41 protein-coding genes (1 of these 41 only partly in view) are annotated in these 57,671 nt (G+C 70.6%); 20 read left to right on the top strand and 21 right to left on the bottom strand.

The window, feature by feature from the left end:
* Nucleotides 1-163: 163 nt before the first annotated feature.
* Nucleotides 164-751, bottom strand: a complete 588-nt coding sequence (locus DTB53_RS28045; RefSeq protein ID WP_012378636.1) for a hypothetical protein — start codon at nt 749-751, stop codon at nt 164-166.
* 206 nt (nt 752-957) lie between these two features.
* On the opposite strand from DTB53_RS28045, the gene DTB53_RS28040 reads away from it, so the two are divergent.
* The 5 genes from DTB53_RS28040 (at nt 958) to DTB53_RS28025 (ending at nt 5,885) form a co-directional block, all read left to right on the top strand.
* Nucleotides 958-2,832, top strand: a complete 1,875-nt coding sequence (locus DTB53_RS28040; protein ID WP_012378637.1) for an ABC transporter ATP-binding protein — start codon at nt 958-960, stop codon at nt 2,830-2,832.
* The gene (locus DTB53_RS28035) at nt 2,829-4,592 is read left to right on the top strand and encodes an ABC transporter ATP-binding protein (RefSeq protein WP_012378638.1); all 1,764 of its coding nucleotides are present in this window, start codon (nt 2,829-2,831) and stop codon (nt 4,590-4,592) included. Before DTB53_RS28040 ends, DTB53_RS28035 begins: the two co-directional genes overlap by 4 nt.
* Nucleotides 4,593-4,615: 23 nt before the next feature.
* Nucleotides 4,616-5,464: a TetR/AcrR family transcriptional regulator gene (locus DTB53_RS28030; protein WP_236586322.1), complete on the top strand. Its 849-nt coding sequence runs from the start codon at nt 4,616-4,618 to the stop codon at nt 5,462-5,464.
* Nucleotides 5,461-5,616, top strand: coding sequence for a hypothetical protein (locus DTB53_RS36975; protein ID WP_159402377.1), 156 nt, complete (start codon nt 5,461-5,463; stop codon nt 5,614-5,616). The genes DTB53_RS28030 and DTB53_RS36975 overlap by 4 nt, the downstream gene beginning before the upstream one ends.
* An 83-nt stretch (nt 5,617-5,699) precedes the next feature.
* Nucleotides 5,700-5,885 (top strand): hypothetical protein, encoded by a 186-nt coding sequence (locus DTB53_RS28025; protein ID WP_012378640.1) that lies wholly within the window; start codon nt 5,700-5,702, stop codon nt 5,883-5,885.
* Between the two features lie 7 nt (nt 5,886-5,892).
* Here the strand turns inward: DTB53_RS28025 and DTB53_RS28020 are convergent, their stop codons facing one another.
* From DTB53_RS28020 to DTB53_RS28005, 4 genes are all read right to left on the bottom strand, one after another.
* On the bottom strand, nt 5,893-6,960 hold the full coding sequence (locus tag DTB53_RS28020; RefSeq protein ID WP_012378641.1) for a FecCD family ABC transporter permease: 1,068 nt from the start codon (nt 6,958-6,960) through the stop codon (nt 5,893-5,895).
* On the bottom strand, nt 6,957-7,994 hold the full coding sequence (locus DTB53_RS28015) for a FecCD family ABC transporter permease (protein ID WP_012378642.1): 1,038 nt from the start codon (nt 7,992-7,994) through the stop codon (nt 6,957-6,959). The genes DTB53_RS28020 and DTB53_RS28015 overlap by 4 nt, the downstream gene beginning before the upstream one ends.
* Before the next feature lie 50 nt (nt 7,995-8,044).
* Nucleotides 8,045-9,094 (bottom strand): iron-siderophore ABC transporter substrate-binding protein, encoded by a 1,050-nt coding sequence (locus DTB53_RS28010; protein WP_012378643.1) that lies wholly within the window; start codon nt 9,092-9,094, stop codon nt 8,045-8,047.
* Nucleotides 9,095-9,392: 298 nt separating this feature from the next.
* Nucleotides 9,393-10,346 carry a DUF8832 domain-containing protein gene (locus tag DTB53_RS28005; protein ID WP_012378644.1) on the bottom strand — a complete coding sequence of 318 codons (954 nt, stop codon included), beginning with the start codon at nt 10,344-10,346 and terminating at the stop codon, nt 9,393-9,395.
* Between the two features lie 160 nt (nt 10,347-10,506).
* Between DTB53_RS28005 and DTB53_RS28000 the strand changes: the two genes are divergently transcribed.
* Nucleotides 10,507-10,731: a hypothetical protein gene (locus DTB53_RS28000; protein WP_012378645.1), complete on the top strand. Its 225-nt coding sequence runs from the start codon at nt 10,507-10,509 to the stop codon at nt 10,729-10,731.
* Nucleotides 10,732-10,879: 148 nt separating this feature from the next.
* On the opposite strand, the gene DTB53_RS27995 is transcribed toward DTB53_RS28000, so the two are convergent.
* On the bottom strand, nt 10,880-11,695 hold the full coding sequence (locus DTB53_RS27995; RefSeq protein WP_012378646.1) for a helix-turn-helix transcriptional regulator: 816 nt from the start codon (nt 11,693-11,695) through the stop codon (nt 10,880-10,882).
* A 115-nt stretch (nt 11,696-11,810) separates the two neighbouring features.
* Here DTB53_RS27995 and DTB53_RS27990 point away from each other — a divergent pair, with 115 nt between their 5' ends.
* Both DTB53_RS27990 and DTB53_RS27985 read left to right on the top strand, forming a co-directional pair.
* On the top strand, nt 11,811-12,251 hold the full coding sequence (locus tag DTB53_RS27990) for a hypothetical protein (protein ID WP_012378647.1): 441 nt from the start codon (nt 11,811-11,813) through the stop codon (nt 12,249-12,251).
* Nucleotides 12,252-12,364: 113 nt separating this feature from the next.
* A complete protein-coding gene (locus tag DTB53_RS27985) occupies nt 12,365-13,882 on the top strand; it encodes a cryptochrome/photolyase family protein (RefSeq protein WP_012378648.1) in 1,518 nt (505 codons plus the stop codon).
* A 118-nt stretch (nt 13,883-14,000) separates the two neighbouring features.
* Here the strand turns inward: DTB53_RS27985 and DTB53_RS27980 are convergent, their stop codons facing one another.
* Genes DTB53_RS27980 through DTB53_RS27970 form a run of 3 tightly spaced genes read right to left on the bottom strand, consistent with a single transcriptional unit; the run spans nt 14,001 to nt 17,886 of the window.
* Nucleotides 14,001-16,187, bottom strand: a complete 2,187-nt coding sequence (locus DTB53_RS27980) for a protein kinase family protein (RefSeq protein ID WP_012378649.1) — start codon at nt 16,185-16,187, stop codon at nt 14,001-14,003.
* A complete protein-coding gene (locus tag DTB53_RS27975) occupies nt 16,184-17,053 on the bottom strand; it encodes a hypothetical protein (protein WP_012378650.1) in 870 nt (289 codons plus the stop codon). The genes DTB53_RS27980 and DTB53_RS27975 overlap by 4 nt, the downstream gene beginning before the upstream one ends.
* Complete coding sequence (locus tag DTB53_RS27970) at nt 17,050-17,886, bottom strand: vWA domain-containing protein (protein WP_012378651.1); 837 nt, start codon at nt 17,884-17,886, stop codon at nt 17,050-17,052. Before DTB53_RS27970 ends, DTB53_RS27975 begins: the two co-directional genes overlap by 4 nt.
* Nucleotides 17,887-18,269: 383 nt before the next feature.
* Here DTB53_RS27970 and pglW point away from each other — a divergent pair, with 383 nt between their 5' ends.
* Together pglW and pglX are read left to right on the top strand one after the other, a co-directional pair.
* The gene (gene pglW, locus DTB53_RS27965) at nt 18,270-22,946 is read left to right on the top strand and encodes a BREX system serine/threonine kinase PglW (protein WP_012378652.1); all 4,677 of its coding nucleotides are present in this window, start codon (nt 18,270-18,272) and stop codon (nt 22,944-22,946) included.
* The gene (pglX, locus tag DTB53_RS27960) at nt 22,943-26,584 is read left to right on the top strand and encodes a BREX-2 system adenine-specific DNA-methyltransferase PglX (RefSeq protein WP_012378653.1); all 3,642 of its coding nucleotides are present in this window, start codon (nt 22,943-22,945) and stop codon (nt 26,582-26,584) included. The genes pglW and pglX overlap by 4 nt, the downstream gene beginning before the upstream one ends.
* Nucleotides 26,585-26,653: 69 nt before the next feature.
* Here pglX and DTB53_RS27955 read toward each other — a convergent pair whose 3' ends face one another.
* Together DTB53_RS27955 and DTB53_RS27950 are read right to left on the bottom strand one after the other, a co-directional pair.
* The gene (locus DTB53_RS27955) at nt 26,654-26,863 is read right to left on the bottom strand and encodes a DUF397 domain-containing protein (protein ID WP_075025136.1); all 210 of its coding nucleotides are present in this window, start codon (nt 26,861-26,863) and stop codon (nt 26,654-26,656) included.
* Nucleotides 26,845-27,687 carry a helix-turn-helix domain-containing protein gene (locus DTB53_RS27950; protein ID WP_012378654.1) on the bottom strand — a complete coding sequence of 281 codons (843 nt, stop codon included), beginning with the start codon at nt 27,685-27,687 and terminating at the stop codon, nt 26,845-26,847. Before DTB53_RS27950 ends, DTB53_RS27955 begins: the two co-directional genes overlap by 19 nt.
* Before the next feature lie 187 nt (nt 27,688-27,874).
* Between DTB53_RS27950 and DTB53_RS27945 the strand changes: the two genes are divergently transcribed.
* The 5 genes from DTB53_RS27945 (at nt 27,875) to pglZ (ending at nt 37,548) form a co-directional block, all read left to right on the top strand.
* Complete coding sequence (locus tag DTB53_RS27945) at nt 27,875-28,264, top strand: hypothetical protein (RefSeq protein ID WP_012378655.1); 390 nt, start codon at nt 27,875-27,877, stop codon at nt 28,262-28,264.
* A complete protein-coding gene (locus DTB53_RS27940; RefSeq protein ID WP_012378656.1) occupies nt 28,261-28,491 on the top strand; it encodes a hypothetical protein in 231 nt (76 codons plus the stop codon). The genes DTB53_RS27945 and DTB53_RS27940 overlap by 4 nt, the downstream gene beginning before the upstream one ends.
* A gap of 204 nt (nt 28,492-28,695) precedes the next feature.
* Nucleotides 28,696-30,588 carry a DUF2075 domain-containing protein gene (locus DTB53_RS27935; protein WP_042495896.1) on the top strand — a complete coding sequence of 631 codons (1,893 nt, stop codon included), beginning with the start codon at nt 28,696-28,698 and terminating at the stop codon, nt 30,586-30,588.
* Between the two features lie 118 nt (nt 30,589-30,706).
* Nucleotides 30,707-34,606 (top strand): BREX-2 system ATPase PglY, encoded by a 3,900-nt coding sequence (gene pglY / locus DTB53_RS27930; protein ID WP_012378658.1) that lies wholly within the window; start codon nt 30,707-30,709, stop codon nt 34,604-34,606.
* Entirely contained in the window at nt 34,603-37,548 is a 2,946-nt protein-coding gene (pglZ, locus tag DTB53_RS27925; protein ID WP_012378659.1) for a BREX-2 system phosphatase PglZ, read from the top strand. The genes pglY and pglZ overlap by 4 nt, the downstream gene beginning before the upstream one ends.
* 165 nt (nt 37,549-37,713) lie before the next feature.
* Here pglZ and DTB53_RS27920 read toward each other — a convergent pair whose 3' ends face one another.
* Complete coding sequence (locus tag DTB53_RS27920; protein WP_042495899.1) at nt 37,714-38,451, bottom strand: DUF3800 domain-containing protein; 738 nt, start codon at nt 38,449-38,451, stop codon at nt 37,714-37,716.
* Nucleotides 38,452-38,547: 96 nt separating this feature from the next.
* Between DTB53_RS27920 and brxD the strand changes: the two genes are divergently transcribed.
* Nucleotides 38,548-39,876 (top strand): BREX system ATP-binding protein BrxD, encoded by a 1,329-nt coding sequence (brxD, locus tag DTB53_RS27915; RefSeq protein WP_012378662.1) that lies wholly within the window; start codon nt 38,548-38,550, stop codon nt 39,874-39,876.
* Nucleotides 39,876-42,014 carry a DEAD/DEAH box helicase gene (locus DTB53_RS27910; RefSeq protein WP_012378663.1) on the top strand — a complete coding sequence of 713 codons (2,139 nt, stop codon included), beginning with the start codon at nt 39,876-39,878 and terminating at the stop codon, nt 42,012-42,014. Before brxD ends, DTB53_RS27910 begins: the two co-directional genes overlap by 1 nt.
* A 55-nt stretch (nt 42,015-42,069) precedes the next feature.
* On the opposite strand, the gene DTB53_RS27905 is transcribed toward DTB53_RS27910, so the two are convergent.
* On the bottom strand, nt 42,070-43,413 hold the full coding sequence (locus DTB53_RS27905; RefSeq protein ID WP_042495902.1) for an aminotransferase-like domain-containing protein: 1,344 nt from the start codon (nt 43,411-43,413) through the stop codon (nt 42,070-42,072).
* A 194-nt stretch (nt 43,414-43,607) separates the two neighbouring features.
* On the opposite strand from DTB53_RS27905, the gene DTB53_RS27900 reads away from it, so the two are divergent.
* Nucleotides 43,608-44,252 carry a LysE family translocator gene (locus DTB53_RS27900; protein WP_012378665.1) on the top strand — a complete coding sequence of 215 codons (645 nt, stop codon included), beginning with the start codon at nt 43,608-43,610 and terminating at the stop codon, nt 44,250-44,252.
* Here the strand turns inward: DTB53_RS27900 and DTB53_RS27895 are convergent, their stop codons facing one another.
* The 7 genes from DTB53_RS27895 to DTB53_RS27865 form a co-directional block, all read right to left on the bottom strand.
* Complete coding sequence (locus DTB53_RS27895) at nt 44,253-45,311, bottom strand: vWA domain-containing protein (protein ID WP_003965650.1); 1,059 nt, start codon at nt 45,309-45,311, stop codon at nt 44,253-44,255.
* 168 nt (nt 45,312-45,479) lie between these two features.
* Nucleotides 45,480-47,801: a M9 family metallopeptidase gene (locus tag DTB53_RS27890; RefSeq protein ID WP_370454231.1), complete on the bottom strand. Its 2,322-nt coding sequence runs from the start codon at nt 47,799-47,801 to the stop codon at nt 45,480-45,482.
* Nucleotides 47,802-48,130: 329 nt separating this feature from the next.
* Nucleotides 48,131-49,162: an ABC transporter ATP-binding protein gene (locus DTB53_RS27885; RefSeq protein ID WP_003965653.1), complete on the bottom strand. Its 1,032-nt coding sequence runs from the start codon at nt 49,160-49,162 to the stop codon at nt 48,131-48,133.
* Nucleotides 49,159-50,232: an ABC transporter ATP-binding protein gene (locus tag DTB53_RS27880; RefSeq protein WP_012378667.1), complete on the bottom strand. Its 1,074-nt coding sequence runs from the start codon at nt 50,230-50,232 to the stop codon at nt 49,159-49,161. Before DTB53_RS27880 ends, DTB53_RS27885 begins: the two co-directional genes overlap by 4 nt.
* A 1-nt stretch (nt 50,233) precedes the next feature.
* Nucleotides 50,234-51,220: an ABC transporter permease gene (locus DTB53_RS27875; RefSeq protein WP_012378668.1), complete on the bottom strand. Its 987-nt coding sequence runs from the start codon at nt 51,218-51,220 to the stop codon at nt 50,234-50,236.
* On the bottom strand, nt 51,217-52,188 hold the full coding sequence (locus DTB53_RS27870) for an ABC transporter permease (protein WP_003965657.1): 972 nt from the start codon (nt 52,186-52,188) through the stop codon (nt 51,217-51,219). Before DTB53_RS27870 ends, DTB53_RS27875 begins: the two co-directional genes overlap by 4 nt.
* A gap of 20 nt (nt 52,189-52,208) precedes the next feature.
* Nucleotides 52,209-53,954: an ABC transporter substrate-binding protein gene (locus DTB53_RS27865; RefSeq protein WP_012378669.1), complete on the bottom strand. Its 1,746-nt coding sequence runs from the start codon at nt 53,952-53,954 to the stop codon at nt 52,209-52,211.
* A gap of 423 nt (nt 53,955-54,377) precedes the next feature.
* Between DTB53_RS27865 and DTB53_RS27860 the strand changes: the two genes are divergently transcribed.
* Nucleotides 54,378-55,838, top strand: a complete 1,461-nt coding sequence (locus DTB53_RS27860) for an aminopeptidase P family protein (RefSeq protein ID WP_012378670.1) — start codon at nt 54,378-54,380, stop codon at nt 55,836-55,838.
* A 94-nt stretch (nt 55,839-55,932) separates the two neighbouring features.
* Nucleotides 55,933-56,643, top strand: a complete 711-nt coding sequence (locus DTB53_RS27855; RefSeq protein ID WP_012378671.1) for a GntR family transcriptional regulator — start codon at nt 55,933-55,935, stop codon at nt 56,641-56,643.
* Between the two features lie 88 nt (nt 56,644-56,731).
* On the opposite strand, the gene DTB53_RS27850 is transcribed toward DTB53_RS27855, so the two are convergent.
* On the bottom strand, nt 56,732-57,671 hold the 3' portion of the coding sequence (locus DTB53_RS27850) for an ornithine cyclodeaminase family protein (RefSeq protein WP_012378672.1). It continues 26 nt past the right edge of the window; the window shows 940 of its 966 coding nt (coding positions 27-966); the start codon falls outside the window, past its right edge — the gene reads right to left on this strand; its stop codon occupies nt 56,732-56,734.

Raw genomic sequence — 57,671 nt, 5'->3', positions numbered from 1 at the left:
CGCGGCCGGAATTCGGCACCGCGCGACGCGACCGGAACCGGGGCCGCCCCCTGGCCCCGACCCCCGACCCCCGTCGTCGGGAAGAAGACCCAGAACCTCCCGGGCCCCGGGAACAACCGGGGCGCCCCGGGGCGCCCCGCCGGGGTCTCTCACGGCAGACGGCTCAGGACTCCTCGAAGTAGGCGTCCAGAGCGGCGTCCAGCTCGGCCGGCCAGCCCTTCAGCTCGGCGCGGCTCACCGCCTCGACCTCGGCGTTGAACCAGCGGCGGCTCGACAGGTGGACGGTCACCGTGAACCGGCGGCCGAAGCGCGCCGGGGTGGTCTCCACCGCGCCGATCTCGTCCCAGTGGAACTCGGCCTCCTGGTCGTCGAGCGTGAAGCGGACCCCTTCCCGGTCCACCCGGATGGAACCGCGCCGGTCGCTGACCTCGAATACGGGGCCCTCCTCGGCGTCGCCCTCGGCAGCGTCCCCGGCTTCGCTCTCCGGACCGGCGCCGTCCGCCGCGGATTCCGGTTCCTCGTCGGCGTCGGCCGCCGCGGCGTCCGCCACGGCCTCGTCGTCGCGTTCCGCCTCCGCCTCCGACGCCGATTCCGACGCCGACTCCGGAGCAGCGTCCTCCGGACCGGCCTCCGATTCCGGTTCGGGCTTCCGGGTGGCGACGGGCGCCGCCAGTCCGGGCAGGGGAATGAACGCCGGGTCGGTGCCTGCGGCGAACTCGGGCTTCTTGTTCGAATCTATGCTCTGCTCCACGGCGGGCAGTATGGTCGACGAACCTGTACGTGACCAGTCGTCACCGCCCCGGCGCCGCTCCCCGGCCCCGCTTCACAGGTGAACTCCCCTCCCCGGAACGGCCACAGCCCTGTCGAGCACGGAAAAAGTAAGGGTAGGCTCACCTAACCAAAACAGCCTGTCCGTGACCGGCTGTGCCGCCGCATGCCAGGAGGAGGCGCGTGCGCATGGAACAGGACGACGGCCCGCCGCAGGGATCGCGGAGAACTCCCGAACGCGACGCGGAGCCGGGGCGCACACCGGAACCGGGGCACGCGGCGCAGCAGGCGCAGGCCGCGGGGCCCGTGCGGGAGCGGGACCCGAAAGCCGAGGCGCGGGCCGCGCGGGCCGCCCTCGCCTCCCTGCTCGCCCCGGTCCGCGTCCGCACCCGGATCGCCATGGCGCTCCAGATCATCGGCGCGGCAGCCACCGTCGTCCCGTACATCGCCATCGCCGAGCTGGCCAAGACCCTCCTCGCCCCCGGTCCCGCCGATCCGGACGAGGTGCGCGCGGCCGTGCTGATCACGGTGGTGGGGCTCTCCGTACGGGCCCTGTCCGGCGGGGTGGCCCTCGCCCTCACGCACTTCGCGGACGTCGCGCTCCAGGCCTCGCTGCGCCGCCGCATCGTGGCACGGCTGGGGCGCGCCCCGCTCGGCTGGTTCACCGCCAACTCCTCGGCCACCGTGCGCAAGGCGGCCCAGAACGACGTCCACGACCTGCACTACCTGGTCGCCCACAGTGCCGTGGAGACCACGGCCGCGGTGACCGTACCGGCCGTGGGGCTCGGCTACCTCTTCTGGCTGGACTGGCGGCTCGCGCTGCTGGCGTTGGCCACGCTGCCGCTCTACGCCGACGCGTACGCGTACATGATGAGGGACTTCGGCCCGCAGATGGGCCGGCTCAACGCCGGGATCGCCGCGATCAACAAGGCCATCGTCGAGTTCGTCACGGGCATCGGCGTGGTGAAGACCTTCGGCCGGGCGGGCGAGGCGCACGCGGGTTACCGGGAGGCCGCGACGCGGTTCGGCGACCACTACAGCGGCTGGGTGCGCCCGATGCTGAAGCTGGAGGCGTTCGCGTCGATGGCCGTCTCGCCGCCCGTGGTGCTGCTGGTGAATCTGGCGGGCGGCGTCTGGTTCGTGCACCGGGGCTGGGTCTCCCCCGTCGACGTGCTCACCTCGTCCATGGTGGCCCTGGTCATCCCGAGCGTGCTCGTGACCCTCGGCTTCGGCGCCCAGGCCCGGCGCGAGGCCTCCGCGGCGGCGGGGCGCATCGCCGCCGTCCTGGACACGCCGGTGCTGCCCGAGGCCGTCCACCCGAGGCCCCCGGACGGCAACGAAGTCGAGCTGCACGACGTGACGTTCAGCTACGACGGGGCCGTCGACGTCCTCGACGGGGTGAGCCTGCGCCTGGCGCCGGGGACGGTCACCGCGCTGGTCGGGCCGTCGGGTTCCGGCAAGTCGACGCTGGCCTCGCTGGCCATCCGCTTCCACGACGTCACCGGCGGACGGATCACCATCGGCGGCGTCGATGTGCGCGAGATCGCCACCGAACAGCTCTACCGGCACATCGGCTTCGTCCTCCAGGACGTCCAGTTGCTGCGGACCAGCGTCCGGGACAACATCCGCCTGGCCCGCCCGGACGCGAGCGAGGAGGAGGTGCGCGAGGCCGCCCGTGCCGCGCGGATCGACCGGCGGATCGAGGAGCTGCCGCGCGGCTACGACTCCGTCGTCGGCGAGGATGCCGTCCTGTCCGGCGGGGAGGCGCAGCGGGTCTCCATCGCGCGCGCCCTGCTGGCAGGGGCCCCGGTCCTCGTGCTGGACGAGGCGACGGCCTTCGCCGATCCCGAGTCGGAGGCCGCCATCCAGGACGCCATCGCCCGGCTGGTGAGGGGCCGCACGGTCCTGGTCATCGCGCACCGGCTCCCGACGATCGTCGAGGCCGACCAGATCGCCGTCCTGCGCGACGGGCGGATCGTCGAGCGCGGCCGGCACCCGGAACTCCTCGCCGCGGAAGGCCTCTACGCCCGGATGTGGGCCACGCACGAAAGGGCAGTCGTATGATCCGCGATCTCTCCGCCGTCCTCGGCGGCGCGCACCGCGCGGTCCTCTTCCGCTATCTCACCGCCCTGTGCGGTTACGGGATCGCGCAGGGCCTCGCCGTCTCGCTCCTGGTCCCCGTGCTCGGCGATCTGCTGAACGGCGACACCGGCGGCGCGGCCCGCTGGACCGGGTGGCTCGGGGTGGCCGTGCTCATCACGCTCGGGGCGCACTACGCGCAGGCCATGCTCGGGTTCCGGGTGGCGCTGGTCATCCTGACCACGCTGCACCACCGGCTCGGCGACCATGTGGCCGCGCTGCCGCTGGGGTGGTTCGACGGGACGACCGTGGGCCGGCTCACCCGGATGGGCACCAGGTCGGTGCTGTCGATCGCGGGGAGCTGCGCGCATCTGCTGCAACCACTGGTGACCGGGGTGCTGACGCCGGCCACGGTGGTCGTCGTGATGCTGTTCCTCGACTGGCGGCTCGGGCTCGCCGCCCTCGTCTGCTCGCCGCTCATCCTGCTCGCCGCCCGGGTCTCCGTACGGCTGCTGAACCGGATGGACGAGCTGAACGACGCGGCCGGGGTCGAGGCGTCGGGCCGCGTCCTGGAGTTCGCCCGCAACCAGCCCGTGCTGCGCGCCTTCGGCCGAACGACGGGCGGATACGCGCCGCTGGAGGCCGCGTTGGCGGAGCAGCGGGCCGCGTCCCGCAAGCAGGTGTGGATGTCGGTGCCGGGGATGCTGCTCGGCGGGTTCGCGGTCCAGGTGTGCTTCTCGGCGCTGATCGGGGTCGGGGCGTCGCTGGCGCTGGACGGGGCGGTGGATCCGGTCGAACTCGTGGCGCTGCTGGCGCTGGTGGCCCGATTCGCGGGGCCGCTGGCGGAGGTAGGGGACTTCGCCGCCGTGGTGCGGACGGCCCGCAACGACATGGGCCGGGTGCGGGCCGTGCTGGACGAGCCGCCGCTGCCGGAGCCGGAGCGCTCGACTCCGCCCCGGACGCCGGGCGCGGTGGAGGTGGACGGGGTCCGTTTCGGCTATCCGGGACGGCCGGGCGATGGTCCGGAGGCGGGCGGCGCGGTGCTGGAGGACGTCTCGTTCACGGTGGCGCCGCGTTCGGTGACCGCGCTGGTCGGAGCCTCCGGTTCGGGGAAGACGACGCTGACGCGGCTCATCGCCCGGTTCTTCGACGTGGACGCGGGGACGGTGCGGGTCGGTGGGGTGGACGTGCGCGACCAGACGACGACCGCGCTGATGGAACAGCTCTCGCTGGTCTTCCAGGACGTGTACCTCTTCGACGACACACTCATCGGGAACATCCGCGTCGGCCGTCCGGACGCGGCGGAGGCCGACGTTCTGGAGGCGGCGCGGCTGGCCGGGGTCGACGAGATCGTCGAGCGGCTGCCCGACGGCTGGCGGACGCGGGTCGGGGAGGCGGGCACGTCGCTCTCCGGCGGGGAGCGACAGCGGGTGTCGATCGCGCGGGCGCTGCTGAAGGGCGCGCCGATCGTGCTGCTCGACGAGGCGACGGCCGCGCTGGACCCGGAGAACGAGGCGTACGTCCAGCGGTCGATGGAGGCGTTGCGGGAGACGAGCACCCTGCTGGTGATCGCCCACCGGCTGTCCACGGTGACCGGTGCCGACCAGATCGTGGTGCTCGACGAGGGGCGCGTCGCGGAGGTCGGGACCCATCAGGACCTGATGGCGCTGGACGGCCGCTACGCCGGCTTCTGGAACGAGCGCCACCGGGCCCTGGGCTGGCGGATCGCGCCGGGCGCCTCATGAAACGGCCTCCCGACGGGCGCTTCGTGAAGACGCCGCCTTCCGGCGGGGGCGCCACGGAAGCACCTTCCGGCAGGGACATCGCGGGAACTCCCTCCGGCGGGGGCATCGCGGAAACTCCTTCCGGCGGGGGCGACGCGAAACGGCCGTCCACCGCCGGGCCCGGCAGGCGCCCCGGCCGGCCCCCGTCGCTGACTCGGGCCGCCATCGCGGAGGCGGCGCTGGCCGAGGGGGTCGCCACGTTCAGCATGCCGGGGGTGGCGGCCCGGCTGGGGGTCGGCCACTCCACGCTCTATCGCTATGTCGACAACAGGGAGGCGTTGGTGCGCCTCGCCGTCGAACTGGTCGCGGAACGTACGGTCTGGCCGTCGGCCGGGCCGGCCTGGCGCGCGTTGCTGACCGGGTTCGCGGACGCGCTGTGGGGGGCCTGCGAGGCGTTCCCGGGACTGGACGAGGCGATCCTTACCACGCCGGGCACCCCTCGCGTCATGGTGGACCTGCTGACCGGGTACGGCGGGGCACTCGTCGGGGCCGGGCTCACCCCCCGGGACGCGGCGGTGGCCGTGGACTTCGTGGCCGACCTGGTGTTCTCCTCGTCCGTCGCGATGCGGGGCCTGGACCGGAGGCTCCCGGACGCGGCGGGCGGCTCGTCCACCGCACGGGAGCGGTACCGGCGGGCCTGGGCCCGGGAGTCGGCGGGCCGGCACCCCTTCGAGGCGGAGTTCACCGCCGAGGAGACCTGGCACGGGCGCGGCTGGTTCGACGACAAGCTCGACATCTTCCTGGACGGCCTGGCCACCAGGATCGCCCCCGGCCCCTCCCGCGCCCCCGACCGCGCGGCCTCCCCCGGACCGTCCACCGAGGAGAACGCGTGAAGCGCACGGCCAGGTTCCATGAGGGACGCGCACAGGGCCTCGCCGAGTACGGCGATCCGCGCGGCCGACCGGTGGTGCTGCACCACGCGTTGCTCGGCGACGCCGGGCTGCCGGGCGTCGGGGACGAGGCGATCCGTCGTCTCTACCCGTAGGGGGGGCCGCGCCCGTCCGGACGTTCTACCGCGAGGCTCCCGAGGCCGAGGCGGTCGCGCGGTTCGCCGGGGCGGTGGAGCGGGTGGCCGAGCGGTTCGCGCTGTGGCACGCGCCGGCCGACGGGGAGGCGCCGTTCGCCGCGGCGGAGGCGACCGCCGGCCTGTTCGCCTCCGCCCGGCTGAGTGAGCAGCGCGCGCCGGATCACGTCCCGAGCGGGGAGACCCTGCGCGCGCTGTTCGCGGAGCTGCGGGCCGCGGGCGGGGCCTGACCGCGTCTCAGAGCACGCCCCTGCGCCACTCCCGTACCAGCAGATAGCCGAGGTACGCGCCGCCGATCGCCATCGTGTAGATCCCGACCGGCAGGTCGTCGAAGATCGCCAACTGCTGGGAGCAGAGGTCCGCGAGCACCAGCAGCAGACCGCCGGTGAGGGCGGAGATCAGCAGGTGCGGGCCGGAACCGCGGGCGAGGCGCCGGGCGATCTGGGGCGCGGTCAGGGCGATGAAGGCGATGGGACCCGAGACACTGACCGCGGCGGCCGAGAGGCCGATGGCCAGCACCACGGCCAGCGTCTTGGCCTTCTGCGGCTCGGAGCCGAGCGCCTCGGCGATGTCGTCGCCCATCTCGCCGATGTCGAGCCGCCGGGAGATCAGGGCGGTCAGCGGGGCGGCGGCGGCCAGGACCAGCCAGACGGTCGTGGCGTCGGTCCAGGAGCGTGCGGTCAGGCTGCCGTTGACGTAGGCGGTGAGGACGGACGCCTTGTCGCGTTCCAGGGCGTAGACGACGTACTGGGTGACGGCCGCACCCATCGCGGCGACGCCGATCCCGGCGATGACGAGCCGGGCGGGGTTGCGGAAGCCGGTGCCGGTGGAGACGTACACGAGGGCCATCGCGAGGACGGCGCCGAGGAGGGCCCCGATGGCGACGGGGACCGTGTCGGGGAACATCAGGGCACAGATCGCGGCACCCGCGCCGGCCCCCGCGGAGAGCCCGATGACGTCCGGGCTGCCGAGCGGGTTGCGGGTGACGGACTGGAACAGCGCTCCCGAGAGGCCGAGTGCCGCACCGACCCCGACGGCGACGGTGAGACGGGGTCCGCGCAGCCGGTTGAAGACGAAGCGGTCCTTGCCCTCGGCGTCGCCGACGAGCGCGGCGGGCAGATCGGCGAGGTCGATGCCGAGGCGTCCCCAGGCCAGCGTCGCGACGGCGGCGGCGAGGAGCAGGACGAAGATCCCGGCGCCCGCGAACAGGGAGGCCCGGCGCATCGGTACCGCCACGGTGCTGCCGAGGGTCAGATAGCCCCGGGGCGCCTTGCGGGCGGGGGCGGCGCGGTCGGTGACGGTCATGAGGTGCCCCGCATCCTGCGTACGGCGATGAGCAGCGCGGGCGCGCCGATGAAGGCGGTGACGACGCCGACCATGAGTTCGGTGGGGCGCATGACGACCCGGCCCACCACGTCCGCGAGGAGCAGGAGGGTGGGGCCCATCAGGGCGGAGAAGAGGATCTGGACCCGGAAGTCGACGCCGACCAGGGCCCGTACGACATGCGGGACGGCGAGGCCGACGAAGGCGATCGGACCGACGGCGGCGGTCGCGGCGGCGCTGAGCAGGGTGGCGGCGAGCAGTCCGCCGCCCCGGGTGCGCCCGGGGTGCGAGCCGAGGGCGACGGCGGTGGCGTCGCCGAGGGCCAGGGCGTTGAGGCCGGGGCCGAGGGCCAGCGCGAGCAGGAGACCGACGGCCGCGAAGGGCAGGACGGACCAGAAGACCTCGAAGTCCCGGCCGCCGAGCGCTCCCACGACCCAGTAGCGGTAACTGTCGAAGACCTGCGGTTTGCTGAGGGTCACCGCCTGGATGAACGCCATGAGCACGGCGGTCAGCACGGCTCCGGCGAGCACGAGGCGCACCACGCTCGTCCCGGTGCCGGCGGAGCCGATGACATGGACGAGGACGCCCGCGACCAGGGCACCGGGCAGCGCCCACCACATGGTGTCGGTGGCGCCGGAGGCCCCGAGCCAGGCGGTCGCGGCGACGATGCTCGCGGAGGCGCCGGCGTTGATGCCGAGGAGGCCCGGTTCGGCCAGCGGGTTGCGTGAGACGCCCTGCATGAGGGTGCCCGCGACCGCGAGGCAGAGTCCGGCGAGGACCCCGAGGACGGTGCGCGGGTAGCGGCTCTCGACGATGACGGTGATGGTGGGGTCGGCGGTGCCTCCGAGGACGTCGACGACCTCGCCGAACGAGGTGGAGCGGCTGCCGAACATGACGCTCGCGCAGAGCGCGAGGGCCAGCGCGGCCAGACCGAGGAGCAGGAGGAACGCCGTCCGGGCGGCGCCGGTGCGCGAGGCGCCGGCGCCGCTCGGAGGTGCGACCGTGGTGGTTGCCATGAGTGTGGAGTGTGCCCTGTGGCCTCGGAGGTCGGGGTACCCGGCCGGGGTTACTTGCCGGCGGTCTTGACGGCCTCGTCGATGATCGGCAGGTAGCGCTCGATCGTCCACGGCACGGTCAGCGGGTTGATGATCGAGGAGGCGGTGACGAAGGAGTTGTCGTCGCTCGCGACGACGGCGCCCTTCTTGATCGCCGGGATCGCGCCGTACAGCTTCTGGCCCTCGATCTCCTTGCGGTTCTTCGCGTCCGTGTAGAACGTGAAGACGAGGTCGCTGTCCTTGAGCTTCTCGGCGTTCTCCAGGCCGATGAGGGCCGAGTCGGTGCCGGGGGTCTCCTTGAAGCCGTTGACGACCGGGTCGACCTTCAGGCCGAGCGAGGAGACCATCTTGACGCGCTGCTCCTCGGGCTTGAAGACGCCGAGGGTGCCGGGGCCGGAGTTGTAGATGTACGAGAAGGTGACGTCCTGGTAGTTCGGCCGGGTGGCCGCGGCGTCGGCGAGCTGCTTCTCGATCTTCGTCTTGAGACCGTTCGTGTCCTCGGTCCGGCCGAGCGCCTTGCCGATGATGTCGATCTGCTGGTCCCAGTCGGTGCTCCACGCCTGGTCGGGGTAGGCGACCGTGGGGGCGATGTCCTTGAGGACGTCGTACTGCTTCTGCGTGATGCCCGACCAGGGGGCGAGGATGACGTCCGGCTCCAGCTCGGTGATCGCCTCGAAGTCGATCTCCTCGCCGCCCGTGAACTGCTTCGGCAGCTTGTCGCCGGACTTCTTGACCGCCTCGTTGATCCACGGGAGGTAGCCGGACTTGTCGCTGCCCCAGGGGTAGCTCTCGATGCCGACCGGGGTCTGGCCGAGGGCTATCGCGGTCTCGGCGGAGCCCTGGCCGAGGGTGACGATGCGCTCGGGCTTCTCCTCGATCTTCGCGGTGCCGAGCGAGCTCTTGATCGAGACGGGGAAGGCGCCGCCGCTCTTGGCCGAGTCCTTCGCCCCGTCCTGGTCGCCGTCGCCGTCCGAGGAGCAGCCGACCAGGGCGACGGCGAGGGCGACGGTGGTGGCCGTCGCGGCGAGGGTGTGGCGGCGCACGCGGGTGAAGCCGAGCATGGAGGGTCCTCAGGTTGGCCGAGCAAGTGAAGGTTAGGCAAGCCTAAGCCAGAGCTGTCGACGCCTCAACAAACCCCCTCCCGAACCACCCCGGACCAGGGGCCCCGCGGCCGGACGGTCGGCCCCCACGCGCTTCCCCCGCGCTCCGCCCCGGGGTGAAGCGGATCCGCGGACTGCCCCCGGAGAAAGGGCTGTTGCTCACCGGAACCGCCGACAGACCCCCTCCGCCCCGGACGGCGGGACGCGCTTAGCCCGTGTGCTGATCGTTATGGAATCCACCGGGACGGACGAGCCGCGCTCAGTGCCCGTGCCCGGCGGACTCATCGTTCCCGGGCTCGGGCTCAGCGGCCGCGGGTCCCCCGGCGTGCACGGTGAAGGCGGCCGTGCGGACCTTCCCCTCGTGCCGGAAGTCGAGGAAGAGGCGGTAGGCCCCCTTGCTCGGGGCGGTCGCGGTGAAGGAGACCTCCGGTCCCGGCTTCGTCCGCCCGTCACCCGGTTCGCCGTTCGGGTGCACGTGGAGGTAGGCCAGGTCTCCGGCGCGGAGCGCCACGAGGTGGCCGTACGCGCCGAGGTAGGGCTGGAGGTCGGTGACCGGCTTACCGTCCTTCTCCACTCCCAGCTTCAGCTCGCTGCCCGCACCCGGGCGCAGCGCCCCGTCGAGCGTCACCTCGTACCCGTCGACGGTCACCGTCCGCTCGGCGTCCGGCAGTGCCTCGGGGCGCGCGTCGCCCGATACGGCGAGGTCGGCGCCCAGGGTGACGCCCTCGGCGTTCTTCCCGTCCGGGGTGAAGTCGGCGAAGACCCGGTAGCCGCCGGCCTCGGGGAGCTCGACGGGGGTGGACCAGGTGCCGTCGGCGGCCCGCTCGGGGTGCAGGTGCCGATAGGTGGTGAGGTCGCTCGACGCCACGATCAGGTGCAGTTCCTTGCCGTGCTCACGGCGGAACGCCGTCACCTTGCGGGAGGAGTCCTCGTCCACGACGGCGAAGCGCAACTCGGCGGGCTCGCCCGCTTCGACGCGTGGGGTGTCGAGGTCGAGGGCGTAACCGCCCTGGGAGATCTGCAGGCCGCCGGGGAGCTCCGGGGTCCGGGCCGCGTCCTTCTCCGCGGCCGGGCGCTCCTTCGCGCCGTGCGCGTCCTGGTGGGACGGCTCCTTCCCGGCGGCGGGATCCATGGCCCCGCCGACCGCGTACGCCGACCCGAAGGTCGCCGCGAGCGCCGCGGCGAAGGCCGTGATCTTGAGACCGGTATGCATGGCCCACTCCCTCCTCTGGGCCGCCGGGTCGCGACCACTCACCACACAAGATACCCCCCAGGGGTATGAAGTCAACCGGAGGGCGATCTTGTGGGGTGGGAACGGGGCGGGGAGAATCACCCTCACCGGCTCGGCCGAGGCGCAGGGGGAGTGGATTTCCATGGGGGCGTTCGTCGCGCTGATGGCGGGACTGGGCGCGGCGGCCGCGTGGTGCGCGGTGGTGCTGGTGCGGCGCGGGCGCCGGGGGGCCACCGAGAACGCGGACGGCCTGCTGATCGAACAGGCGGCCCGGCTGCGGGCGCAGCGGATGAGGAGCGACGGACGGGCGTTCCGGGACCACCCGCACGGCGATCCGGGCTCCGGCTCGGGGCAGCGGCGTCACTGACCCGCCGAGCCCGAGGGCCGGGGACCGGGCTCAGGACGGGCGGTGCCACCGCCCCCGTGGAGCCCGGGGACGCGGGCTCCGGCTCAGGACGGCGGCGTCACTGGCCCCCGGAGCCCAGGCATGCGCGCCCCGGCTCGGGACAGCGGCGTCACCGACCCGCCGGGCCCATCGCCGCCAGGGAGCGCAGCACGGTGTCCGTCTGCTCGTCCATCGGGAAGAACGACTCCACCGCGAGTTCCGACAGGGTCACGTCGGCAGGGGCGCCGAAGGTGGCGATCGTGCTGAAGAACGCCATGTCGCCGAGCGGCGTACGGATGCGCAACGGGACGACGATGCCCGTCGGGTCCACCGGTCCGGGGTCGGCGTCGAGGCCCGGCGGGGCAGGGTAGGCAGACACCTCCTCGTACAGCTCCCGCAGATCGCGGTGGCCGGTCGTGTCGGCCTGGTGCCGCAGCCGGCCGAGGGCATGGGCGCGGACCTGGGCGAAGTTCAGGCACTGGGAGGCGAGGCCGTCCGGGTGGAGGATCAGCCGCATCACATTGCCGCCGGGCTCCGTCAGGTGCGGCGGCACGGTGCCGAGCAGGAGGGACATCGCGTCGTTGCGGTCGACGATGTTCCAGATCCGGTCGATCGCCGCGGCCGGGTAGGGCTCGTGGCCGGTCAGCATCGCCCTGACGGCGGAGCGGACCATGGCCATCCGCTCGCTGTCGAGCGGCGACTCCCGGTACGCCGGGGCGTAACCGGCCGCCAGCAGCAGGCCGTTGCGGTCCCGCAGCGGCACGTCGAGGTGCTCGGCGAGCTTGAGGACCATCTCCCGGCTCGGCCGGGCACGGCCGGTCTCCACGCAGGAGAGGTGCCGCGTCGAGGAGTCCGCGCGCAGCGCCAGGTCGAGCTGGCTGAGCTTTCGGCGTCGGCGCCACTCCCGGAGCAACAGGCCCACTCCGGGCGGATCTTCGGTCTCCATGGCCTCACCGTATCGGTGCTCCGCCGTCCGTACTCCATGACCTGGGAGGTCATGGAGTACGGACCACCGCGCGTGGCACGGTGTCACCGACCCCACCGGCCGAAGGAGATCCGAGATGACGTACGCCCTCACCCCGTCCGCGACGGTGGCTCCCGCACGGGACGCCGCCCGGTTCCTCCGGCTGGTGCTGCGCGTCGACAGCGCGAGCACCGCCGTGATGGGCGTCGTGCTGGTCGCGGCCGCCGGGCCGCTCGGCTCCGCGACCGGGATGCCGGTGGCCTTCGCCGTGGCGTTCGGGATCTTCCAGATCGGCGGGGCCGCCTGCCTCGCCCTGATCGCGGGCTATCCGGTGATCCCACCCGCCCTGGCCAGGACCGTCGTCGTGGTGAACGCCCTGTGCGCGGTCGGGTGTGTGGTGACGGCCTTCGCGGACTTCATTCCGCTGAAGGGGTTCGGAACGGTGTTCATGCTGATCGGTGCGCTGATCGTGACGGTCTACAGCGCGCTCCAGTACACGGGACTGCGACGGATGATCGCGGCCCCCTCGTCGCGGTAGGGGCCGGTGGGCTCCCGACGACAGCCGCGGCGGCGCCTCGCGCTGGTCCACCGGGAACCGCGGGCGACCCCTTAGCCTGGCGAAGGGGGCCCGACGGCAGGACAGACGACCTGATGGCACCACGTACCCACTGGATCTTCGGGGACCAGCTCGGCCCCCACTTCCTGGAACCCCGCCACGGCGGGCCGGACGCGCACGCCCCCGTCCTCATGATCGAGGCCCGGTCCGTGCTGCGCAGACGCCGCTTCCACCGGGCCAAGGCCCACCTCGTCCTCTCCGCGATGCGGCACCGGGCGGCCGAACTGGGCGACCGGGTCCGCTACGTACAGGCCCGGACCTACACGGAAGGGCTGGCGGAGGCGGGATTCGACGGTGGCGGCGGCCGTCTGACGGTCTGCCACCCGACGTCCCGGGCCGCGCTGGACTTCGTGACCGGCCGGGACGGGATCGACGTGCTTCCGGCCCGGGGCTTCCTGCTGGCGCGGGAGGAGTTCGGTGCGTGGGCCGAGGAGCACGGGAGCGACCGGCTGCGGATGGAGGGGTTCTACCGGTGGATGCGCCGGGAGCACGAGCTGCTCATGGACGGCGACGCGCCGGCCGGCGGAACGTGGAACCTCGACCACGACAACCGCGAGCCGCCGCCCCGGGACGCGAAGGCCCTGGACGTCCCCGCGCCCTACCGCCCGCACGAGGACGAGATCGACGACGAGGTGCGCCGCGACCTCGACCGGTGGGAGCGGGACGGCGAGGTCACGTTCGTCGGCCGTGACGGCCCCCGCCGCTTCCCCGTCACCCGGCGGGAGGCGCTGGCCGCACTGCGGCGCTTCGTCGCGCACCGTCTCGGCGACTTCGGACGGTACGAGGACGCGATGCTCGCGGCCGACCCCGTGATGAGCCACAGCCTGCTGTCCGTCCCCCTCAACCTGGGGCTCCTGGACCCCGCCGAGTGCGTGGAGCGGGCCGAGCAGGCGTGGCGCGCGGGCGAGGCGCCGCTCAACAGCGTCGAGGGCTTCGTCCGGCAGATCGCGGGCTGGCGGGAGTACGTGTGGCAGCTGTACTGGCACTTCGGCGAGGAGTACCGGACCCGCAACGCGCTGCGCCACCGGGCTCCGCTGCCCGGCTGGTTCCTCGACCTGGACGCCGACGCGGTCACCGCGAACTGCCTGTCCGCCGTGCTGGCCCAGGTCCGGGACACCGGCTGGACCCATCACATCCCGCGCCTGATGGTGCTGGGCAGCCGGGCCCTCCAGGACGGCTGGGACCCGGCCGCCGTGACCGACTGGTTCCACCGCTGCTTCGTCGACGGCTACGACTGGGTGATGCTGCCCAACGTCGTCGGCATGTCGCAGTACGCGGACGGCGGCCGGATGACGACCAAGCCGTACACCTCCGGCGGCGCCTACATCAACAAAATGAGCGACCTGTGCAAGCCCTGCGCCTACCGCCCCACCGACCGGACCGGCGAACACGCCTGCCCGTACACGGCGGGGTACTGGGCCTTCCTGCACCGCCACCGGACCGCGCTGAGCGGCAACCACCGCATGGCGAGGGCGGTCAAGGGCCTGGACCGGCTGAAGGACCTCGACGCCCTTCTGGAGGAGACCTCGGAGCGCGGGGACCGCGCGCCCTGAGAAGCGCGGCAATGGCCCCCGGGGCACTGCTCCCGGACCGTCAGCGCACCGCGCGAGCAGCGCCGCATCGCCGGGTGAATCCGATCAGCCGACGGGATGGACGGTCTCTGCCACGCTATCAGCGTCCGACGTAGATGAACCGTACGTAATGTGCGTATGCCAACCTGCGGAGGCTCATCCTGGCGGCCTCGACCGAGGCACTCAGGGACTCATGGATCGCACGGTTCTGCTTCAGTGTGACAGCCCGTTGGCTGAACTCCTGCCGCTGTCGCGCTGCTTCTTGGCCTGCGAGCGTGTGCTTCTGGGTGAGGCGGGAACGGCCATCCTCCAGTTTCTTGCGCGCCTGCACGCGCAAGGCTTCGGTGGCCGGCTCAAGGGCACTGCGCTGATCGGTGAGCTGGGCTCGGCGTCGGGTGATTCCCTGTTCGATCTGCTGCCGTTCCGCGGTGCCGAGTGCCTTCGGCTGACGAGCGACGGCAGAGGCGACGACGTCGCGACGCCAGACGTCGAGCCCGATGGCCTTCGCCTCGCCGATACCAGTGACATTGACCAACCTGCCGTTGCTGATTACCAGTACGGCACCGGTGCTGTTGAACGAGTTGTTCTGCACCGTCCGGTACCCGGTGAAGTCGGCCGCTGACCGGATGCCCACGGCCGCGAGACGTGCGGCGAGCGTCGGCCCGATTCCGTGCGGCGGTGAATCGGCGATCAGCCTCCGGCCCAGGCGGTCCCGGACGTAGGCGTTCTGTTTGTCGGTGAGAGCCTTCAACAGAGCCTTGCTCAGGTCCTCCGCGAGCTTGCCGATCTTCTTGTCGATTTCGCGCTGCTTGCGCACCTTGCGCTGTTCGGCTTCCTTGAGCTCGGCGTGGTAGCGAGCCGTGAGTTTGTCCTGTTCCTTGGGGTGCGCGGCGCTCCGCTCCGACTCGGTCGCCTCGAACTTCTCCTTCTCCTTGCGCAGCTTCTCCGCTGCTTTGACCGGTTCGTCGAGCCGGCCGAGTTGTTGCGTCAGTCCGGCCAGAGCGGCCCGCGCCTGCGCACGTTCGACGCGGCGGCTCCGGGCGAATGCCGTGAGGAGGAGAGCCGCGGCGACGGGTGCGCCGGCCACGGCGGTCGGCATCGGAAGTCCGGCCATGAGCAGTACGCCGGTCATGGCGAGCAGAAGCGGCCACAACAGCGCCGTGGCGACGTCCAGAGCCGTCCGGCCGCGAAATCCGTCCGGTGACGTGCTGACGGTGGCAGTCGAGGTTGGTCTCGCAGGCGAGGGAACATGGCCCGTCATCCAGCCGGGCAGTCCGCCCGCACCGCCCGCTGGGGCGGCAGCCGGGCCGGGGGAAGTCGTGGTGACCGTCGGTGCCGTGCGCTGCTTCGGGATGGTGTCGGAGAGCGGCGGCAGGAGTTCCAGCGGCTGGAAGGCCAGAGATCTCACCCGGTCGGCGAGACCGCTGACCAGTTGGTCGGGGTGGGCGAGCAGGGTCTGCAGTCCTGTGGAACCGCCGGGGCTGCTGAAGTCCTCCTCGGTGAGCAGGAGGAACTCGCCACTGGGCTGATGCAGCCGGTTCCAGAGGGTGGGGTCGGTGGCGATGGCCTTGAGCGACATGAAGATGACCCAGGCGGAGAAGCGGTCCAGCTCCACCCCGAAGTCGTCGTTTCCGCGCAGGGGCGACTGGTAGTTGCGGTGGCCTCGCTCGGTGCCGCCGAGTCCGGCCAGGTCCGGCACGTACATACCGTCGTAGTCGACCAGCCGCAGGGTGTCGTCGCCAGCGACCAGCAAATTGCCGTGCTGAAGGTCCCCGTGGGCGATCTCGTGCTGGGACAGGTCACGGGTGAGCGCCGCGAACCGGTCGGCCAGGCGGTCCACGGCGAACCGGTCGGCGTGGTTGTCGTCCAGCCAGGACGACAGGGTGACGGCCTCGATCCACTCCATCTTCAGAACGGGATAGCGCTGCTGGCCCACGCTGATCGCGTCGGGGAGATACTCGAAGCCGAGGTTCCAGGGCTGGGAGAGTTCGGCCCGGTCCAGACGCGCCAGCCGGGCGCTAATGGCCTGGTAGCGCCGTTCCTGATCCGGAACGTATCGGGTGAAGCATTTGACCGCGTACCGCTGGCCGGATGTGGCCGAGGTGAGTGAGAAGACGCTGGCGAAGGCTCCGGAGATGGCGCGAGGCAGCCCGAGCTTGGTCAGGTCCGGCCGGGCACCCTTGAGTTCGGGATGTCGGAAGCACAGCTGGGTGTGTTGCAGCGCTTCCGCGTAGGCCGCGCCGCTGGGAAACTGCGGCTGCGGAGCGGTGGGCGATCTCACGCTCATCTCCCTTCGAAGTCGATCCGTACGACGGCGACGTCGTCGTTGCGCAGTTGCTGACGCTCGCGAAGTCCGTTCAACCAGTCCCCGAACCGGTCCAGGTCATCGGGTCCCGAGAACTCCAGCAGCTCGCGTACGGCGGCCAGCCGATCCGGTGCTGAGAGATACCAGGCGGCCAGCGCGTCGGTCGCTAGGAGCAGTCGGTCACCGGGCAGGCAGTCGCCTTGGAGGAATCGCGTGCGTTCGGCCAGCAGCGCCGCATCGTGGTTACGGCTGCCGAAGAGGTCGGGGACCGTGCCGAAGTCGTCCGCCGACTTCACCGGAAACGCCTCCAGCAGTCGATCATCACGCAGGTGGAACAGGCAGCTGTCCCCCAGGGCCGCCGCCCGCCACCGCCAGCCCGGGGTGGGCTCGCCATCGTCGGCGGCGTCAGCGTCGGCCCGAGGCTCGGCATCGGGGTCCACGCGCACGGCGAGCAGCGTGGCGAAGGCACCTTCGGCGAGCTTGGTGTGCTCATACCATTTCAGTGGGCGCCCGTCCTCGACGCGCTCTTTCGTGTATTGCGCGAGCCAGGGATCCCACCGGTCGACAACTGTTGCGGCGAATTGCTCGAACTCGGCCCCCGGCTTCAGAAGGTCGGGCAGTCCCATGGCTTCCTCGGCCACCGTACGGGCAAGCAAGGCGGCCCAGTCCTTCGCCAGCGCGCTCTCGGTCGCACCGTCGCAGACACCCACAGTGAGCGGTTCCCGCAGCATTTCATCGTGCGAACGGTCAGGCAGCACGACGACGGCGTCCTCGCATTCCGCCGGCGTGCTGCCGTGCTTGGGGGCTACGAGGTGCGTGACATAGACGCAGGAGGGCGGACGCGTCACCGCAGTTCGGTGGCGCGCGTGCCGATGTCGAGGAACTGGACGACCGTGGTGATGTCCGCGTTGTAGACGAATCCCCGGGTGGTCTCGCTGACCCGCTGCCCCTGCGAGGCGGCGTAGGAACGCATGTGGCTCGGCAAGGGGCTCGACATGGAGAAGAGCGTGCGGGCGTAGCTGTCGGGGAGTCCATCGGCGGTATCCGGGAAGGCGGTAGGCGTTCCGCCTGCGGCCGACACGTGCAGGTTGAACAACAGGGCGGCTCCGTCCGCCGTCGCGTGCGAGGTGATGGCCTCGGCTGCCGCAGTGGGGTCGCCGTCGGTCGACTCGCCGTCCGTCAGGTTGATGACGATGGGCGGGAAGCTGGCCGGGTAGCGCTCGGTCCAGCCGGAGACGAGGCTCTCGGCGTACTGGAGAGCACGGTTCATCGGCGTCCCGCCATGGGCGACGGGGTCCATCCACAGCGGGAAGCTGACGGAGGTCTCGACCAGGCCACCGGCACCGTCCGGCACCTTCTTGCTCCGCTCGTCGACGCGGGCCGGGTTGTCCGCCACCTCGCTGAGGGGAACGATGTCGCGGCCTCCGAGGGAGCCGGCGAACGCCGAGCCGACGGTGGCGCCGTAGCCGACGACCGCGACGTGGAAGTAGTCGCGTACGCCCTCTTCCTTCGCGCACTTGACCGAGAGCTCGGTGAGCAGGCGGTTGATGGCGTCGGCGACGACATCTGCCTTCTGCTGGGGGACCTCACCGCCGATGGGGTCGCTCATCGAGGTGGACTGGTCGACGAGGAAGATGATGCTCGTCGGGTTGGTGCGGCTGATCTCGGCCGTGTACGGCACGCTGCGCTCCTGGCGGACTGCGAATGTGGATCGGTCTTCGGAGGAGTTCGCGCGACACACGTACGTACGGGCCCGGCACTCGCCGGGACACCGATACCCCCCGCTCGGATGGTAGAGCCAGGAGCCGGGTCCGGGGGTGGATTCGATCAAAGTGCTTCTTCCCGAATTGCCCGAGCCCGACTCAGTCGGACGGATCTCTTCGAGTGGGCCGAAATCGCGGCGTCCACCACGTAGCGGTGCGCACTGTCCGCCTGTCTTCGTACCAGAGCGGCGACGTTAGGATTTCTCCTCCCGGGTGCCACATCTGCCATCGGCTCGCTCGACACGACGGGTCAACCGGGTGTAACCACGGGGATACGGAAACCAACGGGTGGGGACAGCGCATGCGAGAAGGCCGGTGGACCACGGTCACCGAGTCGGAGTTCGACCATGAGCGGCGTGGGCTGAAGGCCATCCGCGAGCAGTTGCCGGACGCCGACCCGTGGCGGGCCTGGTCGAATTTCACCTTCACCGCGAACAGTGGCCACGTCCGTGAAGTGGATCTGCTCGTCGTCGCTCCCGGCGGCGTCTGCATGATCGAACTCAAGAACTGGCACGGCTCCCTCACCAGCGAGAACGGCACGTGGGTGCAGACCGCGCCGAACGGCCGCCGCATCCCGCACGGCAATCCGCTGCATCTGGTCGACAAGAAGGCGAAGGAACTGGCGGGCCTGCTCGGCCAGCACGGCAGGCGGGTGTGGGTGGGCGAGGCCGTCTGCTTCACCGAGGGTTCGCTGCGCATCCGGCTCCCGGCCAACGACCAGAACGGCGTTCACACCGTCGACGAGCTGGTCGCCATGCTCAAGCAGCCACCCCGTGACGAGCGCCGGCGGATCACCGCTCCCGGCTCCCGCGACATCAAGAAGGCGCTGGACCGCGTCGGCATCCGCAAGAGCGATGCCGAGTTCAAGGTCGGTCCCTACGAGCTCAAGCGGAAGTCCTTCGACACCGGACCGACCTGGGCGGACTACCTGGCCGAGCACAGTGAGCTGCCGGAGATCGCCCGCGTCCGCGTGTACCTGCGGGAGCGCGGCTCGGACGCCACCATTCGCCGGTCGGTGGAGACCGCAGCCCTCCGTGAGGCCGCGGTGCTGCAGAGGTTCCAGCATGTCGGCGTGGTGCAGCTCAAGCAGTACAACCCGTCCGGGCACTCGGCGGGCCCGGCGCTGATCTTCGACTACCACCCGCAGACCCTGCGCCTGGACGAGTACCTGCTCCAGTACGGCGAGAAGCTCGACATCCTCGGACGGATGGCGCTGGTACGCCAACTCGCGGAGACAATGCGCTCCGCCCATTCGAGCCGGATCTTCCACCGGGCGCTGGCCGCCCGCTCGGTGCACGTCATACCGCGTGACCGGGGGCGGCGGGACCACGCCCTGGGAGAGGAAGCCGCGTGGCTGACCCCGGGGCTGCAGATCTCGGACTGGCAGATCGCCACCCAACAGGGCGCCACGACACCCGGTTCGACCCGGCTGGCCCCGACAGCGCTGTCCACGACGCACCTGGCCGAGGGATCGGACGCCTATCTCGCCCCAGAACTGCGGGCCCCTAGCGCGGACCCGGTGTATCTGGACGTGTACGGGCTCGGTGTCCTGACCTACCTCCTGGTCACCGGCAGAGCGCCCGCCGCCAGCCAGGCCGAGCTGCTGGCCAGGCTGGAGGCCGGGGAGGGGCTGCGGCCCAGCTCGCTGGTGGACGGTCTCTCGGAGGACATCGACGAACTGGTGCAGGCGGCGACCGCCTACCGCCCGGACCACCGGCTGTCCACGGTCGACGAGTTCCTGGAGATGTTGGAGCTGGTCGAGGACGCTCTCACCGCCCCGTCCAGCTCACCCGTGACCGAGGCTCCGGAGAAGGACCCGCTGGAAGCCGTGGCCGGGGATGTCCTGGGCGGGCGCTGGGAGGTCCGCCGACGCCTCGGCACAGGTTCGACGAGCCGCGCCTTCCTGGTCCGGGACCTGGAGGCGGAGGCGCGCGGCACCCGGCCGCTGGCCGTCCTGAAGGTGGCGCTGTCCGACAGCCGGGGCGATGTGCTGGCCCGGGAGGCGGAGGTCATGGGGCGGCTGCGCCCGGACTCGCGCGTCATCCGCCTCGTCGAGCCGCAGCCCCTGCGGATCGCGGAGCGGACGCTGCTCGCGCTGGAGTACGTGGGCGACGAGCGGGACGACGACGCGGAGAGCACGGAGACGGGCGGCAAGCGCAGCCGGCGCCGGCAGGAGACGGTGGCCCGCCAGCTCCGCGACAGCGGGCGTCTCCAGGTCGACCAGTTGGAGGCGTACGGAGAGTATCTGTTCGGCGCGGTCGACTTCCTGGAAGGGGAGAGCGTCTGGCACCGGGACATCAAGCCCGACAACATCGCGATCCGCGTCCGCCCGAACCGCACGCGCGAGCTGGTCCTGATCGACTTCTCGCTGGCCGGTTATCCGGCCCGGGAGTACGAGGCGGGCACGGACGGCTACCTGGACCCGTTCATCGGCACGCTGACGCGTACGGCGTACGACTCGCACGCGGAGCGGTACGCGGTCGCGGTCACCCTTCACCAGATGGCCTCCGGCGAGCTGCCGAAGTGGGGGGACGGCTCGGTCCTGCCGCGCCAGACCGACCACAAGGAGTTCCCGTACCCGACGGTGGCGGCGGACGCGTTCGAGCCCGCGGTACGGGACGGGCTGGTCGCGTTCTTCCAGAAGGCGCTCCACCGGGACGTCTCCCGCCGCTATCCCGAGCTGAAGCCGATGCGGGACGCGTGGCGGAAGATCTTTCTGGACGCCTCGCAGACCGTTCCGTCCAGCTTCTCCCGCCCGGCCAGCACCCCGGTCCCGGTCTCCGAGGACGGCCGTCCCGCCATCGCGGACGCGGAGCCGCTCAGTGCGGAACAGCAGCGCGACCGGCTCGCCAAGGACGTCACCCGCGAGACGCACCTGTCGACGGCCGGACTCACCGAGGCCGCCCAGTCCTTCCTCTACAACCTGGGCATCACCACGGTCGGCGGGCTTCTGGACTACAGCCGCCGCAAGCTCGTCAACGCACCGGGGCTCGGCGCCAAGACCCGGGGAGAGGTGCAGCGCCGCCAGCGGGAGTGGGGCGAGCTGCTGCGCGAGGCGCCGGTCTCCCCGTTGACGGCCCGGGGCCGCGCGGAGGCCAAGGAGGAGCTGGCGCAGCTCACCTCCGGCGAGGCGGCGGTGGTCGACGCCCTGGCCACGGACGGCAAGGCGGCGGGGCTGTCCGGTGCGGCACTCCGCTCGGTCAGCCTCGACACCCTCGCCACCATCCTGGTTCCGGAGCTGAACAACAACGGCGCGAACAGCAGCAAGGTGGAAATGGTCCGTCTGCTGCTGCGCCTGCCGAACGAGCGCGGTGTTCTGCCGGCCATCGGCGTCTGGCCCCGGCCGAAGGACGTCGCGGAACTGGTGGGCGTGACCCCGCAGCGCGTCTACCAGATGCTCAAGGAGGAGCGGAAGCGCTGGAAGAAGGACCCGGCCGTCTCCGCGCTGCGCGCCGAGATCATGGATCTCCTGAAGGGGCTGGGCCGGATCGCGTCCGCCTCGGAGATCGCGGACGCCCTCGCGGTGCGTCGCGGTACGCAGCTGTCCGAGCGGGAGCAGCGCCGGGCGCTGGCGCTGGCGGCGGTACGGGCCGTGGTGGAGCTGGAGCAGTTCGACCCGGAGAGCGCCCAGTTCCAGCACCAGGCGAACCGCGGGGCCACCGACGAGTCTCTCGGCGCGGGTCTGCTGGCCTTGGACGTCCGGGACCCGGACGAGGAGGCGGGGACGCCTGGCGACCCGCCGGACACCCCGACGGCCCCGGGTCTCCTGGACTACGCGGCCCGGCTGGGCAGGAAGGCCGACGGGCTCGCCGCTCTGGACACCCTGCCGACCGCGACGACGGTGCTGGGCGAGCTGGCGGCGCTGGCCCCGCCGCCGGGGACGGTGGAGTGGGACGAGCGCCGCCTGGTGGAGCTGGCCGCCGCGGCATCGGAGAACGCCGCGGCCACTCCCCGTCTGGAGATCTACCCCCGCGACCTCGACCTGGTCCGCGCGCTGCGACTGACCCAGGCCGGTCTGGTGCGCCTGATCCCGGGATCGCCGGAGGGCCGGCAGCCGGGGATCACCGGCGACGACGTGCACGAGCGGGTACGGGCACGTTTCCCGGAGCTGGTCGTGCCGGACGGCCGGGGCGGCACGACCGTCGACCTGCCGACGGCGGGCCCGCTGACCAAGGCGCTGCGGGAGGCGGGCTTCGAGCTGACCCTCGCCACCCGCGAGGACACCGGGACGCTGCGCTACCTCCCGACGCGGATGGACGCGGCGTCCAGCTACCTGACCACGGACAGCTGGGGCCGCTCGACGAACCTGGGCGCGGTCACCCGGTACGCGGACGATCCACTGGTGGCAGCCGCCGTACGCACCGACGAGCGCCTCGTCGCCTCGGCCCGCAAGGACGGCTACCGGGTTCTGACAGTGCGCCAGGACCTGTCGCCGAAGGCGGTACGGTCCCTGGCGCGCGAGAGCGGGGACGGTGCGCTGGGCGCGCACGCGGTGTCGGCGACGCAGTTGTTCCTGGACGCCCTGCACGCACTGGTCCCGCCGGGGACGAAGCCGACGTGGGAGACGCTGCTGAAGGCGGACGCGGCGGAGCCGGGGCACCGGGGCGCGGTGAAGTTCGCCGAGTACGCGCGTACGGCGTGGGGCTCGGTGGAACCGCGTGTACGGGAGCTGCTGGCGGAGGGCGGCCCCGGTACGCCGCCAGTGCTGCTGACGGACGCGAACGTCTTCGCCCGGTACGACGCGATGGGCGTCCTGCACCGGCTGGCGCAGGCGGCCCGCCACGGCGGGCGGGGGCTGTGGCTGCTGGTCCCGCAGGGCGACCCGGCCCGCGAACCGAAGCTCGGCCAGGTCGCGGTCGCCTATCAGGCGGGCCTGGGTGAGTGGATCGAACTTCCGGACGCCTGGGTGGACGACGTCCACCGGTCCGTACCCGCCGCCAGGAGCGGCGTCCAGCAACACCAGGGAGAAACCAAGTGATCGACCGCAAGGCTCTGTTGAACGACCTGAAGCAGCAGGTCAAGGCGGCCGAGACGGACCTGTCCCAGCAGGTGAAGGCCGTGGCGGAGGTGGGTGCGCGGCTGCGCGCCGAGTACGACCGAGCCCGGAAGCTGGGCCGTACGGCGGCGACGTGGAACTCCTGGCTCGACGAGCGCGTCACGCAGGTCGCGGTGGCATGGGTGCTGGGCACGGTGTTCGTCCGCTTCTGCGAGGACAACCGTCTGATCCCGGAGCCGTACCTGACGGCCCCGGAGGACGACCGCCGCGACCTGGCGCTCGCCCGCTTCGAGGACTACGTGTCCACATCGGACGACCCGACGTACCGGGGCTGGCTGGAGACGGCGTTCGAGGAACTGGGCGCGGGCCAGGCGGGCCGGCTGCTCTTCGACAAGAAGCACAACCCGCTGTTCCAGATCCCTCTCTCCCACGACAGTGCCCGCGACCTGGTCGACTTCTGGCGGGCGAGGGACGAGGAGGGCGTGCTCGTGCACGACTTCACGGACCCGCTTGAGGAGGACGGCGACGGCACGAAGGGCTGGGACACCCGCTTCCTGGGCGACCTGTACCAGGATCTGAGCGAGGCGGCCCGGAAGACGTACGCGCTGCTCCAGACGCCGGAGTTCGTGGAGGAGTTCATCCTCGACCGGACGATGACTCCGGCGGTGCGGGAGTTCGGGTACGAGGGCTTGAAGATGATCGACCCGACGTGCGGATCGGGGCACTTCGTGCTGGGTGCGTTCCGGCGACTGGTACGGCTATGGGCGGACGGGCAGCCGGGGCGCGATGTGCATGAGCGGGTGGCGGCTGCGCTGGACTCGGTGCACGGGGTGGACCTGAACCCGTTCGCGGTGGCCATCGCGCGGTTCCGGCTGTTGGTGGCGGCTATGGCGGCTAGCGGAGTGCGGACGCTGGGGGACGCCGCGGGGTATGAGTGGCCGATTCACTTGGCGGTGGGGGACTCGCTGATCAAGCACCGGCACAAGCAGGGGAACCTGTTTGACGGGCTAGAGGAGGAGGGTGCGGACGAGCTGGCGGAGTTCAAGTACGAGACGGAGGACGTCCACGAGCATCCTGAGATCCTGCGGCAGGGGCGATACCACGTGGTGGTGGGGAACCCGCCTTACATCACTGTCAAAGACAAGAGGCTCAATGAGCTGTACCGGGGACTCTACGACGCTTGCGCCGGAAAGTACGCCCTCTCTGTTCCATTCGCCCAGAGATTTTTCGAGCTGGCGCTGATTGGGCATGCCGAGAGCGGACGCGGGTACGGAATGGTCGGGCAAATCACCGCAAACTCCTTCATGAAACGGGAGTTCGGAACTAGGCTAATCGAGACTCACTTTGCACACGAGATTGAACTGACAGAAGTAATTGACTGCTCGGGAGCTTACATTCCCGGACACGGTACACCAACCGTGATTCTAGTCGGCAGGCACCGCTCGGGCAGTCAACGCTCAGACACTATCCTCACGGCAAGAAGCATCCAGGGAGAACCAGGTACACCGAACAACGCTGAAGAAGGTAAAGTCTGGTCGGCTATCACCAATCAGATCGAAGATCCCGGCTCGGTGAGCCAATGGATTTCAGTCGACCATCTCAACCGAAAACATTACTTCGGAAAACAGCCTTGGATTCTGACTGATGGCGGACTAGAACTCAATCAACAAATCGAAAAGACTAGCACAGAAAAACTACGAAGTGCCCTATCTCGCGATATTGGCTTCGCGAGCTTCCCCGGCCAGGACGACGCATTCATTCATCCGCCAGAAACGCTCCGCCGTTACGGCATCGGAGACAATGTAGCGAAACCGTTGATCGTTGGCGAAGTGGTTCGCGACTGGAGCACACATAGCTTCGAGAGCGCAATCGCACCGTACGACTCTTCGCTTTCTCCTCTACCGTACGACGAGAGCAGTCCATGGGGGCGCCTCCTTTGGACGGCGCGACGCTACCTGCGATCAACAACCGACTTCGATGGACGCACTCAGCACGACCTAGGAAAGCCCTGGTGGGCATGGTATCGCTGGGTCCCCGAGCGATACAGGACCCCGCTCTCGATTACGTTTGCATTCGTTTCGCGACAGAATCACTTCGTATTGGACAGGGGAGGGAACGTATTCAAGCAGTCCGCTCCAGTGATCACCCTGCGTGAGGGGTCGAGCGAAGAAGATCACTTGCAACTAATTGGACCTCTGAATAGCTCCACCGCCTGCTTTTGGCTCAAAATGGTAAGTCAAGCCAAGGGCGGCATGGACAATAACAGTGGGGGTGGAAACCGCTGGGTTCCTGAGTCCTGGATGGTCCACTACGAGTTCACTGGAACCAAGATTCAGGAATTTCCCTTGCCCGCCATCAGACCCACAGCCCTTGCTGCGACTTTGGATTCGCTCGCGAGCCAGCTCGCTTCCGAAAGCTCCAGCGCTACCATCCGGGAAACTACACCCACTGCGTCCGCCCTCCGCGAGTTGAGGGGGAAATGGCATTCCGTCCGCGCTCGTATGATTTCGCTGCAGGAGGAACTGGACTGGCAGGTCTACTCACTTTACGGTTTGCACCCTGAGGATCTCACTGGCTCAGAAGACCCCGACTCCTCTTGTGTTCCCCCACTGACTCTCGGTGAGCGCGCCTTCGAGATCGTGCTTGCCCGTCGCGTCGCCGCAGGCGAAGCCAGCAACGAGTGGTTCAAACGCCACAACTCAGTCCCAATCACCGAGATTCCCAGACATTGGCCCGATACTTATCGCGAGCTCGTTCAAAAGCGCATCGACGCTATCGAGTCAAGCCGAGCCATTGGAATGGTAGAACGGCCCGATTACAAACGCCGCTGGGCCACCGAAGGATGGGACGCACTACAACAGAAGGCCCTCCACTCTTGGCTGCTAGATCGGATCGAGAATCGACGCCACTGGTTTACTGAGAACGGCACGCCTGCTCTCGTCTCCCTCGCTCAGCTAACCGACGCTCTCTCCCGCGATGAGGACTTCGTCTCCGTCGCCAAGATCTACGAGCCGCACAAGGAACTCCACACCGTCGTTGCTGAGCTGATGACGGGCGAGCATGTGCCGTTCCTCGCCGCCCTGCGCTACAAGCCCTCCGGGCTCAAGAAGCGCGCGGACTGGGAACACGTGTGGAATCTCCAGCGGCAGGAGGACGCGGCCCCGGATGAGCTGGCCAAGCGGAAGATCCGGGACACCATCCCCGTGCCGCCGAAGTACACCTCCGCCGACTTCCTGCGGCCCTCCTTCTGGAAAGCACGCGGCAAGCTCGACGTGCCCAAGGAGCGGTTCATCTCGTACGGGCAGAGCAACGCGGCCACGCCCGAGCTGTACGGCTGGGCCGGCTGGGATCACCGTGAGCAGGCCTACGCGCTCGACGCGTACATCGCGTCCCACGAGGCATTGACCGCAGAGGAACTCACCCCGTTCCTCGCGGGTCTGCTCGAACTCCAGCCCTGGCTCGACCAGTGGCACAACGAGTTCGACGCCACCTTCAGCTCCTCCCCCGCCACCTACTTCCGGGGTGACCGGCAGATGGTCCAGGGCGAGAACGGGCTCACCGACGACGACCTGCGCGCCTGGCGACCGGTCGCTGTCAAACGGGGCGCCAAGCGGAAGTAGCCCGCGCTCGACAACGACGATGGCCCTCGCTGAACGCGCCAGCGAGGGCCATCTCGTACCAGAGTCGGATCAGGCGCTTAGCTCGCCATCCCTCACGGCAGACACGAAGGACGACCAGCCGCCAACCGTGAACGTGAGCGCAGGGCCGGACGGTTTCTTGCTGTCACGAACAGGAACGACATTAGAGAAACTGTCAGAAACCTCTACGCACTGGCCGCCGTCAGAGTTGCTGTAGCTGCTCTTGCGCCACGCGGCAATGCTCAGGTCAATGGATCGCACGGTACTTCCTCCAACACGCGCAGAATGTGCTGACGCGACTCGCCCGGGGACGACGCCAAGTCGCGCACCGAATCGTACAGTTGCTGGAGCTCCTCAACCTGCCGAGCTGCCTCGATCAAGTTGCCGTGGCTTGCACTCTCTACGTATGCAACAGTACGTCCCTCGGCAACACGTAGGAACATCACGTCGGTACTCGACAAGCTGTGTGCGCCAGCGCTGTGCGGCAGCACCTGCACGACCACGTGAGGCCGGGCCGCCATCTCCAGCAGATGCTTCAGCTGTTCCCGCCAGGCGATCCCGTCACGGAGGCCCGTACGCAGCACCGTCTCAGAGAGGATGCAGCGGAAGTGAGGCCCGCCCTCGCCCTCAAGTAGGTCCCGCCGCGTAAGTCGAGCCTTCACCTGCGCCTCGATCTCCTCGCCCGTGAGCCGTCCAGCCGCCAGCACTTCTCGCGCATACGCCTCCGTCTGCAGCACTCCAGGCAATACGCCCACCGCAAAGTGCCAGAGACTCGTTGCCTCCGCTTCCAGGGTCATGTACCGCCGGTACCGCTCGCGGAACTGCGTCTGGTCGCTGACCGCCAGCTCCCACAGCGCCAGCAGCAACCCGGGCGTCCCATAGTGCGTGTCCAGCGCCTGGACCACCTCCGGGCCGCCGACCGTCTCGCCCTTCTCCATCTTGCCGAACAGTGACCAGTCCCAGCCCAGCCGGTCGCCCAGTTGCCGCAGGCTGTGGCCGCGCGCCGTGCGCAGGAGGCGCAATTCCTCCGCGAACCGTGCTCGTGGTTCCCTGCTGCGGCCCGTGACCGCTCGCCTCGTCGGCATCGCACCCTCCGTGAAACGTGGAACGTGTGGAAATTGCGGATCCGGCCGGGGAAGCTCCTCCGGCTTCGGCAGGACTCTGCCCCTGACCAGGGCATTCTCGTAACGAGCCCCTCACGCACGGTAATTCACGACCTACGGCCGGGGCACAGGTTCCGCGCAACAACCAGCCGAAAGAAGAGGCCCCCACATGCCCTCCAAGCCGCCCCTCCCTCGCCGAACGCCCCAGCACACCTCCGCCAACCCCGCCGCCACCGCCCACGTCCCGGTTCCGCCCACCGGACTCCCTGGCGCGGCCAAAGTCCAGGAAGCCCTGGACGCCCGCGACGCCCTCGCCGCCGCCCTGTCCCGGGCCGGCATCCAGCTCCCCGCGATGGACGTCCGTACCCCGTGGGCCGACGCCGTCCGCGAAGACGGCACGCCCTCCCCGTACGGCAGCGGCGAGAACGCCAATGACCACACGCGGCCGGCGACCGAGCGGTCCGGCGAGATCCGGTACGCCCTCGTCCACCTCGGCGTGTGCTCCGCGCCCGTGGCCCACGCTCTCGCGACGGCGATCACCAACGGGCTGGCCCGGTGACCGAGGACGGCGTCCCCGGCGTCGGGGTGGCCGTCCACGACAGCGGGAGCGGCCGGGTCGGGCTCGTGGCGAGCCATCGGAGCCCGCACGTCCTGCTCCGGCCGCTCGACGGAGGCCGGGAGTGGGAAGCCGATCCGGGGCACCTACGACCGCTCAGCCGGGCCGAGTTCCTGAGCGCGCAGCTCGCCGAGGTCAACGCCCGCAGCCGACATCCGCGCCCCTGCTGAACTCGGCGGCCCCCACCGGCGAGGTGTAGCGGGAAGGAGCCCTCCCCGTCTCCGGACCCGAAACTCCTCGCCCCCTGTCATCCCCCGTCCTACGATGAGAAGGATCATCTCAGCGGCCCGCCGGGCTTCCGTTCCGCGTCAGCGGACTGAAGAGGACATGCCCCCACCCGCACGAGTCGTTTCGTGCTGCCTGGGGGCAATTCCTTGCTGTTCCGCGAGTCCGCCGCGTCCGTCGCCGCCCGCAACCTCGAAGGTTCGCTGTCGCTTCATCTGATGGAGAACTTCAAGCATGCGCACGGCCGTAATCCCGGGGACTCCGAGGTGCGATCCTGGAAGCGCAGCATCCCCGCTCTCACCGGGGCGCTGCTCGACGCCGGGCTCGGCGAGGTCGAGATGCTGATCGAGTACTCCCTGCCGCTCACCAGCAAGCGCGCCGACGTCCTGCTCGCCGGGGTGCACCCGGTCACCGGAGAGCCGTCGTACGTCGTGGTCGAGCTGAAGCAGTGGAGCCAAGCGTACGCGGAAGAGGACGATCCGCTGCTCTGCCGTATCGACGCGTACCCGCGGCCCCTGCTGCACCCCATCGAGCAGGTTCGGGGCTACGTCTCCTACCTGCTGTCCTTCAACGGCGCGCTGGAGCGGATGCCGGAGTCGGTCGCCGGGGTGGCGTTCCTGCACAACGCGACGGAATCCGGCGTCAGCTCCCTCCGCGAGGTGTCGGGAGACATCCAGGGGTCCATGTACACCGCCGAGCAGCGCGGCGCGTTCCTCGACTTCCTGCGTTCGCGGCTCGCCCCGAAGTCCGGGGCACACTCCGCCGACCTTCTGCTCCAGGGGAAGGTGCGCCCCTCCAAGCAGTTGATGGCGGTCGCGGCGGCCGAGGTCCGCGACCGTGAGCAGTTCGTACTCCTCGACGAACAGCGCGTCGCCTACGAACTGGTGCTCTCCGCCGTGCGGAAGGCGAAGCGGTCGAACCACAAGCAGGTGGTCGTGGTGACCGGCGGGCCTGGTTCCGGGAAGAGCGTGATCGCTCTGTCGCTCCTCGGGGAGCTGTACCGGCGCGGAGTGACCGCTCTGCACGCGACCGGGTCCTCGTCGTTCACCACGACCATGCGCAAGGTCGTGGGGGCCCGGAAGCCCGAGGTGAAGAAGTTGTTCATGTACTTCAACAGCTTCATGGACGCCGAGCCCAACGATCTCGACGTCATCATCTGCGACGAGTCCCACCGGCTCCGCAAGACGTCCGCCAACCGCTACACCAAGGCCGAGCTGCGCACCGACCGCCCCCAGGTCGCCGAGCTGATCGAGGCCGCCCGCGTACCGGTGTTCCTGCTGGACCAGCACCAGGTGGTGCGCCCCGGCGAGATGGGGACCAAGGAGCAAATCGGGGCGGCCGCCGCCGCGATGGGCCTGGACTGCGTGGTGGTGGAGCTGGACAGCCAGTTCCGCTGCGGGGGCAGCGACGCGTACGTGAAGTGGGTCGCGAGCCTGCTGGGGCTGGAGAGCGACGGGCCCGTCGCGTGGGAGCCGGACGGCAAGGTGGAGCTGCGGACCGCCGAGAGCCCGCAGGAACTGGAGGACTTCCTGGTCGCCAAGCGGGCGGAGAAGTACGGGGCGCGCATGACGGCCGGATACTGCTGGAAGTGGACGAAGAAGATCACGCCAGAGATGTCCGCCCTGCCCACCGACGTCGTCATCGGCGACTGGGCCCGGCCGTGGAACGTGTACGGCGACCGCTCCGTACTGGGCGCGCCGCAGGCGGCGCTGTGGGCGACCGATCCGGCCGGGTTCGGGCAGGTAGGGTGCGTGTACACCGCGCAGGGCTTCGAGTACGACTGGTCCGGCGTCATCATGGGTCCGGACCTGGTGTGGCGGACCGACCGGTGGGTGGTCGACCGTACGGCGTCGAAGGACCCGGTCTTCACCAAGGCGACCTCGGACGACGACGTAGCGCGGCTCATCCGCAACACGTACAAGGTGCTGCTGACCCGGGGCATGGTAGGGACGATCATCTACTCCACCGATCCCGAGACCCGGGAGAAGCTGCGCTCCCTCGTCAGCCCGGAGGCCGTGGCGAAGGACCTGGCCCTCGTCTGACCCTGGGCAGTCCCGGGGCGGTCCCGGGCTGGCGGGATCATTGGTCCGCTGTCGTACCCAAGCCATACGATCGGACCGACACCACCTTCCATCAGCCCGCCGGAGAGTGAGACCGCCCATGGTCCAGCAGCCGCCCCTGCTCCGCGATGTCATCGACATCAAGGAGTCCCTGTCGACCTCGGACTTCGTCCTCCGGCTCTCGGAGGCGACGACCCCGGCCGGCGCCGAGGGCGCTCTGCGGGACTACGTGGTTACGGAGCGGCTGCGGGACAACTTCGACGAGGCGCTGGGGCTGATCAAGGCGGCCCTGGACGGGCACACGTCGAAGGCTGCCTATCTGCACGGTTCGTTCGGTTCGGGTAAGTCGCACTTCATGGCGGTGCTGCACGCCCTGCTGAGCGGTAGCCCCGCCGCGCGGGCGCGTGCCGATCTCGACCCGGTGCTGTCCAAGCACGAGTGGCTGGGCACCGACGGGAAGCGGTTCCTGCTGGTGCCGTACCACATGCTCGGAGCGAAGGCCCTGGAGCAGCGGGTGCTCGGGGGCTATGTCACGCATGTGAAGAAGCTGCACCCCGACGCTCCGACGCCGCAGGTGTACCGGACGGACGCGCTCTTCGACACCATCCGGTCGCTGCGGGAGCGCAACGGGGACCGGTTCATCATCGACGGCCTCGCGTCCTCGGAGGCCACCGGTGGTGTCGAGGACGACGAGTGGGGCGAGGCGTTCGCCTGGCAGCCGGAGCTGCTGGACACCGCACTGGCCGCCGAGGAGGTCCACGAGTCGGGTCAAGCGCTGAATCTGGTGAGCCCGTCGACCCCGGCCGAGCTGCGCGCCCGGCTGGTGGAGGACGCGAACGCGCACCTGCTGCCGGGCTTCACGAGGAACGCCGCCGAGGACGAGCACGGGTTCGTGTCGCTGGACGCGGGCCTGTCCGTCATCGCCGAGCACGCCAAGTCCCTCGGTTACGACGGGTTGATCCTGTTCCTGGACGAGCTGATCCTCTGGCTGGCGACGCTGATCCACGACCAGAAGTTCGTGGCGCGCGAGGCCAGCAAGATCACCAACTTCGTCGAGGGCGGCGACGCACGGCGTGCCGTGCCCGTGGTGTCGTTCATCGCGCGCCAGCGTGACCTGCGCGAGCTGGTCGGCGAGGAGGTGTCGGGGGCCGCCGAGTCGTCCATCCAGGACACGCTGAACCTCGCCTCCGGGCGTTTCGACAAGATCACGCTGGAGGACCGCAACCTGCCCCAGGTGGCGCACGCGCGGCTCCTGACGCCGAAGGACCCGGAGTCGGCGGCGCTCGTGAACGCCGAGTTCGAGAAGACCCGCAAGGTCCGCCAGGAGGTCTGGGACACCTTGCTGGGCTCGGATCGGGGAGCCGACGGGGTGGGGGCCGACGAGGAGAGCTTCCGGCTGACGTATCCGTTCTCCCCCGCGTTCATGGACACCCTCGTCCATGTCTCTTCCGCCCTCCAGCGCAACCGGACGGGTATGAAGCTGATGGGGCAGCTGCTCGCCGACCACCGGGACGAGCTGCGGCTCGGGGACCTGATCCCGGTGGGCGATCTCTACCCGCTGATCACGGCCGGTGGCGACAAGCCGTTCACCGACAGCCTCAAGGTCGTCTTCGAGGCGGCCGACAAGCTCTACCGCACCAAGTTGCGCCCCTACCTCCTCGCCACGCACAACGTGTCCGAGGAGGACGTCGAGCAGTACACCCACCGGGGCCCGGACAGCATCGCCGACCCGGACCTGAGGGGTCGGGTCAAGATCTTCGTCGGGGACAACCGGATCGTGGGCACCCTGCTGCTGTCGGCACTGGCGCCCAGCGTGCCCGCGCTCTCCGACCTCACGATCCGTCGGCTGTCCGCCCTGAACTACGGATCCGTCGTCGCCCCGATCCCGGGCCGCGAGTACGGCATCCTGAAGAACAAGATCGCGGAGTGGGCGGGGCGCTTCCCGGAAATCAAGGAGACCGGCACCGACACGAACCCGGGTGTCCGGCTCGAACTGACCGGTGTGGACGTCGACTCCGTCATCGCCAACGCCAAGGTCAACGACAACCCGGGCAACAGGCAGGCGCTCGCCAAGCGCCTCCTGTCCGAGGAACTCGCCATCGAGCACGGCCAGTTGGCCAACAGGGTGCACTTCGATTGGCGCGGTACGAGCCGTAGCGCGGAGGTCCTCTTCGGCAACCTCGCCGACGAGGAGGAGCTGCCCGACCACGACCTCTCGCCGAACGAGGACGGTCTCTGGCGGATCGTCGTCGACCTCCCGTACGACGAGGGCGAGTACGGTCCCATCGACGACGTCAACCGGGTGCGACGGCTCCGGGAGAGGCAGCAGGACGGCGAGCCGTGGCGTACGGTCGCCTGGCTGCCGGCCCACCTCTCCGCCCAGCGGTACACGGACTTCTGCCGCCTCGTCGTCATCGACAAGGCCCTCTCGGACGAGCAGCGCTTCGACACCCAGTACGCCGGTCACCTGAACGCGGACAACCGTGCCCGCGCCAAGGGGCTGCTGGAGACGCAGCGGGAGTCGCTGCTCAAGAACGTGAAGGCCGCGTTCAAGCAGGCGTACGGGCTGGCAGAGAAAAAGCCCACCGACGTGGAGCTGGGCTTCACCGAGCATCTCCAGTCGCTGCGGGACATCGACGGGCTGGTCTTCTCCTTCGGCCAGTCGATGCGGGACGGGCTGCGGCACGTGGCGGGCAAGCTGCTCGCCGACCAGTTCCCCGAGCACCCGGACCTGGACCCGGACCACACCGGCATCCCGCTGAAGGCGGCCGACGCCCGCAAGGTCTTCACCCATATCCGGGCGGCGGCGGAGGCCCGTGACCACCGGACCGAGGTGCCGGCCGCGGACCGGAAGCTGCTCCAGCGCATCGCGGGGCCGCTGCGACTCGGGCAGCAGAAGGAGGCGTACTTCGAACTGTCGCTCTTCTGGGCCGACCACTTCCGTCAGCTCGCACGGGAGCGTGGAGTGGCCGGCGACCTCTCCCTCATCACCCTCACCGACTGGACCGACCTGCCGCAGCCGCGCGGGCTCCCCGACTTCCTCACCCGGCTGATCGTGGCCGCGTTCGCAGAGATGGACGACCGGGTGTGGGTGCGGAGCGGGATGCCTCTGGACCCCGCACCCGAGCTGTCGCAGATCAAGGACCACGACGCGCTGCGCAGCCAGCCCCGGCCCTCCGAGCAGGACTGGGACACAGCTCGCCAGCGATTCGCCACGATCTTCGGGGAGCCCGCTCCCACGCTGCGGCGCGGTCGCATGGTCAACCAGTTCGCCCGCCTGATCATCCAGGCCGCCCATGCCCACAAGGACTACGCGATCAGTCTGGTGTCCAAGTTGGAGGAGCACGCGGGATTCCTCCGGCTCGACAGCACCGACGAGGCCGCGCGGCTGCCGCTGGCCCGCCGGTCCGTCGAGCTGCTGACAGCTCTCGGCCAGAGCGCCGGGCAGGGTGCGGCCGGAGCCAAGAAGACGGTGGACGCACTGGCCGCCTTCGACCTCGGACAGGTGAGCGCGGACCGGTTCGGTTCCTCCATCACCCAGGCCAGGGACGTGGCCCGCGCCCTGACCGACACGTCCTGGACCACGCTGGAGCTGGCGGTCAACGAAGGGCCCGAGGGGCAGGCCCTGCTGGACTCCCTGCGCAACGCGGCAGGGAGCGACCAGCGGACCATCGACCTGAAGGACGCTCTCGCCCGCACCCAGCGCGACGTGCTGGCGCTGGTGAAGCGCAACCGGGCCGCTGCCACTTCCCCGCCCCCGGCCCCGCCGGCCACTCCCAGCGCGGACGAGGTACCGCTCAACACCGGGACCAGCCACCCGCCCGTTCCCACTGACCGGGTCGCGGAGCCCGCCCAGAGCGCCTCGCGGAGCCGGCGGTCGGGCGGCGGGCGCACGACCGCGGCACGGGCCGTGGCCAAGCTCCAGGCAGAGATCGCCGACCTGGCGGCCCGTGAACCGGGAACCGCGATCGAGATCACCTGGCGGGTCGTCGAGTCATGAGCGTCACGAGCACATCGGCGATCGCCCGGCTGAACGTCGCCACGATCACTCAGTACCTGTCGTCCCAGACCTCGCTGGCCTCGTCCCTCACCGGAGCCGGGCGACGCCGTGCCGTCCTCCTGCGTTCCACCCCTCAGTGGGACGGTCCGGTCGAACCGGTGTGGGGCGAGGGACGTACCGCCCGCATCTCCACGGCCCCCTCGCCTCTCGCCGTACATGAGCTGCTCCTGGACCACCTCGGTAAACCGCTCGGGGACGAGGCGAAGGACACCGGCACCGCGGGCTCCACCGGTCCCGCCGTGCTCGTCATCCTGACGGACCGCGAACAGAGCGAACTCGACCCCGCGATCCTGGCCCGCGTCCACAAGAAGCGGATCGACACGCTCGACAGCTGGGACGTGGTCCGTGAGGCCTTCGGGGCCGAGCAGGTCGACACCCGGCTCCGCCATGCCAACTGGGCTGCCGAGGCGCTCCTCGACGCCACCCCGCCCGGAGGCTGGCCTCCCCTGGCGGGCGGCGTGCTCTCCCGCCGGAAGGCCCTGTCCGCCCTCGCCCTGCGCCGACTGCGTCTGGGGAGATACGACACCGAGGCGGATGGGCCGGTGGACCGCGTCCGCAGGACGGACGATGCTCTGGACACCCACGCCCTGCTGAGCTGGTCCCTGAGCCCTGGCGGCCCCGGTCGGCTGCTCGATCTGCGCGGCCCCGAACGTGCCGGGCTGAGGCAGTTCCTGGGAGAGGAGGACCAGGCGGGCCTGGCCGGACAAGCGCTCCTGGCCCTGGTCGAGGCGGAACACGGCGAGGAGGCGGTGGCGTTCGGGCTGGTCTGCGCCGCATTGTGGCAGCACGCCGTTCCGGACGCCGAGGTCTACCAGGCGCGGGGCCGGGCCGAGCGATGGTTCGGAGACCGGCCGCCAGCCGCGGGAGAACAGCTCGGCCACCTGGCGTCCGCCTTCGGAAGGGCCTGTGAGGACTACCTTGGCGTCCTGTTGACCACCGCCGCACGGACCGCGGGCTCCGAGAGCGAGGAGACCCGGGAAGCACGGCGGATCAGCGACACCGTCCTGGATCGGGCCACTTCGCTCGTCCGGCAGTTCGGGGCGGAATCCGCCGCTCGGACGAGCCCGCTGCTGCCGAGCGGTCTGGAGTCGCGCTTCGCCCTGGTGGGACAGGTCCTGGAATCGGGGCAGACCGGTGCTCTCGAAGAAGCCTTCCGACAGCTGGAAACCCACCGGCGGGCCGGTGCACCTGAGGCAAGGACCCGGATCCGACGGGCCAGGATGGGCGGGCGCCTGACACAGTGGCTCGCCGGTGAACCGACGTCCGCGTGTGACTCGACAGGCACCGGAATAGTGCGCCACCTCGCGGAGACCGGGTGGGTGGACCAGGCACTGGAGCACATCGAGGCCGGCGGCGACCCCGACCCCTCTCTTCGGTCCGCGTACGACAAGCTGGGTGCCCGTGTCCGCGAACGACGCCTCGACATCGACCGGGAATTCGCGCGGTCGCTGGCCACGTGGACCGCGGCGGGCACGCACCCCGGTTCCATGCTCACGGTCGAGACCTTCCTCGACCGGGTGGTGAAGCCCATCGTCCGCGGCGCCGACGGCCGACGCGTGCTCCTCCTCGTCCTGGACGGGATGAGTGCCGCGATCGCCACCGAGCTCGGCCAGGAGCTGCGCTCGACGTGGGCCGAGTTCGATCCGGTCAAGGACGGCGAACCGCACCGACGGGCTATGGCCGCCGCGCTGCCGACCCTGACCGCCGTCTCCCGCACCTCTCTGTTCGCGGGCCGCCTCATGAAGGGAACGCAGGCAGACGAGAAGAGGCTTTTCCCCCAGCAGAAGCTGTGGGGCGGAGCGCAGGCAGCAGTGTTCCACAAGGACGACCTGCGCACGACCAGCGCCGGGGAGGTCTTCGGTCCCGGTCTCGGCGAAGCCCTCGCCGACGGACGCACTCATGTGGCTGTCGTCCTCAACGCCATCGACGACCGGCTCGCCAAGGAGCAGAAGCTCGGCGACGGGACCTGGCGTGCCTCCGACATCCCTGGTCTGGTCGAGCTGCTACGGGTGGCGGCGGCCCAGGGTATGGCCGTGCTCATCACCAGCGACCACGGACACGTCGTGGACCGTCGTGGCACGAAGGTCGATTCGAGTCTCCCGGAGTCGGCTCGCCATCGTCTGCCCGGCGGGACGCTGTCGGCGGCCGAGGTAGCGCTCAACGGCCCTCGGGTCGTCTGGCCCGAACCCGGCGGTTCGATCGTCGCCCTGTGGGACGCGGATTCCCGCTACACGTCTCTCAAGGCCGGCTATCACGGCGGGGCGTCCCTCGCTGAGTTCACCATCCCGGTTCTGGCCTTCCTGCCCTTCGGGGCGACACCCCCGAAGGACTGGCGCGAGCTGGGTGACCAGCGGCCTTCATGGTGGTTCCTGGACGAGCGAGCACCAGCTGCTCCTGTACCGCCGTCCCCTGCACTCACGCCTCCTGTGAAGAAGCCGGTCCGGCAGGCGCCGTCCAAGTCCCAGGCCGAGTTGGCACGCACACACGACTCGCTGTTCGATGTCGTTCTGGTACCGGCCGAGGAGGCAGGGGACGCCTTGGTCACGACGGAGCTGCGTACCCAGACGGAGAGCCTGGTCCACCGGCTGTTCGGGTCCGCTGCCTTCCAGGACCAGGTCGAGCTGCTGGCCCGGAAGCCGCGCGAGCGCGAGCTGGACAAGTTCCGGCAGGCGGTTCAGGCACTCGTCGACGCGGGTGGGACTCTCCCTGTGACGGCCCTGGCCCAACGTGTGGAGTTCCCGGTCACCCGCGCGGACGGCTTCGCTGCCGTCCTGCGTCAGCTGCTCAACTACGACGGCGTACAGGTCCTGGAAACGCTGCCGGACGGCCGGACCCTGCGCCTGCACCAGGGACTGCTGCGCGAGCAATTCGAGCTGGGCTGAGCGGGGCGATCCGGGACTGCGCACAGCCAGTCGTCCAACAGGCCATCGTGCTAGCCTCGGATTCAGGGACGTCTCCAGAAACTGACGCCCGGTTCGCCTCAGGCCCCGCGGAAGCGGGGCCTTTGTGCTGCTCGGGGCACGATCGGCCCGGCGCGGCCGGAAACCTCAACAGGTGTGCTGACCGGGCACCCAGCAATGGCTGCGGGCGACACGGGGAGCCACATGCGCCCAGAGCATCTCGTTGGCCCTGCGCGCCCGGGAATCATTGTCCTGTCCGCTGACCAACCGACGGTGCAAGTACGCGATCAGGTCCGCCGCCTGAAGCAGCCGACTCGCCTTCGAGGGTGCGAAGTGGATGGTGTCCACGAGACAGGGCAGATTGTCGCTCACGCTGCCGCCGACGGCATCCTGCTGGTAGTCGCGGAAATGCCGTCGATGATCGTCCGCCCCGTCGATCTCGTCTGCGATCACCAAGGCCAGCTCGTCCCGCGCCTGCACGTGCTCGCAGATCTCTTCCAGCAGTTGCCGCAGAACCACCTCGTGCGGTGAAGGACATGCTTCGGGGTCGACATGGGTGCCGCGGTGGGGTCGCAGGTCGAGCCCCTGCACGATCACCCGCACGTCATGAGCGCCGATCGCCTTCATGGCGTCCGCGTAGACACCAATGCGGGCGCGCACCATGTTGTGCCCCTTGTTGCCCATCCGCGTCCAGTCGTCCCTCGCCTGCACCAGCGCGTGGCCATGCAGCTCGGCGTGACGGTCGACGGGGTAGTGGTCCGCTGCCTTGGACACGACGGAGTCGAGTGCACGGTGCAGAGGACGAAGATGTTTCTCCGCCACGACCAGAGCGACCATCCAGTAATGGTCCCGGTCATATGACTCGTCGACATAGGTCAGCAACACAACGTGAGTGTTTCACACCGGTACTGCCCTGCCGGAATGGCTGTGACCCTCCCCTACGGCCCCGGCGTCCGGCACGCCGGGTGAGAGACTGAGTCGGTGAGCTCAGCCAAACCACATCCTCCCGCCTCTGCCGCCCGCCGTCGCACCGTGATCGATGCGCTCCGGCGCGGGGCCGTACCCGACAGCGGACTCGACCTGCTGGCCACAGGCCTGGACCGCTTCGCTTCGGCGCTCGACGGCGAGCTGGACTCGGTCGCATCCGGTGGCGCCGTGTTCAAGGCGGTGCGCGGCGAGTACGGGTCGGGCAAGACCTTTTTCACGCGTTGGCTGGGAGAGCGGGCCAAGCGACTCGGCTTCGCGGTCGCGGAGATCCAGGTGTCGGAGACGGAAACGCCTCTGCACAAGCTGGAAACCGTCTACCGGCGGCTCACTGAGCGGCTGGCCACTGCGAGTTTCCCACCGAGTGCACTCCGGCCCATTGTGGACGCCTGGTTCTACGCGCTGGAGGAGGACGCCCTCGCCGCCGGCGCGAGCGACCATGAACTGGCCCGTGAGGTCGAGGCGTTGCTGACCACCCGGCTGGCCGAGGTCTCACGGCACGCTCCGTCGTTCGCGACCGCTCTGCGCGGCTACCGTGCGGCGCTCATCGAGGGCGACGAAGCGACGGCCGCAGCCGTACTCGCATGGCTGGGTGGCCAACCTCATGTCGCCGCGGCCGCTCGGCGGTCGGCCGGGGTCCGGGGCGACCTCGACCACTTCGGTGCCCTCGGCTTCCTCCAAGGGCTGCTCACCGTGCTGCGTGACTCCGGGCACCGTGGACTGTTCGTCGTTCTCGATGAGGTGGAAACGCTCCAGCGCGTACGGTCCGACGCCCGGGACAAAGCTCTGAACGCACTGCGCCAGCTCATCGACGAAGTCCACTCGGGCCGCTTCCCCGGCCTCTACCTCGTGATCACCGGTACGCCCGCCTTCTACGACGGACAGCAGGGCGTGCAGCGCCTGGCTCCGCTGGCCCAGCGGCTGGCCACCGACTTCACCACCGACCCGCGCTTCGACAATCCCCGCGCGGTGCAGCTGCGGCTACCTGGATTCACCCAGGAATCCCTGGTGGATCTGGGCGTGACCATCCGTGACCTCTATGCGGCCGGCGCCTCGGCTCCCGAACGTACCGTGGCCGTCGTCGACGACGCCTATGTGGCCGAACTCGCCCGAGCGGTCGGCGGCGCACTCGGTGGCAAGGTGGGAGTGGCACCGCGGCTTTTCCTGAAGAAGCTGGTGGGCGACGTCCTCGATCGTGTCGACCAGTTCGACGACTTCGACCCTCGTCAGCACTACCGGCTGACCGTGAACAGCAACGAACTCACCGACGTGGAGAGGAACTCCGCCGCCACCCACTCGGCGGACGACATCGAGCTGGACGTCTGATGGGGCAGCAACCGGTGGCCGAGGATCCTGTGGACCGCCTGGATCCGGTTGTTCTGCACCATGTGGTGAACACGCTGGGCTGGCCGGACCTGCGCCCTTTGCAGCGGGCGGCGATCCGACCGCTGATGGACGGTGAGGACGCGGTCCTCCTCGCTCCCACAGCAGGCGGGAAGACGGAAGCGGCGTGTCTGCCGATCCTGTCAGCCATGTCGGAGCAGCGCTGGTCCGGCACGTCCGTGTTGTATCTGTGTCCGCTCAAAGCGCTTCTCAACAACCTCGTGACGCGCATCGACGGCTACGCGCAGTGGCTCGGTCGCCGGGCCGCCCTGTGGCACGGAGACACCAGGGAGTCTCAGCGACAGCGCATCCGCGCCGACCGGCCGGACATCCTGCTCACTACTCCGGAATCGCTGGAGGCCATGCTCATCGGCGTGAAGACCGATCACGCGCACCTTCTGGGAGGTGTGCGAGCGGTCGTGGTCGACGAGGTCCACGCCTTCGCGGGTGATGACCGTGGCTGGCATCTGCTCGCGGTGCTGGAACGTCTCGAACGAGTCACCGGGCGTCCGGTCCAGCGGATCGGTCTGTCGGCGACCGTCGGCAACCCTGAGCAGTTGCTGACCTGGCTGCAGGGGTCGGGCGCAGGCAAGCGGCCGGCTGGCGTGATCTCGCCCGGCCCTGCCGCGATCGGCACAACGCCGACCGGCGAGGTGGAGCTGGACTACGTGGGTTCACTGGAGAACGCGGCCAAGCTCATTGCCGTACTGCACCGCGGTGAGAAGCGGCTCGTCTTCTGTGACTCCCGACGGCAGGTCGAGCAGTTGGGAGCCGCCCTGCGTGAGCGGGATGTGACGGTATTCCTGTCGCATGCCTCGCTCTCGGCGGACGAACGAGCGCGATCGGAGCAAGCTTTCGCCGAGGCCCGGGACTGTGTGATCGTGTCGACATCGACGCTGGAACTGGGCATCGACGTGGGCGACCTCGACCGTGTGATCCAGATCGACTCGCCCAGCAGTGTCGCCTCATTCCTCCAACGCATCGGGCGGACAGGGAGACGACCGGGGAGTACGCGCAACTGCCTCTTTCTCGCCACCCGGAAGGACACACTCCTCCAGGCGGCAGCACTCCTTCTCCTGTGGGGAAAGGGATGGGTGGAGGCGGTGACCCCGCCGCCCGAGCCCCGCCATCTGGTCGCCCAGCAGTTGCTCGCGGTCATCCTCCAGCAGCAGCGGGTAGGTGACCGACTGTGGCCGGTCCAGTGGAACGGGCTGGCGCCCTTCGACGCCTCCGCGAAGCCGATCCTGCGCCACCTGGTGGCACAAGGCTTCCTCGACGAGGACGACGGCCTCCTCTTTATCGGCCCTGAGGCAGAACGGCGCTTCGGACGCCGTCACTTCATCGAGCTCACAGCGTCCTTCACGGCACCGCCCCAGTTCACCGTCCTCGCCGGCCGTACCGAGATCGGCCAGATGGACCCCTCGGTACTGACCGAAGATCGGCCCGGTCCACGTCGACTCCTGCTCGGTGGCCGCAGCTGGCAGGTGACGTTCGTCGACTGGACCCGCAAACGAGCCTTTGTCGAACCGACAGACGGCGGCGGGATCGCCAAGTGGAGCAGTGGATCCGTCCTCGGCCTGTCGTACCACCTCACCCGTGCCATGCGCACCGTACTCCTCGGGGAGAACCCTCCCGTGTCCATCACCCGCCGGGCCGAGGTCTGTCTGACCGGCTGGCGGGAGGACGAGGCTCCCGAACTTGTCCACCCGGCCATGTCCCTGGTCACCCGTCATGGTGCGGACGTTCGCTGGTGGACCTGGGCCGGCTACCGCGCGAACGCGACCTTGTCGGCGACGCTGCCGTCCGTCGCCGATCCCGTGCAACGCCCCACAGACTGCTATGTACGACTGCGTGAGGACCTGACCCCCGACATGTGGCGCGAAAGTCGGGAGGCTGCGAGCAGCAGCCCGGCGCTCGTTCTTCCCGACATCGATCGCCGCGCCGTACATGGTCTCAAGTTCTCCGCAGCCCTGCCCCAACGGCTCGCAGTGGCCACCGTCGCGGCCCGGCTCGCCGACTTCGAGGGAGCACGCTCGGCTCTTGACGAAACCGTTCGATTCCACCACGGCTTCGCGACCTGAGATGCGCTCGAACGCTGCCCTTCTGCCCGGACGAACTTGTAGATGGAGCGCGCCCTCACTCCCCCGCGAAGTCGTCCGGTGCCGAGCGCGCGAGGTCGGCGAGGGTCGCGAGGGCCCGGGAGAGTACCTCCCGGGTGGGTGAGGCCAGGCCGAGGCGGACCGCCTGCGGGCCCCGGGGGCGGCCCGCGGAGAACGCCGCGGCCGGGGTCACCGCGATGCCGTGCCGCGCGGCGGCGGCGACGAAGGTGTCGGCGCGCCAGGGGGCGGGCAGCTCCCACCAGCGGTAGTACGAGGAGGGGGCGCCGCGTGTGCGGAAGTCCCCGAGGTGCCGCTGGGCGATCTCCTGCCGCACCGCCGCCTCCCGCTGCTTCGCCCGTACGAGGACGTCGACCGCGCCGTCCCCCTGCCACCGCGCCATCGCTTCCAGCGGGAAGCGCATGGGCCCCCAGCCGCCGGAGCGCAGGGCCCCCGCGACCCGGCCCGCCGTCGCGGCGGGGGCCACGGCGAATCCGAGGGACAGCCCCGGGGAGAGGCGCTTGGAGAGGCTGTCGACGACGACGGTCCGCTCGGCGGCCCGCGAGGCGAGGGGCGCCACGTCGTCCCGGAGGAATCCCCAGACGGCGTCCTCGATCGCGTGGATCCCCGAGGTCAGCAGCACGTCGGCCAACTGGTCGAGCCGCCGCTCGGGCATGGTGAGGGACAGCGGATTGTGGAGGACCGGCTGTACGTAGACGGCGTGCAGCGGATCCGCGCGGTGCGCCTCCTCGACCGCCTCCGGGATCAGCCCGTCCCCGTCCATGGCCAGGGGCACGAGGGTGACGCCGAGCCGGGCGGCGACGGCCTTGAGCACCGGATAGGTGAGCTCCTCGACGCCCAGCCTCGCGCCCGGCCGGGTCAGCGCGGCGACGGCGGCGGAGACGGCCTGCCGTCCGTTGCCGGCGAACAGGATCCCTTCCGGGCCGGGCCGCCAGCCTCCGCGCGCGAGGAGATCGGCGGCGGCCTCGCGGGCGGCGGGGGTGCCGGCCGGCCCGACCGGGCGGAGGACCGACTCCAGCCGGTCGGAGCGCACCAGCTTCTCCAGGCCGGCGGCGAGCAGCCCGGCCTGTTCGGGGACGACCGGGTGGTTGAGCTCCAGGTCGACCCGGCTGTCGGCGGGCTCGGAGAGGGCCGGGGCCGGCGCGGGCGCGCCGGGCGCCTCCGTGACGAAGGTGCCGCGCCCGACCTGGCCGACGGTGAGGCCCCGGCGGGCCAGCTCCTGGTAGACGCGGGAGGCGGTGGAGTCGGCGATGGCGTGGAGCCGGGCGAACTCCCGCTGCGGAGGGAGTCGCTCCCCGGCCTTCAGCCGCCCCGCCGCGATCTCCTCCGCCACCGCGTCGGCGACGGACCGGAAGTCCTTCACGGGCTTCGCCTCCCTGTGAGCGTTCGGCGTCGAATCCCTGGCGAGCGGCATCCAAACACAGCATTGCACCGAGTGCAATGTCGGCTATTGAACCGAGAAGAACGGTGAACCTAGACTCCGATTGCACCGGTCGCGGGGGGCCGGTGCACAGGGCGCCGGACCCACCGGCCCCATGAACAGAACGGCTTACGGGCATGGTTGAGCTGAGCGGAGTGCTCGGGGTCGCGATGGTCGCCCTGGGCATGGTGCTCACCCCGGGCCCCAACATGATCTATCTGGTCTCCCGGAGCATCACCCAGGGGCGACGCGCGGGAGTGGTCTCCCTGGGCGGTGTGGCCGTGGGCTTCCTGGTCTATCTGCTCGCCACCAATCTCGGCCTGTCGGTGGTCTTCCTCGCGGTGCCCGAGCTGTACGTGGCCGTGAAGCTGGCGGGCGCGGCCTACCTCGCCTATCTGGCCTGGAACGCCCTGAGGCCCGGGGGCGTTTCCGTCTTCGCCCCCGAGGAGCTGCCGCACGACTCCTCGCGCAGGCTGTTCACGATGGGCCTGATGACCAATCTGCTCAACCCGAAGATCGCCATCATGTATCTCTCCCTCATCCCGCAGTTCATCAGCCTGGAGGCGGGAAACGTCCTGCTCCAGGGCTTCCTGCTGGGCTCCGTCCAGATCGTGGTGGCCCTCACCGTCAATCTGGGCATCGTCCTGGCCGCGGGAGCCATCGCCGCCTTCCTCGCCCGCCGCCCCTCCTGGCTCCGCGTCCAGCGCTACCTGATGGGCACGGCGCTGGGCCTGCTCGCCGTGTCGGTGGCGACGGACACCTCGGCCCCGGCCCGAGCGTGATCAGAGCATGATGAGCAGCCGCGTGTCGGCCTTGAGCTTCCTGTTCACCGAGCGGCTCTGCACATAGACCTCCAACTTGGGGTTGTTGCCGGCCTTCACCGAGACGGTCCCCCGGACTCCGGCGCCGAACAGGAGGTTGCGCGCCGCCTCGCCCGTGTAGGCGCGGTCGGTGTCCTTCTCGACCACGATGACCTCCTTGTCGGGCTGCACCTGCACCCGGGTGCCCAACTGGTAGTAGCAGGAGCCGCGTTCGTAGGTGACTCCCGGGTGCGAGTCGACGAAGGCGCGGATCTCCGTCTCCTTGTCGACCTTCAGCAGCCGGTACTTGTCGGCCGCGACCGGTTCGAGGGTGGCCCGCACGTCGTCGACGGATATGTCCTGGCCGACGGCGAACAGGTTCTTCGTACCGCGCACGCCCTGCTCGCGACCGCGCAGGAAGCTGGTGGCGGCGGCCCGCACCGTGCCGATCGCGTCCTCGACGCCCTTCTGGGAGTCCGCGTCCCAGATGGCGATGTTGCCGGCCGGGAAGCCGTAGTTCTGGGCGGTGCGCTTGGCCAGGGAGTTCGGCACGAGGATCGCGGAGGTCCAGTGTCCCGGCAGGCCGTTCATCTTCGCGGTGATGCGGTCGAGCCAGGGGCCGAGGATGGTCATGTCGCCGTCGTGCCGGCGGTCGCCGCCGGAGGCGTTCTCCTCGCCGTCCGTCACCACGATCTGGAGGAAGCTGTGCTCGCCGTACTCCTCCCAGATGTGCCCCAGGTCGTCCAGGGACTTCAGGGAGGCCTCGATGAGGGCAGTGGCGCCGTTGTTGACCTTGTACAGCCCCCGCATGGACGGGAGGTGCTTCACGTCCATGTCCCAGACCAGGTTCTCCACCCGGTGGTCGAAGGAGTAGAGGCTGATCCGCGTCTCGTGGCCGAGGCTGTCCGACTCGGCCTTGAGCCCCGCCACGAACTCGTCCACGACGCGGATGAGCTGACCCTGGTGCTGGTACATGGAGCCCGAGGCGTCCACGACCAGAGCGACGTGATTCACCTTGTGCTGGATCCTGTTGGCGGACATGGTCCTACTCCTTCGTCCGGTGCTCCCCGGTGCTCCCCCGAGTGATGCTTCGACTGTATGGGGAGGCACTGACAGCGGAGCCCGGTCGCCCGCCGGCGTCCCGGCCCACGGCCGGACCGGGGCCCGCACCCGTGGCGCGGACCCCGGCCGGGGGCGTGGATTCCTCGGTCAGTAGGCGGTCGTGACGGTGGCTCCGCCGAAGGAGGCCACCGCGTGGAGGCTGATGTAGTTGGCTCCCGAGCGCGGGTTGCTGATCGTCAGCGTGTGGGAGTTGCCCGCGCCGGTGGCGCGCTGGGTGGAGGAGCCGGTGGTGGCCCACCCGGAGCCGCTGTAGTAGAGGTCGGCGTCGCCGGTGCCGCCGCTGACCGTGATCTTCAGCTGCTTGGTGCCGGCCGGCACGTACAGGTAGTGGTAGGAGTAGTTGCCGGTGGTGGCGGAGAGGTTGCTGCGCCGGCAGTTCTGGCCGAGCACCCGGGGGTCGGAGTCGGCGCACTCGGTGACGGCGCCGTCGCCGCCGCCGCAGTCACCGGCGGCGCACCCGGCCAGCCAGGTCCTCCAGTCGCTGTCGTAGCGGGTGCCGACGGTGGTGGTGAGGTAGGTGCGGGCGGCGCTCCACTGGCCGGCGCGGTAGTGGGCGAGCACCTTGTCCATGTCGGCGGGGTGCTTCTCCAGCATGTACCGCACGGCGAGGTAGCCCCACCGGTACACCCGCGTGGTGTCGTGGCTGTAGTCGGTGCTGAACAGCGTGCTCAGCGCGTAGGTCCCCTTGCCCGCCTCGGTCATCGCCGCGGTGTAGGGCTCCTGGCGGTAGTGGTAGGAGATGTACTCGGCGAAGCCCTCCACCCACCAGATGGTGGGGGTGGTCATGTTGGCGGCGAAGTCGCCGTACATGGTGAAGCGGCCGTCGAGGTAGTGGGTGTACTCGTGGTTGAGGTTCCAGATGTGGAAGTCCGGGCGCAGCCACTCGGCCTCGTAGGCGATGAAGCGGGGCTGGTTGCCCGCGGCGGAGGGGTCGCCCTCCAGGTACATGCCGCCGTTGTTGGTGTCGATCCCGTACATCGCGCCGGCGTAGGTCTGGTAGTCGGTGCTGGAGTCGTAGGCGATCACCTCGATGGTGGTGTTGTTGTCGTCGGCGACCGGGCCGCTGTCCTTGGCGATCCGGTGGAAGTAGGCGTCCTGCTCGATGAGGCTGGTGCAGCTGGCGTTCAGCTCGGCGGACGTCATCTGCTGGGCCAGGATGCGGATGCTGGGGCTACAGGTGTGACGGACCGGCAGGACCTCGCGCTTGAGGCGCTCCTGGAGGTCGCAGACGCCGTACGCGGCGCAGTTCGCCTTGTCGTAGTAGTCGGCCATCTCCGCTATGCCCACCCAGAGCGGGGCGGTGGGGCCGGTGAGGGAGGTATCCCGGAGCAGGGCGGTGGCCAGCGGGCGGACCTTGCTCCGCAGGCCGGCGTGCTGGAGGAAGCGGCCCAGCTCGCGTCCGGCGTTGGAGGTCAGGTACGACTGGTCGCCCTCCAGCAGGGAGAGGTGGTCGGCGGCGAAGCGGTGCAGCGCGTCGATGAGGCTCGGGTCCGCCTCGACCGCGCTGACGAACGCGGGCACCTGGTGCCCCCGGAAGGTCACCGTGTACACGTTGTTGACCGCGGCGAGCATCCGCGAGAAGGCGTTCCAGGTGGAGTCGTAGTCCGCGAGCATCCGCTTGACGACGGAGATGTACCGGGCGTTCTCCTGGGCGCTGTCGATCAGGATGACCGCCTCGGAGAGCGTCTCGCCGTTGTCGTCGGTGACGTCGCGCGACCGGGGGCTGGCGAAGAAGGCGTCGAGGCCCGAGCGGATGGCGGTCCGCAGGGTGGGGCCGTACGGTCCGACGACGTCCGGGTTGTACCACTGCACGTAGTACCCGGCGCGGAGGTACAGCACGAGCTGCGGGGTGCCGGTGCTCCCGTCGCCCGGGTAGTAGGCGGCGTTGTCGCGCAGCGCGTAGGCCACCGAGGTCATCTGCGCCTCGCGGAAGGCCAGTCGGGCGCTGCTTCCGGTGAGGCTGAACAGGGTGTTCACGCAGTCCGTGGTGGACGCCCTGATGAAGCGCACCAGTTCGCTTCCGGTGCGTCCGGTGAAGTCGGCCGGGTCGCACGCGGCGGCCGCCTTCGCCCGGGACTTCCCGTCCGCGCCCTGCTCCGACGGGGCGTCGTGCTCGCCGTGGGCCTCCTTGAGGGGGGACTTGTCGGCGCTCAGCGGGGGGAGCTGGGACGCCTTCGACCGGCCCTCGGCCTGGTGGCCGGGGTCCGAGGTGGGGGACTGCTGCGCCTGCGGCGCGAGGTCGGCCGAACCGGCGGGGCGGGACGGCTGGGACGCGTTCGATGCCGTGGCTGCCGAAGGGGAGTTCGGCTGCGCCTGGGCCGGCTGCGCGAGCAGCGCGAGGCCCATCGCCCCGGCCAGAGCCAGGGGCAGAACGGCACCCACACCTCGGCGGACGAGTGTGGTTCTCACGTTTTTCCTCCCATGAGGGGTCGGAGGCACGCAGATGCGTGACCGATGGGATGTACGGGGCGTGGGCCAGGGGGTGTTGTCGTGCCGTGCTGTCGGCCGGACGGAATGGGGTCCATGTCCAGAATTGACATGCCCACGCCCTGTGACATGTACAATGGCACAGGTCACACATCACAGGGAAGGCCCCTGACCGAATCCCCTGCGACTTTCCGGTGAACGGCACCCGGCGGGCCGGGGCGGACCAGGGGGCCGGGGCGGCCCGGCGGGCGCCGTGCACGGGAGAGCGGCGGCCCGGGTGGGTCCCGGACCGCCGGGGGCCACCTGGCCCCTCAGCCCGTTTCGGGGAAGTGGCAGGCCGCCGTACGCGCGCCGGAGCCCACGACCCGGAGCAGCGGGCGTTCGGTGCGGCACACGGCCTGGGCCTTGGGGCAGCGCGGATGGAAACCGCAGCCGCTGGGCGGTGAGGCCGGGCTGGGCGGGTCGCCGAGCAGGAGGATCCTCTCCCGGCGGCGCTCCGCCGCCGGGTCGGGCAGCGGGACCGCCGAGAGCAGCGCCCGGGTATAGGGGTGCGCCGGCCTGTCGTACAGCTCGCGCTTGTCCCCGGTCTCGACGACGCGGCCCAGATACATCACCGCCACCCGGTCGCACACCCGCTTCACCACGGACAGGTCGTGGGCGATGAAGAGGAACGACACTCCCAGTTCGTCGCCCAGCCGCTCCATCAGGTTGACCACCTGGGCCTGCACGGACACGTCGAGCGCGGAGACCGGCTCGTCGGCGACAATCAGGCGGGGGCCGGTCGCCAGGGCGCGGGCGATGCCGATGCGCTGGGCCTGGCCGCCGGAGAACTGGTACGGGTGGCGGTCCAGGTGCTCGGATCCCAGACCCACCAGGTCGAGCAGTTCGGCGGCCCGGTCCCGGGCCGCCCGGACCGTGGCCCCCTGCACCAGCAGGGGTTCGGAGATGATGCGGGCGACGGTCTGCCGGGGGTTCAGCGAGGCGTGGGGGTCCTGGAAGACGATCTGCAGGCGCCGGCGGACGGGCCGCAGCTCGCGCTGGGACAGATGCGTGATGTCACGGCCCTCGAAGGCGACGGTCCCCGCGGTGGGTTCCAGCAGCCGGACCAGCATCCGGCCCGTGGTGGACTTGCCGCAGCCGGACTCCCCGACGAGCCCCAGGGTCTCCCCCTCGGCCAGCTCCAGATCGACGCCGTCCACCGCGCGGACCGGAGCGGCGGCGCGGCCCAGGACGCGGCGGCCGGGGAAGGTCTTCACCAGACCCCGTACGGACAACAGGGGCGCGGCGCCACCCGCAGCGGAAGCAGCCTCCGGGAGCGGGGACGTGGAGAGCGTGGGTTTCATCGGGCCTCCTCGGCCGGTACGGGGGCCCCGCCGGGCGGACCGGCGTGCGGGGCGGTCGGGGCGGCCGACAGGGGCAGGTGGCAGGCGACCAGCCGGCCCCCTCCGGGGACGGCCGCGGGACGGGGGCTCTCCCCGGCGCAGCGGGCCCGTTCGGGGGCGGTGGCATCGGCCGCCCGGGGGCAGCGCGGTGCGAAGGGGCAGCCGGGTCGCGGCTCGGCCGGTGACGGCGGGGAGCCGGGGATCGCGCGCAGCGGTGCGTCGTCCGGGTCGTCCAGTCGGGGCAGGGAGTCCAGCAGGCCCCGGGTGTAGGGGTGTGCGGGGCTGTGGAACAGCTCGTCCACCGGGGCCTGTTCGGCGCCGCGCCCGCCGTACATGACGAGCACCTCGTGGGCGACGCGGGCCACCACGCCCAGGTCGTGGGTGATCATCAGGACGCCGAGTCCGCGTTCCCGCTGGAGCCGGGCGATGAGTTCGAGGATCTGCGCCTGGACGGTGACGTCGAGCGCGGTGGTCGGTTCGTCGGCGACGAGGAGTTCGGGTTCGCAGGCCAGGGCCATCGCGATCATGGCGCGCTGGCGCATGCCGCCGGAGAACTGGTGCGCGTACTCCCCCGCCCGGCGGGCCGGTTCGGGGATGCCGACCTCGCCGAGCATCTCCACGGCCCGTCTGCGGGCGGCCCGCCGGCCGCTGCCGAAGTGGTGGCGGTGAGCCTCCGCGATCTGTTCGCCGACGGTGTACGCGGGGTGCAGCGCGGACAGCGGGTCCTGGAAGACCATGGCCATCCGGCGGCCTCGGAGCCGGCCGAAGCCGCGGTCGGTCAGACCGAGGATCTCCTGTCCGGCGAGGGTGATCGATCCGCTCACCCGGGCCCGGCGGTGCAGGCCCATCACGGCGAGGGAGGTGACCGATTTGCCGGAGCCGGACTCGCCGACCAGCCCCAGCGTGCGGCCGGCCTCGACGGTGAAGGAGACCCCGTCGACGGCCTGGACGGTTCCGGCGGGGGTGTCGAAGGCGACCCGCAGGTCGCGGACGCGCAGCAGGGGGTGGTCCGGTTCGGTGGTGGGCGGCACGTCAGTTCCTCACCCTCGGGTCGACGACGGCGTACAGGAGGTCGATGACGACGTTGGCCGCCACGATGAAGAAGGCGGCGAGCAGGGTGACGCCGAGCACCACGGGCTGGTCGGAGCGTTGCAGGGCGTCGAAGAACAGCCGGCCGACGCCGGGGATGCCGAAGATGGACTCGGTGATGACCGCTCCGGCCAGCAGGGCGCCGAGGTCCATGCCGAAGAGGGTGAGGACCGGCATCATCGCGGACCGCAGGCCGTGTTTGACCACGACGGTCCGGGCGGGCAGGCCCTTGGCCCGGGCGGTCCTGATGTACGGCTGCGCCATCGTCTCGATCATCGAACTGCGGCTCTGGCGGGCGTACATGGCGGCGTAGAGCAGGGCCAGGGCGATCCAGGGCAGCAGCAGGTTGGCCGCCCAGGCGAGGGGGTCGTCGGTGAGCGGGACGTAGGCGGGGTAGGGCAGCAGCCCGGTGAGCCGGACCAGGCCGTACAGGAGCATCACGGCGGTGAAGTAGACGGGCAGGGAGGCCGTGGCGACCGCGCCGACCATCAGGGTGCGGTCGAGGAGTCCGCCCTTGCGCAGGGCCGCGGTCACCCCGGCGCCCAGCCCGAGCACCAGCCACAGGCAGGCGGCGCCGAAGGCCAGGGAGACGGAGACGGGCAGGCGGTCCATCAGCAGGTCCCACACCGGCAGGGCGTTCTCGTAGGAGTAGCCGAGGCAGGGGAATCCGCACGGGATCGCGTGGGGGCCGCTGCCGAGCTCGCGGCCGGCGAAGATCCCGGTGAGGTAGTCGCCGAACTGCCGCCACAACGGCTGGTCGAGGCCCATGAAGCGGCGTACTTCCGCGAGCCGTTCGGGGCTGCACGTCTTGCCGCAGGCCGCCGCGGCGGGGTCGGCGGGGAGCAGGTAGAAGATGACGAAGGTGACGGCGCAGATGGCGAGCAGGACGCCGGCCACGCCGAGGAGCCTGCGGACCAGGTAGGCGATCACGGGCGGCCTCCCTGGGGGTCGAGGATGTCGCGCAGCGCGTCACCGAGGACCGTGAAGGCGAGGACGGCGACGAAGAGGAAGACGCTGGGGACGACGAAGTACAGGGGGTCCGTCTCGTAGTAGGCGACGGCCTCGGCGATCATCTGGCCCCAGGAGGGGGTGGGTGGGCGCACGCCCACCCCGAGGAAGCTGAGCGCCGCCTCCGTGCTGATCATTCCGGGGATCAGCAGCGTGGTGTACGCGATGACGGGTCCGGAGATGTTGGGCAGCACCTGCCGGGTGAGGATGCGCCAGGGTCCGCTGCCGCAGGCGCGGGCGGCCTCGACGAACTCGCGGTGGCGCAGGGAGAGCGCCTCGGCGCGCACCACGCGGGCGATGCCGGGCCAGCCGAAGACGCCGATGACGACGGTCATCAGGACGACCCGGTTGACGTCCTGGGCCACGGACATCATCGCGATCATGAAGATGAGCGAGGGGAAGGACATGGTGAGGTCCATCAGCCGGCTCAGTACGGTGTCGACGCGACCGCCGAAGTATCCGGCGGCGATGCCCGCGGCGGTGCCGGTGACGACGACGATCGCGGTGGCGGCGAAGGCGATCAGCAGGGAGACCTGGGCGCCGTGGACGACGCGGGCGAAGAGGTCGCGGCCGGTGACCGGTTCGACGCCGAGCCAGTGTTCGGCGCTGATGCCGCCGAGGGGGCCGTGGGGCAGGCCGCCGAGGTAGGGGTCGATGGCGTCGGCGTCGAAGGCGGTGGGCGACCAGCCGCCCAGCCGGCTGAGCAGGGGTGCGGTGAGGGCGACCAGGATCAGCAGGACGGCGGCGATCAGGGCGGTCCGACTGCCCCGGTCGCCCCACAGGCGGCGCCAGGTGGTCCGCCAGGGGGCGTCGGGCGGGGCGGGTGAGCCGGGTCCGCCGGCGGCCGGGGCGTCGCCCGGTCCGGTGGCCGGGGCGGTGACGGTGTTCATGGGAAGGTGTCCTCGCCCTCTCAGCCCCGGCTTCGGGACGGGTCCTTGAGTCCGATCGCGGCGAAGTCGAACTGCCCGGTCCAGGAGGGGTGTCCGAAGGCTCCGGCGATGTTGTCGCCGACGAGCAGCGGCTTGCGCTCCCACAGGAGCGGGACGGCCGGGGAGGTGCGCTGGATCTCGCGGTCGAGCGCGGTCCACGCCTTGTTGGCGGCGGTGGCGTCGGCCATCGCGGCGATCTCGTCCATACGGCGCTCGACGGCCTTGTCGCGGAACTGGGAGACGTTGCCCTGGTTGCCCTTCGGCTTGATGGTGCGGCCGTCGAAGACGAACGGCAGGAAGGTGGCGGCGGACGGGTAGTCCGGGCACCAGCCGCTGATGGCCATGTCGGGGGCGCCCGCGGTGTCCCCGATGGTGTCGTAGTAGACGGAGGGGTCGACGGTCTCGATCCGCAGCCGTATGCCGACCCGGGACAGGCTCTGCTGGAGCGCCTCGGCGCGGGTCTTGTCCCCGGTGGACACGGTGATCGTCGTGTCGAATCCGCCGGCCCTGCCCGCCTCGGCGAGGAGCTTCTCGGCCTTCTTCACATCGCCGGTGGCCGGTCCGTCGTGGACCGGGGCGGCGGCCCGGCCGCCCGTGAGGGACGGCGGCAGATAGGCGGTGGCGACGTCGTTGAGGGCCGGGCCGCCGTTGGCGGTCACCTGGGCCTCCTTGTCGACGGCGTACTGCATCGCGAGGCGGAGCTTCGGGTCGTCGAACGGCGCGCGGGAGGTGTTCAGCGCGAGCATGTCCGTACAGCCGGTGCGTTCGGCGGAGAGCCGCTGCCGGATCCCGGGCTTCGGCAGGACCTTGGCGACGCTGGAGGGCTGGAGGTCGGACCACTCGACCGCGGAGGCGTCGACGCCCGCGCTCTCGATGATCCGGTCGTCGATCTGGCCGCCCTTGAGCCCCTGGATCACGACGATGCGGTCGGGGTAGGCCTTGCGCACCGGGTCGGTCGCCGCGTCCCAGTGGGTGTTGCGGACCAGCACCAGCTTCTTGCCGCGCGCGTAGCTCTCGACGCGGTACGGGCCGGAGGAGAACGGGCGCAGGTCGTACTGGACGCCCTTCTCGCGGGACGCGGGCACGGGCGAGAAGGTCGGCAGCGTGACCGTGTAGGAGAACTCGGCGACGGGCCTGCGCAGCGAGAAGACGATGGTCCGGTCGTCGGGGGTACGGATCGAGTCGAGGTGCTTGCCGTCCAGCGGGCCGGCGTACCCCTCGGTGTCGGCCAGATAGCGCTGGGCGTAGTCGGGCCCGCCGGCGAGGTCGGGGGCGAAGGACCGCTCGACGTTGTACTTGATGTCGCGGGCCCGGATCGGGGTGCCGTCCTCGTAGACGAGGCCGGGCTTGAGGGTGAAGGTCCAGGTGCGCCCGCCGTCGGAGGATCTGCCGAGGTCGGTCGCGAGGTCGGGGACGATCTCGCTGCCCTTCTTCCCGGGTTCGGCGCGGAAGGTGGTCAGGGTGCGGTAGATGAGCCGGGTGCCGAAGTCCATCGTCGGCATGACCCAGTTGCGGGCCGGGTCCAGGTGGGCGAAGTCCTGGTTGGACAGCACGGTCAGGGTGCCGCCCCGCTTCGGGGTGCCGCCGATGACGGTGCCGGTCGCCACGCCGGGCTGTCGCCCGTCCGGGTCGCGGTCGCCACCTCCCTGTGCGGTGCAGGCGCCCAGCAGGGCCAGGGCGAGCGAGGTGCTCAGGGATGCGGACAGCATCCGGGTGCGACGGGACATGGGTGCACTCCTCGTACGGGAAGGGTCGCGGCGGGCGTGGGAACGGGCCGGGAGGACGGATGCGGGAACGGGCCGGGGAAGAGGTTCCGGCCAAAGGACGAGCACGGAACAGGCCAAAGGCGAAGGAGCGGCCCCGAGGGGCCCGGTGGTCCGGGCGGCCGAGCGGCCCGGAGGGCTACTGCTTGCGGAACGCGAAGCGGAGGGGGCCGGAAAATGCGCCCGCATCCGTGTGGTGTGACCCGTAACATAGTAATGTGAAATTGCACAGCCAAGCGGTGCGTCATCCCGTTACCGAAACGTGTCCCCGTGGTGCGCGCCGCCCGGCGGTCCGCGGGCGCCGCCGGGACCGGCGGTGACGAGCGCTCACCCGACCGCCGCTACGGCATCCTCCACCCACCCTCGATCCACCCGCGAAGGAGACCCATGACCGCAAAGCCCCCGGCCCAGGTCCACACCGGCAGCCACGATCTGCCCGTTCCGGCCGCCCTGGAAGCCTTCATGGCGGCCGACTGGGCGCCGTCCCCCCTGCCCGCCGGCGCCCAGGTCCCCGGCCGCGCCCTGCTGCCGGACCGCCTGGAGCGGCTGTCGGCCCGCTTCCCGGGCGAGCGGCTCGCCATACCCGCCGGGACGCTCAAGGTCCGCTCGAACGACACCGACCACCGCTTCCGGCCGCACAGCGCCTACGCCTGGCTGACCGGACTGACCGGGGAGGAGCAGCCCGACCACGTCCTGGTCCTCGAACCCTCGGGACCCGAGGGGCACGAGGCGGTGCTCCACGTCCGCCCCCGCTCCTCCCGGAACACCAGCGACTTCTACCGCGACCGCCGCTACGGCGAGTTCTGGGTCGGCCGCCGCCCCGACCTGGACGAGACGGCGGCGCTGACCGGGCTGCGCTGCGTTCACCTCGACGACCTGGCCAAGCTCCTCGCCGGCCCGCAGCCGCCGACCCGGCTGCTCGCCGGCGTCGACGCCCGGGTGGACGGCCTGCTGGCCGCCGGGGCCCACACCCCCGCGGGGGACGCCGAGTTGGACGCCGCGCTCGCCGAACTCCGGCTGCGCAAGGACGCCTGGGAGGTCGGCCAGCTCCAACTGGCCGTCGACCACACCGCGGCGGGCTTCGAGGACTCCGTCCGCGCCCTGCCCGACGCCCTGCGCCACCCCCGGGGCGAACGGTGGATCGAGGGCGTGTTCCAGCTGCGCGCCCGGAGCGAGGGCAACGGCACCGGGTACGAGACCATCGCGGCGGCGGGCGCGCACGCCTGCGTCCTGCACTGGATCCGCAACGACGGACCGCTCGACCCCTCCCAACTGCTCCTGCTCGACGCGGGGGTGGAGACCGACACCCTCTACACCGCCGACATCACCCGCACCCTCCCGCTGTCGGGCCGCTTCTCACCGGCCCAACGCGACGTCTACGAACTGGTGCTGGCCGCCCAGGAGGCCGCCATCGGCGTCCTGCGCCCCGGGGCCCGGTTCCGGGACTTCCACCGCGAGGCGATGCGGGTCATCGCCGAAGGGCTGCACGCCTGGGGCATCCTGCCCGTTCCGCCCGAGGAGGCGCTCGCCGACGACAGCGGCCTGTACCGCCGCTACACCCTGTGCAGCAGCGGGCACATGCTCGGCATCGACGTGCACGACTGCGCACGGGCCCGCGCGGAGACCTATCTCGACGGCGTCCTGGAAGAGGGCCATGTCCTCACCGTCGAGCCCGGGCTCTACCTCCAGCCGGACGACGAGACACTGCCGCCCGAGCTGCGCGGCATGGGCGTGCGGATCGAGGACGACCTGGTGATCACCGCGGACGGGGCGAAGCTGCTCTCCGGCGCGCTGCCCCGCACGGTCGACGGCGTCGAGGAGTGGATGGCCCGCCTGCTGGACAGCTGACGACGCCGCCCTCGACGAGCACCGTCCCCGACCGATGAGGCACCGCGCAACGTGACATTGTATAGTGCGGTGCCACATCATTGAAGGGGAACGCATGAGTGAGCTGAAGTCCCGCAAACTCATCTCGGTGCAGGAGCATCTGCGCGACCAGGTGGCGGGCGCCCTGCGTGCCGCCCTGATCTCGGGGGAACTCCAGCCGGGCGTGATCTACTCGGCGCCCACGCTCGCCGCCGAGTACGGCGTCTCCGCCACGCCCGTGCGCGAGGCCATGCTGGATCTGGCCCGCGAGGGCCTGGTCGAAGCGGTGCGCAACAAGGGGTTCCGCGTCACCGAGCTCTCCGAGCGCGACCTGGACGAGTACACCGAGATCCGCGCCCTCATCGAGATCCCCACCATCGGCCGCGTGACCCGCACCGCCTCCCGCGAGCAGTTGGAGGCGGTGCGTCCGGTGGCCGAGGAGATCGTGACCGCCGCGCAGAACGGCGACCTGATCGGCTACCTGGAGTCGGACCGCCGCTTCCATCTCGACCTGCTCGCCCTCGCCGGGAACGCCCGCCTGGTGGAGACCGTGGCCGACCTGCGCAAGCGCTCCCGGCTCTACGGGCTCACCGACCTCTCCCAGGAAGGGTCGCTGGTGGGTTCGGCGCGGGAGCACACCGCCCTCCTGGACATCATGATCGCGGGGGACGCGGAGGGCGCCGAGGAGCACATGCGCCGCCATCTCGCGCATGTGCGGACCCTGTGGGCGGCCCGGAAGCGGGAAGCCGAACGCGCCGCCCCGTCCCGCAGGCTCGGAGCGCGCTGAGCCCGGGTCGGGCCGGGGAGAAACGCGCCGGCACCCCGTCGGCGGGGCGCCGAACCGGGGCCCCGCCCCGGTGAACGCCCCGCCCGGCTCAGCTCGGTTCCGCCGGACCTCCCTCCGTCCTCTCCCCCGGCGAGCCCACCTTCCGCCGGAGGGCCGCGACCGCGACCACCAGGTCCTGCCAGCCCATCCCGCACGTCTTCACGACCAGCGGGCGGTCGGCCGGGGCGCCCGCCGCCGGACCGCGCGGATCCGCCAGGGTGACGAGGTCGTCCGGGGCGAGCGCGCCCTCGCCGATGGCCATGACGACGTCGCCCGCCTCGCGGAGGGCGGTCGCACGGCTCTCCACCAGGACGGTGGCACGCCCCATGAGCACGCTGTCGAGCTCCCGCGCGTCCGGTTCGTGCGAGCCGACCGCCAGCACCACCGCGCCGTCGCGCACCAGCCGCCCGTCGACCACCGGTACGCGCGCGGACGTCGCGGTGACGACGACGTCCGCGCGCCGCACCGCGGCCGCCGCTCCCCCGCGGACCGCCGTCGTGCGCCGGTCCGCCCAGCAGGGCACGGGCCCTTCGCTCCGGGTGACGACCACGACGTCGGCGACCGGGACATGGGCCCGTACGGCGGCCACGTGCCCCTCCGCCTGGGGGCCCGCGCCGAAGACCACCAGACGCAGCCCCCCGCCCCCGCCGGCGAGCGCGCGCAGCCGGTCCAGGCAGGCCGCGACCGAGACGGCGGGGGTGCGCAGGGTCGTCAGCGCCACCCCATCCAGCAGGGCCACCGGCGTCAGGGTCGCGCTGTCGTGCAGCAGATACGTGGCGTTGATCCGCCGCAGCCCGCGAGCGGCGTTGCCGGGCGCGACGGTGGCGGCCTTCACTCCGTACCAGCCGCCGTGCTCCGAGGGCATGAGCAGCCCCTGCCCGTGGGCCAGCGGGACGACCGCCCGCGGTGCGTCGCCGTCCGGATCGAGCCCCCGGGCCAGCGCCTCCCGGAGCGCGGCGACCGCGCCGTCCGGACCGAGCGCGAACACG

Source organism: Streptomyces griseus, assembly GCF_900460065.1.
Lineage (GTDB): Bacteria > Actinomycetota > Actinomycetes > Streptomycetales > Streptomycetaceae > Streptomyces > Streptomyces griseus.
Note: the sequence above shows the minus strand (reverse complement) of the source record. Positions and strands in the feature narration are given on the sequence as shown.

Coding starts and splice junctions, on each gene's coding strand:
- DTB53_RS27900 (WP_012378665.1), top strand. CDS start 43,608: ATGGTTGAGCTGAGCGGAGTGCTCGGGGTCGCGATGGTCGCCCTGGGC.
- DTB53_RS27985 (WP_012378648.1), top strand. CDS start 12,365: ATGGCACCACGTACCCACTGGATCTTCGGGGACCAGCTCGGCCCCCAC.
- DTB53_RS27895 (WP_003965650.1), bottom strand. CDS start 45,311: ATGTCCGCCAACAGGATCCAGCACAAGGTGAATCACGTCGCTCTGGTC.
- DTB53_RS27910 (WP_012378663.1), top strand. CDS start 39,876: ATGGGGCAGCAACCGGTGGCCGAGGATCCTGTGGACCGCCTGGATCCG.
- DTB53_RS27990 (WP_012378647.1), top strand. CDS start 11,811: ATGACGTACGCCCTCACCCCGTCCGCGACGGTGGCTCCCGCACGGGAC.
- DTB53_RS28035 (WP_012378638.1), top strand. CDS start 2,829: ATGATCCGCGATCTCTCCGCCGTCCTCGGCGGCGCGCACCGCGCGGTC.
- DTB53_RS27885 (WP_003965653.1), bottom strand. CDS start 49,162: ATGAAACCCACGCTCTCCACGTCCCCGCTCCCGGAGGCTGCTTCCGCT.
- DTB53_RS28040 (WP_012378637.1), top strand. CDS start 958: ATGGAACAGGACGACGGCCCGCCGCAGGGATCGCGGAGAACTCCCGAA.
- DTB53_RS27865 (WP_012378669.1), bottom strand. CDS start 53,954: ATGTCCCGTCGCACCCGGATGCTGTCCGCATCCCTGAGCACCTCGCTC.
- DTB53_RS27950 (WP_012378654.1), bottom strand. CDS start 27,687: ATGCCGACGAGGCGAGCGGTCACGGGCCGCAGCAGGGAACCACGAGCA.
- DTB53_RS27945 (WP_012378655.1), top strand. CDS start 27,875: ATGCCCTCCAAGCCGCCCCTCCCTCGCCGAACGCCCCAGCACACCTCC.
- pglW (WP_012378652.1), top strand. CDS start 18,270: ATGCGAGAAGGCCGGTGGACCACGGTCACCGAGTCGGAGTTCGACCAT.
- DTB53_RS27870 (WP_003965657.1), bottom strand. CDS start 52,188: ATGAACACCGTCACCGCCCCGGCCACCGGACCGGGCGACGCCCCGGCC.
- DTB53_RS28015 (WP_012378642.1), bottom strand. CDS start 7,994: ATGGCAACCACCACGGTCGCACCTCCGAGCGGCGCCGGCGCCTCGCGC.
- DTB53_RS28005 (WP_012378644.1), bottom strand. CDS start 10,346: ATGCATACCGGTCTCAAGATCACGGCCTTCGCCGCGGCGCTCGCGGCG.
- DTB53_RS28000 (WP_012378645.1), top strand. CDS start 10,507: ATGGGGGCGTTCGTCGCGCTGATGGCGGGACTGGGCGCGGCGGCCGCG.
- pglZ (WP_012378659.1), top strand. CDS start 34,603: ATGAGCGTCACGAGCACATCGGCGATCGCCCGGCTGAACGTCGCCACG.
- DTB53_RS27855 (WP_012378671.1), top strand. CDS start 55,933: ATGAGTGAGCTGAAGTCCCGCAAACTCATCTCGGTGCAGGAGCATCTG.
- DTB53_RS28020 (WP_012378641.1), bottom strand. CDS start 6,960: ATGACCGTCACCGACCGCGCCGCCCCCGCCCGCAAGGCGCCCCGGGGC.
- DTB53_RS27860 (WP_012378670.1), top strand. CDS start 54,378: ATGACCGCAAAGCCCCCGGCCCAGGTCCACACCGGCAGCCACGATCTG.
- pglY (WP_012378658.1), top strand. CDS start 30,707: ATGGTCCAGCAGCCGCCCCTGCTCCGCGATGTCATCGACATCAAGGAG.
- DTB53_RS28010 (WP_012378643.1), bottom strand. CDS start 9,094: ATGCTCGGCTTCACCCGCGTGCGCCGCCACACCCTCGCCGCGACGGCC.
- DTB53_RS27980 (WP_012378649.1), bottom strand. CDS start 16,187: ATGAGCGTGAGATCGCCCACCGCTCCGCAGCCGCAGTTTCCCAGCGGC.
- DTB53_RS27995 (WP_012378646.1), bottom strand. CDS start 11,695: ATGGAGACCGAAGATCCGCCCGGAGTGGGCCTGTTGCTCCGGGAGTGG.